The organism is Nocardioides aquiterrae, from assembly GCF_039526625.1.
Taxonomy (GTDB): Bacteria; Actinomycetota; Actinomycetes; order Propionibacteriales; family Nocardioidaceae; genus Nocardioides; species Nocardioides aquiterrae.
In genome coordinates, this window is sequence record NZ_BAAAJE010000023.1 from 53,009 (window position 1) to 108,986 (window position 55,978).

Annotated in this window: 55 protein-coding genes and 1 tRNA gene (1 of these 56 only partly in view); 34 read left to right on the forward strand and 22 right to left on the reverse strand. The window is 72.9% G+C overall.

Going from position 1 to position 55,978, the window contains the following annotated elements; all coding sequences use genetic code 11:
- A partial coding sequence (rfaE2, locus tag ABD086_RS19420) for a D-glycero-beta-D-manno-heptose 1-phosphate adenylyltransferase (protein ID WP_343909269.1) occupies window positions 1-765 on the forward strand: 765 nt, incomplete at its 5' end.
- On the forward strand, window positions 762-1,715 hold the full coding sequence (locus ABD086_RS19425) for a glycosyltransferase family 9 protein (protein ID WP_343909271.1): 954 nt from the start codon (window positions 762-764) through the stop codon (window positions 1,713-1,715). The genes rfaE2 and ABD086_RS19425, both read left to right, overlap by 4 nt.
- On the opposite strand, the gene ABD086_RS19430 is transcribed toward ABD086_RS19425, so the two are convergent.
- Window positions 1,657-2,628 (reverse strand): UDP-glucuronic acid decarboxylase family protein, encoded by a 972-nt coding sequence (locus tag ABD086_RS19430; protein WP_343909273.1) that lies wholly within the window; start codon window positions 2,626-2,628, stop codon window positions 1,657-1,659. The two genes, ABD086_RS19425 and ABD086_RS19430, sit on opposite strands and share 59 nt — an antisense overlap.
- A 1-nt stretch (window position 2,629) precedes the next feature.
- Complete coding sequence (locus ABD086_RS19435; protein WP_343909275.1) at window positions 2,630-3,097, reverse strand: DUF4383 domain-containing protein; 468 nt, start codon at window positions 3,095-3,097, stop codon at window positions 2,630-2,632.
- A gap of 82 nt (window positions 3,098-3,179) precedes the next feature.
- On the opposite strand from ABD086_RS19435, the gene ABD086_RS19440 reads away from it, so the two are divergent.
- The 3 genes from ABD086_RS19440 (at window position 3,180) to ABD086_RS19450 (ending at window position 8,369) form a co-directional block, all read left to right on the forward strand.
- Window positions 3,180-5,444: a catalase gene (locus ABD086_RS19440; protein WP_343909277.1), complete on the forward strand. Its 2,265-nt coding sequence runs from the start codon at window positions 3,180-3,182 to the stop codon at window positions 5,442-5,444.
- 82 nt (window positions 5,445-5,526) lie between these two features.
- Window positions 5,527-7,257: a dihydroxyacetone kinase subunit DhaK gene (locus tag ABD086_RS19445; RefSeq protein WP_343909279.1), complete on the forward strand. Its 1,731-nt coding sequence runs from the start codon at window positions 5,527-5,529 to the stop codon at window positions 7,255-7,257.
- 35 nt (window positions 7,258-7,292) lie between these two features.
- Entirely contained in the window at window positions 7,293-8,369 is a 1,077-nt protein-coding gene (locus tag ABD086_RS19450) for a saccharopine dehydrogenase (RefSeq protein ID WP_343909280.1), read from the forward strand.
- Here the strand turns inward: ABD086_RS19450 and ABD086_RS19455 are convergent.
- From ABD086_RS19455 to ABD086_RS19470, 4 genes are all read right to left on the reverse strand, one after another.
- Entirely contained in the window at window positions 8,366-9,631 is a 1,266-nt protein-coding gene (locus ABD086_RS19455; protein WP_343909281.1) for an HNH endonuclease, read from the reverse strand. The two genes, ABD086_RS19450 and ABD086_RS19455, sit on opposite strands and share 4 nt — an antisense overlap.
- 509 nt (window positions 9,632-10,140) lie before the next feature.
- Window positions 10,141-11,814: a SelB domain-containing protein gene (locus tag ABD086_RS19460; RefSeq protein ID WP_343909283.1), complete on the reverse strand. Its 1,674-nt coding sequence runs from the start codon at window positions 11,812-11,814 to the stop codon at window positions 10,141-10,143.
- A complete protein-coding gene (gene selA / locus ABD086_RS19465) occupies window positions 11,814-13,094 on the reverse strand; it encodes an L-seryl-tRNA(Sec) selenium transferase (RefSeq protein ID WP_343909285.1) in 1,281 nt (426 codons plus the stop codon). Before selA ends, ABD086_RS19460 begins: the two co-directional genes overlap by 1 nt.
- Window positions 13,095-13,113: 19 nt before the next feature.
- Window positions 13,114-13,209: transfer RNA gene (locus ABD086_RS19470), tRNA-Sec, on the reverse strand.
- Window positions 13,210-13,245: 36 nt separating this feature from the next.
- On the opposite strand from ABD086_RS19470, the gene ABD086_RS25370 reads away from it, so the two are divergent.
- Genes ABD086_RS25370 through selD form a run of 5 tightly spaced genes read left to right on the forward strand, consistent with a single transcriptional unit; the run spans window position 13,246 to window position 19,290 of the window.
- Window positions 13,246-13,803, forward strand: a complete 558-nt coding sequence (locus ABD086_RS25370; RefSeq protein ID WP_486348034.1) for a hypothetical protein — start codon at window positions 13,246-13,248, stop codon at window positions 13,801-13,803.
- Between the two features lie 12 nt (window positions 13,804-13,815).
- A complete protein-coding gene (fdh, locus tag ABD086_RS19475; protein ID WP_486348035.1) occupies window positions 13,816-16,467 on the forward strand; it encodes a formate dehydrogenase in 2,652 nt (883 codons plus the stop codon).
- Window positions 16,467-17,393 (forward strand): 4Fe-4S dicluster domain-containing protein, encoded by a 927-nt coding sequence (locus ABD086_RS19480; protein WP_343909286.1) that lies wholly within the window; start codon window positions 16,467-16,469, stop codon window positions 17,391-17,393. Before fdh ends, ABD086_RS19480 begins: the two co-directional genes overlap by 1 nt.
- Entirely contained in the window at window positions 17,390-18,304 is a 915-nt protein-coding gene (gene nrfD / locus ABD086_RS19485; RefSeq protein ID WP_343909287.1) for an NrfD/PsrC family molybdoenzyme membrane anchor subunit, read from the forward strand. The genes ABD086_RS19480 and nrfD overlap by 4 nt, the downstream gene beginning before the upstream one ends.
- Window positions 18,301-19,290 (forward strand): selenide, water dikinase SelD, encoded by a 990-nt coding sequence (gene selD / locus ABD086_RS19490; protein ID WP_343909289.1) that lies wholly within the window; start codon window positions 18,301-18,303, stop codon window positions 19,288-19,290. The genes nrfD and selD overlap by 4 nt, the downstream gene beginning before the upstream one ends.
- Here selD and ABD086_RS19495 read toward each other — a convergent pair.
- A complete protein-coding gene (locus tag ABD086_RS19495) occupies window positions 19,269-19,559 on the reverse strand; it encodes a hypothetical protein (protein ID WP_343909291.1) in 291 nt (96 codons plus the stop codon). The two genes, selD and ABD086_RS19495, sit on opposite strands and share 22 nt — an antisense overlap.
- Before the next feature lie 18 nt (window positions 19,560-19,577).
- Between ABD086_RS19495 and ABD086_RS19500 the strand changes: the two genes are divergently transcribed.
- Window positions 19,578-20,375, forward strand: coding sequence for an aldo/keto reductase (locus ABD086_RS19500; protein ID WP_343909293.1), 798 nt, complete (start codon window positions 19,578-19,580; stop codon window positions 20,373-20,375).
- A 4-nt stretch (window positions 20,376-20,379) separates the two neighbouring features.
- Here the strand turns inward: ABD086_RS19500 and ABD086_RS19505 are convergent, their stop codons facing one another.
- Window positions 20,380-20,556 carry a hypothetical protein gene (locus ABD086_RS19505; protein ID WP_343909295.1) on the reverse strand — a complete coding sequence of 59 codons (177 nt, stop codon included), beginning with the start codon at window positions 20,554-20,556 and terminating at the stop codon, window positions 20,380-20,382.
- Between the two features lie 167 nt (window positions 20,557-20,723).
- Between ABD086_RS19505 and ABD086_RS19510 the strand changes: the two genes are divergently transcribed.
- From ABD086_RS19510 to ABD086_RS19530, 5 genes are all read left to right on the forward strand, one after another.
- Window positions 20,724-21,509: a helix-turn-helix transcriptional regulator gene (locus tag ABD086_RS19510; protein WP_343909297.1), complete on the forward strand. Its 786-nt coding sequence runs from the start codon at window positions 20,724-20,726 to the stop codon at window positions 21,507-21,509.
- The gene (locus ABD086_RS19515; protein WP_343909299.1) at window positions 21,506-22,285 is read left to right on the forward strand and encodes a helix-turn-helix transcriptional regulator; all 780 of its coding nucleotides are present in this window, start codon (window positions 21,506-21,508) and stop codon (window positions 22,283-22,285) included. Before ABD086_RS19510 ends, ABD086_RS19515 begins: the two co-directional genes overlap by 4 nt.
- Window positions 22,286-22,610: 325 nt before the next feature.
- Window positions 22,611-22,784, forward strand: coding sequence for a hypothetical protein (locus tag ABD086_RS19520; protein WP_343909301.1), 174 nt, complete (start codon window positions 22,611-22,613; stop codon window positions 22,782-22,784).
- Window positions 22,781-23,431: a cytochrome b N-terminal domain-containing protein gene (locus ABD086_RS19525; RefSeq protein WP_343909303.1), complete on the forward strand. Its 651-nt coding sequence runs from the start codon at window positions 22,781-22,783 to the stop codon at window positions 23,429-23,431. Before ABD086_RS19520 ends, ABD086_RS19525 begins: the two co-directional genes overlap by 4 nt.
- Before the next feature lies 1 nt (window position 23,432).
- On the forward strand, window positions 23,433-24,383 hold the full coding sequence (locus tag ABD086_RS19530; RefSeq protein WP_343909305.1) for a hypothetical protein: 951 nt from the start codon (window positions 23,433-23,435) through the stop codon (window positions 24,381-24,383).
- Window positions 24,384-24,871: 488 nt separating this feature from the next.
- Here ABD086_RS19530 and ychF read toward each other — a convergent pair whose 3' ends face one another.
- Complete coding sequence (gene ychF, locus ABD086_RS19535) at window positions 24,872-25,948, reverse strand: redox-regulated ATPase YchF (protein WP_343909307.1); 1,077 nt, start codon at window positions 25,946-25,948, stop codon at window positions 24,872-24,874.
- A gap of 136 nt (window positions 25,949-26,084) precedes the next feature.
- Between ychF and ABD086_RS19540 the strand changes: the two genes are divergently transcribed.
- The 4 genes from ABD086_RS19540 to ABD086_RS19555 all read left to right on the forward strand — a co-directional run bounded on the left by ABD086_RS19540 (window position 26,085) and on the right by ABD086_RS19555 (window position 30,382).
- Complete coding sequence (locus ABD086_RS19540) at window positions 26,085-27,995, forward strand: multicopper oxidase domain-containing protein (protein ID WP_343909309.1); 1,911 nt, start codon at window positions 26,085-26,087, stop codon at window positions 27,993-27,995.
- Between the two features lie 18 nt (window positions 27,996-28,013).
- Window positions 28,014-28,802, forward strand: a complete 789-nt coding sequence (locus ABD086_RS19545) for an exodeoxyribonuclease III (protein WP_343909311.1) — start codon at window positions 28,014-28,016, stop codon at window positions 28,800-28,802.
- An 81-nt stretch (window positions 28,803-28,883) separates the two neighbouring features.
- Window positions 28,884-29,924, forward strand: coding sequence for a DNA recombination protein RmuC (locus ABD086_RS19550; protein ID WP_343909313.1), 1,041 nt, complete (start codon window positions 28,884-28,886; stop codon window positions 29,922-29,924).
- Window positions 29,921-30,382 carry a DUF6542 domain-containing protein gene (locus ABD086_RS19555; RefSeq protein ID WP_343909315.1) on the forward strand — a complete coding sequence of 154 codons (462 nt, stop codon included), beginning with the start codon at window positions 29,921-29,923 and terminating at the stop codon, window positions 30,380-30,382. The genes ABD086_RS19550 and ABD086_RS19555 overlap by 4 nt, the downstream gene beginning before the upstream one ends.
- On the opposite strand, the gene ABD086_RS19560 is transcribed toward ABD086_RS19555, so the two are convergent.
- A complete protein-coding gene (locus tag ABD086_RS19560; RefSeq protein WP_343909317.1) occupies window positions 30,325-30,951 on the reverse strand; it encodes an L-threonylcarbamoyladenylate synthase in 627 nt (208 codons plus the stop codon). The genes ABD086_RS19555 and ABD086_RS19560 overlap by 58 nt on opposite strands.
- Before the next feature lie 10 nt (window positions 30,952-30,961).
- Window positions 30,962-31,963 (reverse strand): 4-hydroxy-3-methylbut-2-enyl diphosphate reductase, encoded by a 1,002-nt coding sequence (locus ABD086_RS19565; protein WP_343909318.1) that lies wholly within the window; start codon window positions 31,961-31,963, stop codon window positions 30,962-30,964.
- 45 nt (window positions 31,964-32,008) lie between these two features.
- Between ABD086_RS19565 and xseA the strand changes: the two genes are divergently transcribed.
- The 3 genes from xseA (at window position 32,009) to ABD086_RS19580 (ending at window position 35,902) form a co-directional block, all read left to right on the forward strand.
- On the forward strand, window positions 32,009-33,244 hold the full coding sequence (gene xseA, locus ABD086_RS19570; RefSeq protein WP_343909319.1) for an exodeoxyribonuclease VII large subunit: 1,236 nt from the start codon (window positions 32,009-32,011) through the stop codon (window positions 33,242-33,244).
- On the forward strand, window positions 33,237-33,458 hold the full coding sequence (locus ABD086_RS19575; protein WP_343909320.1) for an exodeoxyribonuclease VII small subunit: 222 nt from the start codon (window positions 33,237-33,239) through the stop codon (window positions 33,456-33,458). The genes xseA and ABD086_RS19575 overlap by 8 nt, the downstream gene beginning before the upstream one ends.
- A 275-nt stretch (window positions 33,459-33,733) precedes the next feature.
- Window positions 33,734-35,902 carry a hypothetical protein gene (locus tag ABD086_RS19580; RefSeq protein WP_343909322.1) on the forward strand — a complete coding sequence of 723 codons (2,169 nt, stop codon included), beginning with the start codon at window positions 33,734-33,736 and terminating at the stop codon, window positions 35,900-35,902.
- Window positions 35,903-36,025: 123 nt separating this feature from the next.
- Here ABD086_RS19580 and ABD086_RS19585 read toward each other — a convergent pair whose 3' ends face one another.
- Window positions 36,026-36,592, reverse strand: coding sequence for a DUF4245 family protein (locus ABD086_RS19585; protein WP_343909324.1), 567 nt, complete (start codon window positions 36,590-36,592; stop codon window positions 36,026-36,028).
- Window positions 36,593-36,626: 34 nt separating this feature from the next.
- Here ABD086_RS19585 and ABD086_RS19590 point away from each other — a divergent pair, with 34 nt between their 5' ends.
- The 6 genes from ABD086_RS19590 to glpX are packed head-to-tail and all read left to right on the forward strand — an operon-like array spanning window position 36,627 to window position 41,851.
- Window positions 36,627-37,862, forward strand: coding sequence for an SLC13 family permease (locus ABD086_RS19590; RefSeq protein WP_343909326.1), 1,236 nt, complete (start codon window positions 36,627-36,629; stop codon window positions 37,860-37,862).
- 24 nt (window positions 37,863-37,886) lie between these two features.
- On the forward strand, window positions 37,887-38,282 hold the full coding sequence (locus tag ABD086_RS19595; protein WP_343909328.1) for a TOBE domain-containing protein: 396 nt from the start codon (window positions 37,887-37,889) through the stop codon (window positions 38,280-38,282).
- Window positions 38,279-39,031, forward strand: coding sequence for a molybdate ABC transporter substrate-binding protein (gene modA, locus ABD086_RS19600; protein ID WP_343909329.1), 753 nt, complete (start codon window positions 38,279-38,281; stop codon window positions 39,029-39,031). Before ABD086_RS19595 ends, modA begins: the two co-directional genes overlap by 4 nt.
- Window positions 39,028-39,792 (forward strand): ABC transporter permease, encoded by a 765-nt coding sequence (locus tag ABD086_RS19605; protein ID WP_343909331.1) that lies wholly within the window; start codon window positions 39,028-39,030, stop codon window positions 39,790-39,792. Before modA ends, ABD086_RS19605 begins: the two co-directional genes overlap by 4 nt.
- Window positions 39,789-40,814: a sulfate/molybdate ABC transporter ATP-binding protein gene (locus tag ABD086_RS19610; protein ID WP_343909333.1), complete on the forward strand. Its 1,026-nt coding sequence runs from the start codon at window positions 39,789-39,791 to the stop codon at window positions 40,812-40,814. The genes ABD086_RS19605 and ABD086_RS19610 overlap by 4 nt, the downstream gene beginning before the upstream one ends.
- A 14-nt stretch (window positions 40,815-40,828) precedes the next feature.
- The gene (gene glpX, locus ABD086_RS19615; RefSeq protein WP_343909335.1) at window positions 40,829-41,851 is read left to right on the forward strand and encodes a class II fructose-bisphosphatase; all 1,023 of its coding nucleotides are present in this window, start codon (window positions 40,829-40,831) and stop codon (window positions 41,849-41,851) included.
- Here glpX and ABD086_RS19620 read toward each other — a convergent pair.
- Entirely contained in the window at window positions 41,816-42,649 is an 834-nt protein-coding gene (locus ABD086_RS19620) for an esterase/lipase family protein (protein WP_343909337.1), read from the reverse strand. The two genes, glpX and ABD086_RS19620, sit on opposite strands and share 36 nt — an antisense overlap.
- An 88-nt stretch (window positions 42,650-42,737) precedes the next feature.
- On the opposite strand from ABD086_RS19620, the gene ABD086_RS19625 reads away from it, so the two are divergent.
- Window positions 42,738-43,646, forward strand: coding sequence for an alpha/beta fold hydrolase (locus ABD086_RS19625; protein WP_343909339.1), 909 nt, complete (start codon window positions 42,738-42,740; stop codon window positions 43,644-43,646).
- Between the two features lie 188 nt (window positions 43,647-43,834).
- Here the strand turns inward: ABD086_RS19625 and ABD086_RS19630 are convergent, their stop codons facing one another.
- From ABD086_RS19630 to ABD086_RS19655, 6 genes are all read right to left on the reverse strand, one after another.
- Entirely contained in the window at window positions 43,835-44,917 is a 1,083-nt protein-coding gene (locus ABD086_RS19630) for an ABC transporter ATP-binding protein (RefSeq protein ID WP_343909341.1), read from the reverse strand.
- Between the two features lie 84 nt (window positions 44,918-45,001).
- Window positions 45,002-45,592 (reverse strand): DUF1707 SHOCT-like domain-containing protein, encoded by a 591-nt coding sequence (locus ABD086_RS19635; RefSeq protein WP_343909343.1) that lies wholly within the window; start codon window positions 45,590-45,592, stop codon window positions 45,002-45,004.
- Between the two features lie 14 nt (window positions 45,593-45,606).
- Complete coding sequence (locus ABD086_RS19640) at window positions 45,607-46,653, reverse strand: ABC transporter ATP-binding protein (protein ID WP_343909345.1); 1,047 nt, start codon at window positions 46,651-46,653, stop codon at window positions 45,607-45,609.
- A complete protein-coding gene (locus ABD086_RS19645) occupies window positions 46,654-47,457 on the reverse strand; it encodes an ABC transporter permease (RefSeq protein WP_343909347.1) in 804 nt (267 codons plus the stop codon).
- A complete protein-coding gene (locus tag ABD086_RS19650) occupies window positions 47,421-48,281 on the reverse strand; it encodes an ABC transporter permease (protein ID WP_343909349.1) in 861 nt (286 codons plus the stop codon). The genes ABD086_RS19645 and ABD086_RS19650 overlap by 37 nt, the downstream gene beginning before the upstream one ends.
- 17 nt (window positions 48,282-48,298) lie before the next feature.
- Window positions 48,299-49,426, reverse strand: a complete 1,128-nt coding sequence (locus ABD086_RS19655) for an ABC transporter substrate-binding protein (RefSeq protein WP_343909351.1) — start codon at window positions 49,424-49,426, stop codon at window positions 48,299-48,301.
- A 126-nt stretch (window positions 49,427-49,552) separates the two neighbouring features.
- Between ABD086_RS19655 and ABD086_RS19660 the strand changes: the two genes are divergently transcribed.
- Window positions 49,553-51,238: a fumarate hydratase gene (locus tag ABD086_RS19660; RefSeq protein WP_343909353.1), complete on the forward strand. Its 1,686-nt coding sequence runs from the start codon at window positions 49,553-49,555 to the stop codon at window positions 51,236-51,238.
- Between the two features lie 27 nt (window positions 51,239-51,265).
- Here ABD086_RS19660 and ABD086_RS19665 read toward each other — a convergent pair whose 3' ends face one another.
- Window positions 51,266-51,481 (reverse strand): hypothetical protein, encoded by a 216-nt coding sequence (locus tag ABD086_RS19665; protein ID WP_343909354.1) that lies wholly within the window; start codon window positions 51,479-51,481, stop codon window positions 51,266-51,268.
- Window positions 51,482-51,552: 71 nt separating this feature from the next.
- On the opposite strand from ABD086_RS19665, the gene ABD086_RS19670 reads away from it, so the two are divergent.
- The 3 genes from ABD086_RS19670 to ABD086_RS19680 are packed head-to-tail and all read left to right on the forward strand — an operon-like array spanning window position 51,553 to window position 53,891.
- Window positions 51,553-51,789, forward strand: a complete 237-nt coding sequence (locus ABD086_RS19670; RefSeq protein WP_343909355.1) for a TFIIB-type zinc ribbon-containing protein — start codon at window positions 51,553-51,555, stop codon at window positions 51,787-51,789.
- 30 nt (window positions 51,790-51,819) lie between these two features.
- Window positions 51,820-52,503, forward strand: coding sequence for a spermine/spermidine synthase domain-containing protein (locus ABD086_RS19675; RefSeq protein WP_343909357.1), 684 nt, complete (start codon window positions 51,820-51,822; stop codon window positions 52,501-52,503).
- The gene (locus ABD086_RS19680; protein WP_343909359.1) at window positions 52,500-53,891 is read left to right on the forward strand and encodes a class II fumarate hydratase; all 1,392 of its coding nucleotides are present in this window, start codon (window positions 52,500-52,502) and stop codon (window positions 53,889-53,891) included. The genes ABD086_RS19675 and ABD086_RS19680 overlap by 4 nt, the downstream gene beginning before the upstream one ends.
- Window positions 53,892-54,004: 113 nt before the next feature.
- Here ABD086_RS19680 and ABD086_RS19685 read toward each other — a convergent pair whose 3' ends face one another.
- Both ABD086_RS19685 and phoH2 read right to left on the reverse strand, forming a co-directional pair.
- Window positions 54,005-54,661 (reverse strand): aggregation-promoting factor C-terminal-like domain-containing protein, encoded by a 657-nt coding sequence (locus ABD086_RS19685; RefSeq protein ID WP_343909361.1) that lies wholly within the window; start codon window positions 54,659-54,661, stop codon window positions 54,005-54,007.
- A gap of 210 nt (window positions 54,662-54,871) precedes the next feature.
- A protein-coding gene (gene phoH2, locus ABD086_RS19690; RefSeq protein ID WP_425571663.1) for an RNA 5'-3' helicase PhoH2 crosses the window boundary here: on the reverse strand, window positions 54,872-55,978 show its 3' portion. 255 nt of this gene lie beyond the right edge of the window; 1,107 of the gene's 1,362 nt are visible here — the last part of the coding sequence; its start codon lies beyond the right edge, outside the window — the gene reads right to left on this strand; it ends in the stop codon at window positions 54,872-54,874.

The window sequence follows — 55,978 nt, forward strand, 5'->3', positions numbered from 1 at the left end:
CTCGGCGCGGTCGACGACGACGCCCGCACGCTCGTCGCGGCCTGGCAGGCGCACGCCGTCGCGGTCACGCTCGGGTCCGGCGGGGCACTGCTGTCCCACGGCGGCTCCGCCCCGGCGGTCGTGCCCGCGCCGCCGGTGACCGTGACCGACCCGTGCGGCGCCGGCGACCGGCTCGCCTCCGCCGCCGCCCTCGCGACCGCCGGCGGCGCCCTGCCGTCGGAGGCGGTGCAGGCGGGCGTGGTGGCGGCCTCGGAGTTCCTCGCGCGCGGCGGCGCGGCCGGCTACGCCGCACCGGACCGCGACACCGGTCGCGGGCTGGACCGGGTCGATCGGGTCCGGTCGGCCGGCGGCACCGTGGTCGCGACCGGCGGCTGCTTCGACCTCCTGCACGCGGGTCACGTCGCGACCCTGCGGGCCGCGCGGGCGCTCGGCGACTGCCTGGTGGTGTGCCTGAACTCCGACGCCTCGGTGCGCCGGCTCAAGGGCGACACCCGGCCGCTGGTGCCCCAGGCCGACCGGGCCCGGGTGCTCGAGGCGCTCGAGCCGGTCGACGCCGTCGTCGTCTTCGACGAGGACACGCCGCTCGCCGCGATCCGCGGCCTGCGACCCGACGTGTGGGCCAAGGGCGGCGACTACGCCGGGTCGGACCTGCCCGAGGCCGCGCTGCTCGACGAGTGGGGCGGCCAGGCGGTGGTCCTGCCCTACCTGGACGGCCGTTCGACGACCGCCCTGCTCACGACGGCCGCGGAGCGGAGCCGCCGTTGACCGGGCGGGCGCTGTTCCTGCGGGCGCTCGGACTGGGCGACTTCCTCACCGGGGTGCCCGCGCTGCGCGCGGCGCGACGTGCCCTGCCCGGGCACGAGATCGTGCTGGCCGCGCCGGCAGCGCTCCGGCCCCTGGTCGAGCGCTGCGGCGCCGTCGACGCGCTGCTCCCGACCGGGGAGCTGGAACCGGTGCCCTGGGCGGGACCCCCGCCCGAGCTCGCCGTCGACCTGCACGGGAACGGCCCCGCGAGCCGGCGCCTGCTGGACGCGCTGGGCGCCGGCCGGGTGGTGGCGTACGACGGCGACGGGCCGCCGTGGGACCCCGACGAGCACGAGCGCGCGCGGTGGTGCCGGCTGGTCTCCTGGGCCCTGGCCGTCGACGCCGACCCCGACGCCCTCCGGCTGCCGGCTCCGCCACCGACCGCCGACGCGGGCGCGGTGGTGGTGCACCCCGGCGCGGCGTCGGGGAGCCGTCGCTGGCCGGCCGCGCGGTACGCCGCGGTCGCCCGCTGGGCGAGCGGCCTCGGCGAGCGCGTGGTGGTGACCGGCGGTGCGAGCGAGGCCGCCCTCGCCGAGCAGGTCCGCGGGCTCGCCGGCCTACCCCCGACCGCGACCCTCGCCGGGCGGACCGACCTCGAGCAGCTGGCCGCGGTCGTGGCGCACGCCCGGCTCGTCGTCTGCGGCGACACCGGGGTCGCGCACCTCGCGTCGGCGTACGGCACGCCGTCGGTGGTCCTGTTCGGGCCGACCCCGCCGCACCGGTGGGGGCCTCCGCCCACGGGTCCGCACACCGCGCTGTGGCACGGCACGCGGATCGGCGACCCGCACGCCGACCGGCCGGATCCCGCGCTGCTGCGGATCGGCGTCGGCGAGGTCGTCGACGTCGCGTCGGTCAGGCTGGAAGGTGCTCCGGCCGCCGCTGGGCGGCCACCCACTCGATGGTCCGGATGAGGCCCTCGCGCAGCGGCGTGCGCGGCCGCCAGCCGAGCAGCCCCTCGGCCTCGGCGAGGTCGGGCCGCCGGACCCGCGGGTCGTCCTGCGGCAGCGGCACGTGCTCGATCGTCGACGACGAGCCCGTGAGGTCGATGATCGTGCGGGCCAGCTCGAGCACGGTGACCTCGGCGTCCCCGCCGATGTTGACCGGGCCGGGGAAGCCGGACTCCCCCAGCCGCACCAGTCCGTCGACGGTGTCCGCGACCCAGCACAGCGAGCGGGTCTGGCTGCCGTCGCCGGCCACCGTGAGCGGCTCGCCCGCGAGGGCCTGCTGCACGAACGCCGGCACGACGCGGCCGTCCGCCAGGGCCATCCGCGGCCCGTAGGTGTTGAAGATCCGGGCGATGGTCGCGTCCGTGCCGAGCGAGCGGCGGTACGCCGCGGTGGTGGCCTCGGCGAACCGCTTGGCCTCGTCGTAGACGCTGCGCGGCCCGATCGGGTTCACGTTGCCCCAGTAGCTCTCGTGCTGAGGGTGCTCGAGCGGGTCGCCGTACACCTCGGACGTCGACGCGAGGAGGAACCGCGCGCCGGTGCGCTCGGCGAGGTCGAGGGCGTGCGTGGTGCCGAGGCTGCCGCTGCGCAGCGTCTCGAGCGGGAGGCGCAGGTAGTGCACCGGCGAGGCGACCGAGGCGAGGTGGAACACCCGGTCCACCGCGCCGTCCACGGGCACGCCCTCGCAGACGTCGGCGGCCACGAACGTGAACCGGGGGTGGTCGACCAGCGGTGCCACATTGGTCCGGGCGCCGGTCACCAGCGAGTCGACGCAGACGACGGCGGCGCCGTCCCCGAGCAGCCGTTCGCACAGCCAGGACCCCAGGAAGCCGGCGCCGCCGGTGACGACGACCCGAGCGCCGTCCATCGCCGTGGCCACGTCAGACGCTGGTGGCCGTGCCGACGCTGTCCCGGACCTGCTTGAGGCCGACCGCGCCGAGCGCGATCATCGCGACCGCGAGCACGAAGTGCAGCCAGTTGTCCGCGGAGTTCAGCGGCACGAAGTTCGCACCGCTCTCCTCGCCGACGGCGAGCCCGTAGACCCAGAGCACGGCGTAGACGAGGCCGCCGACCAGCAGGTACCAGCCCGCGGTCGCGGCCGCACGGGCGGCAGCCAGGCCGACCACCCCGAAGGCCAGGTGCACGATGTTGTGCAGGATCGACACCTCGAAGATGCCGAGCAGCTCGGCGTCGCTCCGGTGACCGGCGAACGTCAGGTCGCCGTAGTTCGTGGTGACGCCCGGGATGAAGCCCAGGACGCCCACGAGCAGGAACGTCGCGCCGACGACCGTGGCGGCCGTGGGCAGCCAGGTCGGCGGCGTGCTGGCGGTGTGGTGGGGGGTGCTCATGCCGGCCGGTAACCCCGACGGGCGGTCCCATGCACCCCCTCCGGGGTGGTGTGCGCCCCCCGCGTGCGGGTACCGCGCGGCAATGGACCCCAAGCAGCTTGCCAAGGACACGTTCGAGAAGGTGGTCGGCCGGATCGCCGAGAAGGCCGCGGAGCTCGCCGAGCCACCGGTGCCCGGGGCGCCGGCACCGGAGCCGCCGTCGCTGGAGGAACCCACCGAGCCCCGCGCCCCGCTGCCGCCGCGGCCCGACCAGGTCGCCCCCGCCGTACGCACCGCGACCGGCAACGACGTCGACGCCGAACCGACCGTCCGCGCCCAGCGCGAGACCTACCTGACCACCTCGACCGGCGTCCGGCTCCGCGACACCGACCACTCGCTCAAGGCCGGCGAGCGCGGCCCGACCCTGCTCCAGGACCACCACCTCCGCGAGAAGATCACCCACTTCGACCACGAGCGGATCCCCGAGCGGGTCGTGCACGCGCGCGGCGCCGGGGCGCACGGCGTCTTCGTCGGGTACGGCACGGCGGACACGGTGTGCAAGGCCGCGTTCCTGCAGGAGGGCGTGGAGACGCCGACGTTCGTGCGGTTCTCCACCGTGCTCGGGTCGCGCGGCTCGGCCGACACCGTCCGCGACACCCGCGGGTTCGCGACGAAGTTCTACACCGACGAGGGCAACTTCGACCTGGTCGGCAACAACATCCCGGTGTTCTTCATCCAGGACGGCATCAAGTTCCCCGACGTGGTGCACGCCGGCAAGCCGCACCCGGACCGCGAGATCCCGCAGGCGCAGAGCGCGCACGACACGTTCTGGGACTTCGTGTCCCTGCACACCGAGGCCCAGCACCACACGATGTGGAACATGTCCGACCGGGGCATCCCGCGGTCCTACCGGACCATGGAGGGCTTCGGCGTGCACACGTTCCGGGTGCAGAACGCCGAGGGTGAGACCGCGCTGGTGAAGTTCCACTGGAAGCCGCGGCTCGGCGTGCACTCCCTGACCTGGGAGGAGGCCCAGCTGCTCGGCGGGCTCGACCCGGACTTCCACCGGCGCGACCTCTACGACGCGATCGAGGCGGGGGCGTACCCGGCGTACGAGCTCGGGCTGCAGGTGTTCCCGGACAACGCCGAGCAGGTCTTCGAGGGCATCGACCTCTTGGACCCGACCAAGATGGTGCCCGAGGAGATGGCGCCGGTGCAGCCGGTCGGGCTGATGGTGCTGACCGCCAACCCGACGAACTTCTTCGCCGAGACCGAGCAGGTCGCCTTCCACGTCGGCCACCTCGTGCCCGGCATCGACGCCACCGACGACCCGCTGGTGCAGGCGCGGCTGTTCTCGTACGTCGACACCCAGCTGTCCCGGCTCGGCGGCCCGAACTTCAACCAGATCCCGGTGAACCGGCCGCACACCGAGACCAACGACATGCTCCGCGACGGCTTCCACCAGCACGCGGTGCACACCGGCGTCGCGCCGTACAAGCCGAACTCGCTGGACGGCGGCTGCCCGTTCCACGCCGGCGCCGACGGCGACCTGGCGGGGGTCTTCGAGCACCTGCCGGCGAAGGTCGCGGAGGGCACCAAGGTGCGGGCCCAGCCCGCGTCGTTCGACGACCACTACAGCCAGGTGCGGCAGTTCTGGCTGAGCATGTCGCCGGTGGAGCAGGAGCACATCATCCGGGCGTACACGTTCGAGCTCGGCAAGTGCTACGAGCAGACGATCAAGGAGCGGCAGCTCCAGTGCCTGGCCAACATCGACGCGCGGCTCTGCTCCGAAGTGGCGACCGGCCTGGGGCTGCCGGCGCCGGAGCCGACGATCGCGCTGCAGGAGCCGGAGCCCAGCCCCGCGCTCTCGCAGGTCGGCGAGGCGTGGCCGCCGGACGGCCGGATGGTCGGCATCGTCGTCGACCCCGACGGCGACCTGACGGGCGTCGAGGAGGTCCGGCTGGCCGTCTTCGGCGCCGGGATGGTGCCGCTGCTGATCGGTCCGCACGGCGGGACGATCGGCGGGATGGCCGTGCAGCGCACGTTCGCGACCGCCCGGTCGGTCGAGTTCGACGCCGTGCTCCTGGCGGGAGCGCCCGTGCCGGCGCCCGACGCGCTGCCGGCCCGCGACGCCAAGGCGGGCGCCGCGGACACCGCGGCCGTCGACCCGCGGGTGGTGCTGCTCGTCGAGGAGGCGTACCGGCACTGCAAGGTGATCGGCGCCTGGGGCGCGGGTGAGACGGTGCTCGAGGCCGCCGGAGTGACCGGCACGCCCGGCATCGTCCGCGGCGACGGCGCGGCCGAGGTGCTCGAGCAGGTGCAGGAGCAGATGGCCTACCACCGCGTCTGGGAGCGGTTCGCCTCGTAGTCTCCGAGAAGGTCGGGGACCGCCGTCCGTCGGACGGCGGTCCCGACCGGACCGACTCGCGTCCGCCGCCCGAGGAGCAACGATGGCTCGCAGCTTCCTGACCGACGGCGTCTCGCCGTCCTTCCACGCCCTCGAGGGGGTCGCGCTCGCCTCCGGTCGCAGCGTCGCCACGAACGCGTCGCCGGCGTACGTCTGGGCGCTCCGGCCGTCCCCGGGACGGCAGGTGGCGCTGGTGAGCGGCGGCGGTGCCGGCCACGAGCCGATGCACGCCGGGTTCGTGGGGGCGGGCGGCCTGGACGCCGCGGCTCCGGGCGAGGTCTTCACCTCCCCCCACAACCGCCAGGTCTACGCCGCCAGCGCCCGCGTCGCCCGGCCCGGCGGCATCATCCACGTGGTCAAGAACTACACCGGGGACCGCATCAACTTCGCCATCGCCGCCGAGCGGCTCCGCGCCGAGGGGCACCGGGTCGCCGAGGTGCTGGTCGACGACGACCTCGGGTCCGAGGGCCACGAGGTCGGGCGCCGGGGCACCGGCGCCACCGTCGTGGTGGAGAAGGTCCTCGGGGGCGCCGCCGACACCGGCGTCTCGTTCGACGACCTGGTCGCGCTGGGCCGCCGGGTCGCCGAGCGGTCGCGGACCATCGCCGTCGCCAGCGCCGCCCAGACCTCCCCCGAGACCGGCGAGCCGGCGTTCGACGTCGCTTCCGGCGCGCTGGAGTACGGCGTCGGCATCCACGGCGAGACCGCCGCCGAGAGCATCGACCATCCCGAGCTCGCCGACCTGGTCGACCGCATGGTCGGCGACCTCCTCGGCGCGCTGCCCGACCCGGACGAGGGCGTGCTCGTCCTGGTCAACGGGCTCGGCGGCACCGGCAACCTGGAGCTGGCCCACGCGGCCGCCGAGGCGGTGCGCGCCGTCGAGGCAGCCGGTCACCACGTCCGCAGCGTCGTCATCGGGACCTATGTCTCCGCCCTCGACATGCGCGGCTTCTCGCTCACCCTCACCGCCGCCGACGAGTCCTGGCTCGAGCACTGGTGGGCACCCCACGACACGGTCGGCCTGCCCACCCCTCGAGCTCTCGAGTGGCCGCCGCCGGAGGCCGCCGCCACAGGAGAGACGGCCACCGCGGGGAGCGACGCCGCCGACGCCACCGACGCCACCGCGCAGCCCTCCGGCTGGCTGGCCGGCCTGGCCGAGACGTTCGAGGCGCGCCGCCGCGACCTCAACGCGCTCGACCAGCGCGCCGGCGACGGCGACATCGGCACCAACCTCTCCAGCGGGCTCCAGGCGGCGCTGCTGCGTTCCGCCGGCCCGGACGCGGACCTCGCGGCCGACCTGTCCGCCGTGGCCGGCGCCTTCCTCGACGACGTCGGCGGGTCCAGCGGCCCGCTGTTCGGGCTGGTGTTCTCCGCGGTCGCCGACGCGGTCGCCGGCCCCGATGCCGACGACGCCGGCCAGGCCGATGACGCCGCCGCCGTCGTCGTCGGCCTGCGGGACGGCCTGGAGGCCGTCGCCCGCGTCGGCGGCGCCGCGCCCGGGGACCGCACCCTCCTCGACGCGCTCGCGCCGGCCACCGAGGGCTCGCGCCTGGACCGCCACGCCGTGGCGGCCGCCATCGCCGGGGCACGCGCCACCTCGGACCTGGTCGCCAGGCGCGGGCGCGCCAGCTACCTCGGGGACCGTGCCCTCGGGTTCCCCGACCCGGGTGCCGTCGCCGTCGCCGTCGTGCTCGCGGCTCTCCTGGAGCGCCTCGAGGGCGGTCCGGACGCCGACCTGCAGGCGGACCTCGACGAGCTGCTGACGGCCCAATGACCGGCGCCACCGACCGACGCTGGCATCCTGTGCGGATGCAGCCCGTCCACGTCTGGATCCGGTCCGAGGCCCGCGACACCGAGCGGCGGGCGCCCGTCGTACCCGCCGACGTCCCCGTCCTGCTGGACGCGGGGTTCGAGGTGACGGTCGAGGAGTCGCCCCAGCGGATCTTCACCGACGAGGAGTACGCCGCGGCCGGGGCGGCGATCGTGCCCGGGGGCACCTGGACCGACGCGCCCCACGACGCCTACATCCTCGGGATCAAGGAGCTCCCGGACGAGCCGGCGACGCTGCGCCACCAGCACATCTACTTTGCGCACGCCTTCAAGGGGCAGGAGGACGCCCGGCGCACCCTGGAGCGGTTCCGGCGCGGCGGCGGCCGGCTGCTCGATATCGAGTACCTCACCGACGCCGACGACAAGCGGGTCGTCGCGTTCGGCTACTGGGCGGGGTACGTCGGCGCCGCGCTCGGCGTCCTGCACCTGGCCGGCACGCTGACCGCGCCGCTCGCCCCGATGGCCAAGCACGAGCTGGACGCGGAGCTGGAGCAGGCGGGCAAGTCGGGCGCCGACCAGCTGCTGGCGCTGGTCACCGGAGCGCGCGGGCGGTCCGGCCGTGGCGCCCAGCGGGCGCTGATGACCGCCGGCCTGCCGATCACCCGGTGGGACCGCCAGGAGACCCGGGACCTGCACAAGCTGGCGCTCCTCGGCCACGACATGCTCGTCAACTGCGTGGTCACGCACACCCCGACCACCCCGTTCGTGGAGCACGCCGACCTGCAGCACGAGCGCCGGCTCCGGGTGCTCGCCGACGTGACGTGCGACGTCACCGGGCCCACGAACATGCTCCCGGTGAACACCGAGATCACCACCTGGCAGGAGCCGACCCGGCGACTCCACGACGGCACGCCCGACAGCCCGCCGCTGGACGTCATCGCCATCGACAACCTGCCCTCGCTGCTCCCGCGCGAGGCCAGCGAGGGGTTCAGCGCCGACCTGACCCCACACCTGCTCGGCCTGGCCGACGAGGGCGGCCCGACCGGGCCGTGGCGCGCGGCCGCCCGCGCCTTCGACCAGGCGATGGAGGAGCCCGAGGGGACGCAGGGCACCTAGCGGGATCGGCCTACGTCCTTCGGTGGAAGGTGACGTCGCCGTTGGGGTGGTAGGTGGGTGGTGTACGTGGGGTCGTGGGCGCGGTTGTGGTGCCAGTGGCACAGGGACACGCCGTCGGCGAGGTCGGTGTGGCCGCCGTCGACCCAGCGTTGCTTGTGGTGGGCGTGCAGGCCGCTGGTGCGGTCGCATCCTTCGGCGCGGCAGCCCCGGTCCCGCACGAGGATCGCGGTCCGCTGGGCCTCGGTGAAGTACCGCCGCTTCCGGCCGACGTCGAGGGGTTGGGAGTCCCCGCCCAGGACGACGGGGATGATCCCGGCCTCGCACGCCAGCCGGCGGGCCTGGCCGGGTGAGATCTTCTCCCCGGTGTCGAGCACGCAGGCCTTCTCGAGCCGGCCGAGGAGGACGTCGAGGTCGATCATCACCACCACGGTCGCCGACACGCCGCCGGTGTGTGGGACCCGGTCGGCGGGGTAGCGCTCGATGAGTTCGCAGAACGCCTGCCCCATCGCCTCGGGCGTGGGTCGCCGCTCGGCCGCGGCGCCGGCGCCCTTGGTGGCGGTCTGGTGCTTGGCCGCCATGATCGCCGCGAGGATCTTGCGCAGGGCCGCACCGTGGAAGGTGGGGATGGTGAACTCGCCGTGGGTCTTGCCCCGGCCGTCGTCGCGCATCTTGAGCGAGCACGCCTTCGCGGCAGCTTCTTCCTCTCTGGCGAGGAGGGCGGCTTCGCGGGCGTCGGCCTCCTCGGGGGCGATCACCTCGAACAACCGGTGCCCGAGCCGGTTCAGAGCCTTCGCGTCGTGATGCCGGGCCTGCTCGAGCAGGAACGCCTCCGCCTGGGTGACCTTCTCCGCCGGGACCGTGTCGGGCAGGTCGTCGACCCACCGGACGATCACCCGCGCCTGATCGGTGTGGATCCTGCCGGCGGCGAGTGCATCCCTGGTCGCGGGATGGGCATCCAGGTCCCGGCCCAACCTGACCGCCCCGTGGGCGGCGCCGCGGGTGGTCTTGGTCTCGTGGGCGAGCCACGCCGCCGCCGACGACGCCCCCTTCTCCTGACCGACATGCAGCTCGTCGGCGTGCGCGGCGACCCGGGCCTTGAGCTCGGCCACCCGGGCTTCGGCGCGCTGCAGCGCGATCAGGGTCGAGGCCGTCTCGGCGGGATCCATCGACCACACCGATGCGTCCGCAACCGCGTCGAGCTCGGCGTGCAGGTGCGCGGTCGCGACACTGACCCGGTGCCGGGGTGTCGCGATCGCTGTCATGGGTCTACTCAAGCACCCGCCACCGACAGTGGACCGGGGAGAATCCCCTTATTCCACAGGGGTTCTGGTCACGATCAGGTCACGATCCCAGTGCCGTTTCCACAGGTGGTTCGAGGGCCGCTCCGCTCGCACCTCGACCACCGTGACCCAGGGCTGAAGTGTGGTGGATCCGATTCACTGGATGCGTCGGATCAACCACACTTCCGCGTCGGACCGTGAGCCGGGCGCCGGCCGCAACCACCCACCCACCGCCCCGTTCGCTGCCTATCGGTCGCAACCCCAAGCCCACCGGGAGGAGCCGACAGTCGACGGCGCCGCGTCCGTCGTACGGGGTCTCGACAAGCTCGACCCACGGCGGCAAGCCGGGAGCCGGCCGCAACCACCCGCCCGCCGTCCCCGCTCGCTGGCTTTCGGTCGCAACGCCCAAGGACCGCGAGGAGCTCACAGTGGACCGCTCCGCGTTCGCCGTACGGGGTCTCGACCGCGACCGCCCGGCCGAGGTCAGCGCCTCAGCGCAACCTGCGCCGGTCGTCCGCGAGCCGCACCGTGCGGCCCGTCGCGTCCAGGTGCGCGAGCAGCGGCAGCGCGACCCGGCGCGAGGTGCCGAGCGCCTGCCGCGCGGCACTGGTCGTGAACGGCTGCTCCAGCCCGGCGAGCACGTCCACGGCCCGCTCGTCCGCGCCGGGCAGGAGCACGACCCGCTCGTCGACGCGCAGCAGCAGCCCCGCCCGGTGGAGCGTGGCCAGCGCGGCGGCGTCCAGCCCGAGCTCGTCGAGCCGCCCGGCCTCCGGCGCCGCGAAGCCGGACAGCTCGCGCCGCAGCACGTCGGCCGCCTCGACGAGGACGGCCGGCAGCTCGCCCGGGCCGACGACCCGGCCGGCGTCGACTCGCAGCGGCGGCGCGACCAGCGCGGTGACGATCGCTGGGTCGGGAAGACCCAGCGCGTGGGCGGCCTCCGCCGGCGCGACCGGCCGGTCGGCGAGCTCCGCGAGCCGCAGCCGCAGGCCCGCGACCAGGTGCGGCGCGACCAGCCAGTCGCCGGCGACCAGCGTCCCCTCCGGCAGCGGGTCGGCCGGGGCGCCGATCCGCCGCAGCAGCGACCGGCGTACGACGCCGCGCATCCGCAGCTCCGCCGCCGGGCTGCCGTCGTGCCCGGCGAGGTCGCGCGGGCGCCGCGCGGGCACGGGGTCGAGGACCTGCACGCCCCACACCCGGCGGTTGCCCGGGTCGCGGAGGATCGCGCGGTCGCCGTACCGCAGCGGGAGCGGCCGGTCGAGCACGAGGCGGGCCAGCCCGGGCCCGAGCACCCGCGTGCGGGTGCCGACGTGGGCGGAGCCGACGTGCAGCACCGGCCGCTCCGGCGGCTCGCCCTCGCCGCGGATCGCGACGTCGACGCGGGCCGTGGCCTCGAACGCGTCCACGGCCACCAGCGCGTCGCCGCGGTCGATCGGCGGCGCGTGCCCGCCGAGGTCGAGCGCCACCCGCGCCACGCCGGACACCGACGGGCGGGCGACGCCGAGCGCCTCGACCCCCCGCACCCGCACCTCCGCGCCGCCGACGGACAGCACCGTGCCGGGCGCGACCGTGCCCGCGGGCAGCGTGCCGGTGACGACCGTGCCGGCGCCGCGCACGTGGAACCGGCGGTCCACCCACAGCCGCACCGGCGCCGCCGGGTCGGGCGCCGGCACCGACGACAGGACGTCGGCCAGCGTCGACCGCAGGTCGTCCAGGCCCTCCCCCGTCCGGCCGCTCACGACGGTCGCGGGGATGCCGCGCAGCGATGTCGCGTCCACCTCGGACCGGGCTCGCGCCAGGGCCGGCGCGGGGTCGGCGAGGTCGGCGCGGGTCACGACGAGGAGCCCCCGGGAGACGCCGAGCGCGTCGAGGGCCGCGAGGTGCTCGGCCGCCTGCGGCATCCACGGGTCGTCGGCTGCGACCACCAGCATCGCCACCGGCACCGGCCCGACGCCGGAGAGCATGGTGGTCACGAACCGCTCGTGGCCCGGCACGTCGACGAACGCCACCTCGCCGACCGGCGCGAGGTCGGTCCAGCAGTAGCCGAGCTCGATGGTCAGCCCGCGCCGCTTCTCCTCCGCGAGCCGGTCCGGGTCCTGCCCGGTGAGCGCCCGCACCAGCGTGGACTTGCCGTGGTCGACGTGCCCGGCCGTGGCGACGACGTGCATCAGGTGGCCGCCCGGCGTACCGCCTCGACGAGCACGTCGTCGAGCTCGGCCGGCACGGTCAGCAGGTCCAGCAGCAGGCGGCCGTCGTGGACGTGGCCGACGACCGAGGGGTCGCCGAGCCGCAGCGCCTTCGCCAGGTCGGGCGACAGCGCGACCGCCGCGGACGCCAGGGGTACGCCGGGCGCGCCGCCCCCGCCGACCCGGCCCTCGGACGCGACGGCGACGCCGCCGAGCTCCTCGGCGATCCGGCGGGCGCGGCCCATCAGGTCCTCGGGCCGCGTCGCGAGCGCGGCGGCCACCGGCGACGGCGGCCCGGTGAGCGTGGCCTCGAGCGCGGCGAGCGTGAGCTTGTCGACGCGCAGGGCTCGGGCGAAGGGGTGCCGGCGCAGCGACTCCACCAGCGCGGCCTCGCCCAGCAGCAGCCCGCACTGCGGGCCGCCGAGCAGCTTGTCCCCGGACGCGGTCACCAGCGACGCCCCCTCGCGCAGCACGGACGCGGCGTCCGGCTCGTCGGGCAGCCGCGGGTGCGGCGCGAGCAGGCCCGACCCGATGTCGACGACCACGGGCAGCCCGAGACCGGTGAGCTCTGAGACCGGGACCGACGACGTGAAGCCCTCGACGCGGAAGTTGGAGGGATGCACCTTGAGCACGAACGCCGTCGCCGGCCCGACCGCGGCCTCGTAGTCGGCGAGCCGGACCCGGTTCGTCGTCCCGACCTCGCGGAGCCGGACGCCCATCGACTCCAGCAGCTCCGGGATGCGGAACCCGTCGCCGATCTCGACCAGCTCGCCGCGCGCGATCACCACCTCACGGCCCTGGGCCAGCGCGCAGGCGACGAGCGACAGCGCGGCCGCGCCGTTGTTGACGACGTGCACGCCGCCGGCGTCCGGCACGGCGGCCGCCAGAGCCCCGAGCGCGCCCGTCCCCCGGGGCCCGCGCCGGCCGGTGCCGAGGTCCATCTCCACGTCGGTCGGGCCGGCGGCCAGCCGCACGGCCGCCACGGCGGCCGCCGAGAGCGGAGCGCGACCGAGGTTGGTGTGCACGACGACGCCGGTGGCGTTGACCACCGGCCGCAGGGACGTCGCGGCGGCGGGCAGGCGGGACAGCACCTCCGCGGCCGCGTCGGACGGGTCGACGCTCCCGGAGCGCACGTCGTCGAGCACCGCGACGACCACCGACTTCACCCGGGCCCGCCCGAGCCGCTCGGCGGCGCCGGCCACGGCGGGGTCGGCCAGCACGGCGTCGGTGCGGGGCGTACGACGGCGCGGGTCGTCGGGCACGGAGGGCTCCTCAAGGGTCTGGCGGAGGCGGACGGGAATCGAACCCGCCTGACCGGGAGTGCCCGGCCACTACGGTTTTGAGGACCGCGCCCGTCACCAGACGAGGAACGCCTCCGTGTAGGAATCTAGCGGGGTGGTTACTGTGGCCTTCGTGGAGGCGTTCTTGGGCTGGCCGCTGGTGCGGCAGGTGACCGGCCGTGACCGGCTCGGCCGAGGCCAGGCCGCCCAGTCGAAGCGCAGCGCGACCCTCGAGCCCCGCACCGTGCAGGCCGACAAGGTCGTCGAGTCGGTCTGCCCCTACTGCGCCGTCGGCTGCGCCCAGAAGGTCTTCGTCAAGGACGGCCAGGTCACCCAGATCGAGGGCAACCCGGCCAGCCCGATCTCACGCGGCCGGCTGTGCCCCAAGGGCAGCGCCAGCAAGCAGCTGGTGACCAGCCCGACCCGCGTCACGAAGGTCCGCTACCGCCGCCCGTTCGGCACCGAGTGGGAGGACCTCGACCTCGACACCGCGGTCGACATGATCGCGGACCGCGTGATCAAGACCCGCAAGGAGTTCTGGGAGTGGGAGTCGGAGGGTCGCCGTACCCGCCGCACCCTCGGCATCGCCAGCCTCGGAGGAGCGACCCTCGACAACGAGGAGAACTACCTCATGAAGAAGCTCTACACGGCGATGGGCGCGATCCAGATCGAGAACCAGGCCCGGATATGACACTCCTCCACGGTGCCCGGTCTGGGTACCTCGTTCGGCCGTGGTGGGGCTACCACCTTCCTGCAGGACCTCAGCAACGCTGACTGCATCCTCATCGAGGGATCGAACATGGCCGAGGCCCACCCCGTGGGCTTCCAGTGGGTCATGGAGGCGAAGAAGCGCGGCGCGACGATCATCCACGTCGACCCGCGGTTCACGCGGACGTCGGCGGTCGCCGACCTGCACGTCCCGATCCGCGCGGGCTCCGACATCGCGTTCCTCGGCGGCCTGGTCAACCACGTGCTGAGCAACGACCTGGACTTCCGCGAGTACGTCGTCGCGTACACGAACGCCGCGGCGATCGTCGACGAGGACTTCCACGACACCGAGGACCTCGACGGCCTGTTCTCCGGCTACGACCCGGACCGGGCCCAGTACGACCCGGCCACCTGGCAGTACGACGGCGCACCGGCCGCCGCGGCGGCCGGCCAGCGCGACCCCGAGCAGGCCACCGGCGCGTCGCACGCCGAGGAGCACGAGGCGGCGCACTCGGAGTCACACGGGTCCGGCGGCCCCGCGGTCCAGGCGAAGCCGCGCCGCGACGAGACCCTCCAGGACCCGCGCTGTGTGTTCCAGATCCTCAAGCGGCACTTCTCCCGCTACACGCCGGAGATGGTGCAGGAGGTCTGCGGGATCGGGCCGGACCAGTTCCGGAAGGTCGCCGACGCACTCACCTCCAACAGCGGCCGGGAGCGGACCTCGGCGTTCTGCTACGCGGTCGGCTGGACCCAGCACAGCGTGGGCGCCCAGATGATCCGCACCGCGTCGATCCTCCAGACGTTGCTGGGCAACATCGGCCGGCCCGGCGGCGGTATCCTGGCGTTGCGCGGGCACGCGAGCATCCAGGGCTCGACCGACATCCCGACTCTCTTCAACATCCTCCCCGGCTACCTGCCGATGCCGCACGCGAGCCAGCACCGGGACCTGGACGAGTACGTCGCCGCGGACGCCGGCAAGACCGGCTTCTGGGGCAACATGCGGTCGTACATCGTCAGCCTGCTCAAGGCGTACTGGGGCGACGCGGCGACCGCCGACAACGACTTCTGCTTCGACTACCTGCCACGGCTGACCGGCGACGCGTCGACCTACACCACGGTGAAGTCGATGATCGACGGCGGCTGCAAGGGCTACTTCATCGTCGGCGAGAACCCCGCCGTCGGCTCCAGCAACGGCAAGATGCAGCGCCTCGGCATGGCCAACCTCGACTGGCTGGTCGTGCGGGACCTGCAGATGATCGAGTCGGCGACGTTCTGGAAGGACGGCCCCGAGATCGAGACCGGCGAGCTGGTCACCGAGGAGATCGGCACCGAGGTGTTCTTCCTGCCGGCAGCCAGCCACGTCGAGAAGGCGGGCTCCTTCACCCAGACCCAGCGGATGCTCCAGTGGCGCGACAAGGCGGTCGACCCGCCGGGCGACTGCCGCAGCGAGCTCGACTTCTACTTCCGGCTCGGGGTGCGCCTTCGGGAGAAGCTGGCGGGATCCACCGACGAGATGGACCGCCCGCTGCTCGACCTCGCCTGGGACTACCCCGTCGACGAGCAGGGCGAGCCGGACGGACAGGCCGTGCTGCGCGAGATCAACGGCACCGGCCCGGACGGCAGGGCGCTGTCGGCGTACACGGAGCTCAAGGACGACGGCTCCACGGCGTGTGGCTGCTGGATCTACTGCGGCGTGTACGCCGACGAGGTCAACCAGGCGCGGCGCCGCAAGCCACACTGGGAGCAGGACCAGGTGGCCCTCGAGTGGGGCTGGGTCTGGCCGGCCAACCGGCGCATCATCTACAACCGCGCCTCCGCCGCGCCCGACGGCACGCCCTGGAGCGAGCGCAAGCGCTACATCTGGTGGGACGCCGAGCAGGGGAGGTGGACCGGACCCGACGTGCCGGACTTCATCCCCGACCGCGCCCCCGACTACGAGCCACCGGAGGGCGCCACCGGCCCGGACGCGATCGGCGGGCAGGACCCGTTCATCATGCAGACCGACGGGAAGGCCTGGCTGTTCGCGCCGCTCGGGCTCGCCGACGGGCCGATGCCGAGCCACTACGAGCCCGCCGAGTCGCCGGTGCGCAACCCGCTCTACGGGCAGCAGAACAACCCGACCCGCAAGACGGTGCAGGCGGCGGCGAACCCGCTCAACCCCAGCGAGAGCGACGTGTTCCCCTACGTCTTCACGACGTACCGGCTCACCGAGCACCACACCGCCGGCGGCATGAGCCGCACGCTGCCCTACCTGAGCGAGCTGCAGCCGGAGCCGTTCTGCGAGGTCTCGCCGCGGCTCGCCGAGGAGCGGGGGCTCGAGCACGGCGGCTGGGCGACGATCGTCACCGGCCGCACGGCGATCGAGGCGCGGGTGCTGGTGACCGAGCGGCTCCGGTCGCTGCGGCTCGGCGACCGGTTCGTCGAGCAGGTGGGGCTGCCGTACCACTGGGGCGGCAACGGCATCACCACCGGCGACTCCCCCAACGACCTGGTCAACCTGACCCTCGACCCGAACGTCTACATCCAGGACAAGGTCGGCACCTGCGACATCCGCCCGGGCCGGCGCCCGCGCGGGCCGGCGCTGATCGAGTACGTCGCCGAGTACCGCCGCCGCGCCGGGATGGATGAGCAGAGGGAGAACTCCTGATGGGCAGCCTGTGGGGCCGGCTCGACGACGTCCAGCACGACGCGGGGTACGACGCGCACCCGCCCCGGATGGGGTTCTTCACCGATACCTCGGTGTGCATCGGCTGCAAGGCCTGCGAGGTGGCCTGCAAGGAGTGGAACGAGGTCCCCGAGGACGGCTACCTCCTCACCGGCATGTCCTACGACAACACGGCTCAGCTCGACGCCAACACGTGGCGGCACGTGGCGTTCGTGGAGAAGCCGATCGAGACCGTCGACCTCGGCATGCCCGGCCTGGGTGCTCCCCCGGGCACCCATCAGGCGACCGAGTCCGGCGCCGACGGCGTGAAGTGGCTGATGTCGTCGGACGTCTGCAAGCACTGCACGCACGCCGCGTGCCTCGACGTGTGCCCGACCGGGGCGCTGTTCCGCACCGAGTTCGGCACGGTCGTCGTGCAGCCCGACGTGTGCAACGGCTGCGGCTACTGCGTGCCGGCCTGCCCGTACGGCGTCATCGACGTGCGCAAGGGCGACGGCCGGGCGTTCAAGTGCACGCTCTGCTACGACCGCCTCAAGGAGGGCCAGACCCCGGCCTGCGCGCAGGCGTGCCCGACCGAGTCGATCCAGTTCGGCGAGCTGAGCGAGCTGCGGGAGCGCGCCGACCTGCGGCTCGCCGAGCTGCACGAGAAGGGCGTCGACGTCGCCCGGCTCTACGGCCGTGACCCGGACGACGGGGTCGGCGGCGACGGGGCGTTCTTCCTGCTGCTCGACGAGCCGGAGGTCTACGGGCTGCCGCCGGACCCGGTCGTCACCACCCGCGACCTCGGCTCGATCTGGAAGCACGTCGGCGCGGCCGCGGCCACGCTGGTCGGCGTCGGCGTCGCCTCCTTCACTTCGAGACGCCTCGTTCCTCGGCTCCTCAGTACAAGCGTGGGGAGGCGGCGTTGAGGGAGCAGTCGATGGTCCCCGAGCCGGAGTTCGAGTCCTACTACGGCCGCCCCATCCTCAAGCAGCCGACCTGGAAGACCCCGGACGTCCCGCTGTACCTCTTCCTGGGCGGGCTGGCCGGCTGCTCGGCCCTGCTCGCCGAGGGCGCCGCCGCGACCGGCCGCCCCGAGCTGGAGCGGGTCGCCCGGATCGCCGCGGCGAGCGGCGCCGCCGCAGGCACCGTCGCCCTGGTCCACGACCTCGGCCGGCCGGAGCGCTTCCTCATGATGCTGCGGGTCCTCAAGCCCACCTCGCCGCTCTCGGTCGGGTCGTTCATCCTGGCGCCGTTCAGCGCATTCTCCGGCGCGGCCGCCGCGTCGCAGCTGACCGGGTGGTTCCCCCGTCTGGGCCGGCTGGCCGGCGCCGGGGCCGCGGTGTTCGGGCCGCCGCTCGCGACCTACACCGCCGCCCTGGTCGCCAACACCGCGGTGCCCGCGTGGCACGAGGCGCACCGGGAGCTGCCGTTCGTCTTCGGCGGCTCCGGCGCCCAGGCGGCGGGCGGGCTGGCGATGATGCTCGTCCCCGTCGACCAGGCCGCCCCGGCCCGGCGGATGGCGCTCGCCGGCGCCGCCGTCGAGATCCTCGCGGCCGAGCGGATCCTGCAGAAGGGGCTGGTGGCCGAGCCGTACCGCATCGGCCTCCCGGGTCGGCTGATGACGACCGCCCGCAACGCGACGGCGGTGGGCTCGGCGATCACGCTGCTGGCCGGCAAGCGGTCGCGGCTGCTTGCGGTGCTCGCCGGGGCGACGTACGTCGGCGCCTCGCTGGCCACCCGGTTCGGGATCTTCGAGGCCGGCATGGAGTCCGCCCGCGACCCGAAGTACACCGTGGTGCCGCAGCGTGACCGGAAGCAGGACAAACTGTCGGGGTGACCGACACCCAGACCCTGCGCCTCACCCAGTTCGCATCCGGAGGGGGCTGTGCGTGCAAGGTCCCGCCCGGTGAGCTGGAGAGGGTGCTGTCGGGTGTCGTGCCCGCGGCCGGCGACGACCTGCTGGTGGGCGTCGAGAACGGTGACGACGCGGCCGTGGTGCGGCTCGACGGCGACCGGGCGGTGGTGCTCACGACCGACTTCTTCACGCCGGTGGTCGACGACCCCTACGACTGGGGCCGGATCGCGGCGGCCAACGCGCTCTCCGACGTGTGGGCGATGGGCGGGACGCCGCTGGTCGCGGTGAACCTGCTGGCCTGGCCACGGGACCGGATCCCGTTCGAGCTCGCGGCCGAGGTGCTGCGGGGCGGTGCCGACATCGCGCGCGAGGCCGGCTGCCATCTCGCCGGCGGGCACAGCATCGACGACCCGGAGCCGAAGTACGGCCTGGCCGTCACCGGCACCGCCGACCCCGACCGCCTGCTGCGCAACGACGCCGGCGTCCCCGGGGTACCCCTGACGCTCACCAAGCCGATCGGCCTCGGCGTCCTCAACAACCGGCACAAGGCGACCGGGGAGGTCTTTCCCGAGGCCGTCGAGGTGATGACCAGGCTCAACCGCGACGCGTCGCGGGCCGCCCTGGAGGCGGGCGCCGCCTGCGCCACCGACGTGACCGGATTCGGGCTGCTCGGCCACCTCTACAAGATGTGCCGGGCATCGGGCGTCACCGCGGTCCTCGACGCGGCAGCGGTGCCCTACCTCGAGGGCGCGCGCGCGTCGTACGCCGAGGGCTACGTGCCCGGCGGCAGCCGGCGCAACTTGGAGTGGGTGCGCCCGCACGTCGACGCCGCGGTCTCCGACGACGAGCTGGTGCTCCTCGCCGACGCCCAGACGTCCGGCGGGCTGCTGGTGGCCGGGGAGGTCCCCGGCTTCCCCGTGATCGGCGAGCTGGTGCCCGCGGGCGATCACGCGGTCGTCGTGCGCTGAAGCCAGGTGTGGGTGCCGGCGGCGAGGCCCTTGGCCTTGGGGCGGCCGGCCACCGGGGCGACCGCGAGCGCGGCGCCGTCCGGCAGCGACCACTTCACCTCGTGGTAGACCCGGGAGAGCGTGTCGTCGCTGTCGACGAAGGCGAGGCCCGGCGCCGCGACGACCACCTCGCGCCACGGGCCGATCAGCTCGGCGGCGCCGAGGTCGGCGTCGGTCCACACCATGAAGACGGCCACGACGTCCGGGTCCCCGGCGGTGGGGTCGGGCAAACCGGGTACCAGGAGGCCATGTCCGACACCGCTCCCCACATCCCCGACGACGCCGCGATCCTCCCGGGCGGCAGCACCATGCCGCTGCTGGGCTTCGGGACCTGGCAGATCACCGGCGACGACGCGGTGCGCGCGACGGCCACGGCGCTCGCGGCCGGCTACCGGCACCTGGACACCGCCACGGTGTACGGCAACGAGAGCGAGGTCGGACGCGCCCTGGCCGAGAGCGGCGTGCCGCGCGACGACGTCTTCATCACGACCAAGTGCCCGCCCCATCGCGCGGGGAGCGAGCGCGAGACGCTGGAGCAGAGCCTCGAGGCCCTGCGCACCGACCGCGTCGACCTCTGGCTGATCCACTGGCCGGCCGACGGTCCGGTCAACACCGACCTCTGGCGTGCGCTCGTCGAGGCGCGGGACGCGGGCCTGACCCGCGAGATCGGCGTCAGCAACTTCGACCTCGCGCTCGTCGACGAGGTCACCGCCGCCACCGACGTCGCACCGGCGGTCAACCAGATCGAGTGGAGCCCGTTCCTCTTCGACGCCGGCACGCTGGCCGCCCACCGCGAGCGCGGGATCGTGCTCGAGGGCTACAGCGCGCTGCGGCACGGCACCCTCGACGACCCGACGATCGTCTCGATCGCCGAACGGCTCGAGCGCTCGCCGGCGCAGGTGATCGTCCGCTGGCACATCCAGCACGGGGTGGTGGTGATCCCGAAGTCGGTCGACGCCGACCGGATCCGCACCAACGCCGACGTCGCGGACTTCAGCCTGACCGACGAGGACATGGCGGCGATCGACGCCCTCGGCCGGAGCTGACCGGTCAGCTGCTCGACGGGCGGTCGCGCAGGTAGGCCGCGGCCTCCTCGTCGTCCACGGCCAGCCGGTCGACGACCTCTCCCCCGTCGCACCGGCACAGCGCGACCTCGGTCGCGCCGACGGCGTACCACGTCCCGCCGGACTCCTCCCAGCGAATCAGCTGGTCGACCACGCTGGGCATGGATCGACTCTAGACTTCTCCTGTCCTGGAGAACGAAGCACACGGGGGTGCCTCACGATGGACCGCAGGGTGCCTGAAGCCGACCGGCAGGCGATCCTCGACGCCGCCGCGGTGCTGCAGGCGGCCGGCGCGCGGCTCCGGCACTGGCCCGCCGGCGAGGCGGCGCCATGAGCGACGGGGCCCCCGACGTCGGGCTCGCCGGCCGGAAGCTGCTGGACGAGAGCGACAAACAGGTGGTCCTCGACGCCGCCGCGGCGCTCCAGGTGCGCCGCAGCGAGATCGCAGGCGCACTGGCGGCGGGGCCGGTGCCCCACGCGCACATCGTGACCAGCAGCAGCGACAACGCGACGCTCAACCGGCCGCTGATGGAGCAGTCCGCCAGCTGGCGCGAGCTGCACTCGGTCCTCGCGACGACGAGCGTCCCGCAGCTGCGGCTCAGCCTGCCGAACAACCGCCGGATCCTCGAGGGCGGGCTGCGCATGGAGAGCATCTTCGACGCCACGGGGCTCGCGGTCGGGCCGCTGCTGCTCCTGGCCAACGAACCGGTGGGCGACTACCTCGTCAGCTTCGCGCCGCTGAACATGAAGATCATCGATCGCCGCTCCGTCCTCCTCCAGGGTCCGCACGTCCCGGGCAGCGGGCCGTCCGTCATGGAGGTGCGGTCCGCGGCGTGCCTCGAGGCCGCGTGGCGCTACTGGGTGGCGGTGCGCAGGTTCGCCGTCCCGGTGAAGAAGTGGGCCGGCGGCGTCGCCGACCTCACGCCCCGGCAGCGGCAGGTCGTCGCGCTCATGGCGTCCGGCCTCGGCGACGACGCCATCGCGGACACGCTCGGCGTCAGCGTGCGCACCGTGCGCGCGGACATCGCGGCGCTGCTCGACGTCCTGGGCGTCCGCACCCGGTTCGCGGCCGGCGTACGCCTGCAGCTGTGGCCGGACCCGGGTGATGACGGATGACGGACGAGCGTCCCGACGTCCGGCGCGCACCCCGCCAGCTCCTGACTCCCGGCGCGAAGCAGCGGGTCCTCGACGCGTCGGCGAGGCTGCAGGTACGCCGCAGCGAGGTCGCCGCGACCCTCGTCCGGGGACCGGTGGCCGACGCCGAGATCGTGGCCGCCGGCAGCACCAACCCCGAGCTCTACCAGAGCCTGTGGGGCCACTCGGACAGCTGGCGGGAGATGCACTCGATCCGTAGCTCGGCGACCGTCGAACAGCTGCGCGTCAGTCTGCCCAACAACCGTCGCCTCCTCGAGCGGGGCATGCGGATGGAGAGCGTCTTCGACGCCGGCGGGCTCGGTGTCGGCGCGCTGCTGCTCCTGGCCAACGAGTCGGCCGCCGACTACCTCGTCAGCTTCGCGCCGCTCGAGATGAAGATCATCGACCGGCGGTACGTGATGCTCCAGGGCCCCACGCTCCCCGACGGTGTGGAGACGGTGATGGCGGTGCGTTCGCCGGCCTGTCTCGAGGCGGCGTGGCGCTACTGGGAGGTCGTGCGGGAGCACGCGGTCCCGGCGGCCGAGTGGGCCGGCACGTCGGTCGACCTGACCCGCCGCCAGCGCCAGGTCGTCGCCCTGATGTCGACCGGGCTCGGCGACGACGCCATCGCGGACACGCTCGGCGTCAGCGTGCGCACGGTGCGCGCCGACATCGCCGCGCTGCTCGACCTGCTCGGGGTGCGGACCCGGTTCGCGGCCGGCGTACGGCTGCAGCTGTGGCCGGACGCCGACCGGTGACTTGCAGGTTCCTGCAACTCGGCTGACGGCACCGGCTCGCGTGGTGTTCCCTGTCCCCGCGGCGGCGTCGGCAGGCGGCTCGGGGGAGTCGGCCGGCCCGCCGCGCCCTCGGGCGGGCGTGGTGCGCAGTGGTCCACGGAAACCACTGCGCACCACGTCCGCGGCTCACACCGTGGAGCGGAACGGTCACCCGGGTCTCGGCCGCCGACCGGGGCTCGCGCGCGTGCACACGCATGGGACCTTTCCTCTACCTCGCCGTCCACCCCTGGTCCCACCATCCAGCCAACGGGTACCAGCCCGGTGTCCGAGGAAGAGGGCTGTCGCGATGGCTGTTCACGCATACTCGGTTTCCAGCGGTCACTACCTCGACTGGGGGGTGATCAGCGTCAGCGTCACGAACGCCCTGATCATCGCGACGATGATCGTCGTCTTCGTCCTGGCGCTCCTCCTCCCGTTCCCGCACGACCCTGACGACAGCTCCCGGGAGCCCCGGCCATGAGCGCCGACGAGCCCACGGCCCCGACGGCCGTCGCGGGCAGCTGGACGGCGTGGCTTCGAAGGCGGATCGCCGGACTGGTTCCCTCCGGGCAGGTACTGCCCGACCGTCAGCCCGTGTACGTCGCCTCCTGGATCTACGTGTTCGGCGTGCTCAGCCTCGCCTCGTTCGTCGTGGTGCTGGCCACCGGGATCGCCCTGACGGTGCGCGGGTCGCTCTGGTGGCACACATCCTGGGTGGGGCACTTCGTGAACTCGATGCACCTGTGGAGCGTCGAGCTGTTCTTCGCGACCATGGTGATCCACCTGTGGGGCAAGTTCTGGATGGCCGCGTGGCGCGGGGGGCGCGGCCTCACCTGGATCACCGGCGTCCTGCTGTTCGTGGCCTCGATCGGCACCGCGTTCACCGGCTACCTCTCGCAGTCGAACTTCACCTCCCAGTGGATCGCGGCCGAGGGCAAGGACGGCATCAACTCGATCGGGGTCGGTGCCTGGTTCAACATCCTCCATCCGGCGCAGATGCTGCTCTGGCACGTCGCGTTGCTTCCCCTCGTGGTCGGCGTCATCGTCGTGTGGCACGTGCTCCTGGTACGACGTCACGGCGTGGTCCCGCCACTGGACGCGCGGTCGCGGCAGGGCCAGGGAGGCTGACATGTCACCCACACGGCGGGCGGCCGCTCGCGACAACACCCCCGACTCCCACATGTTCGCGACGCGTCGTTACGACCTGGTCAAGGAGTTCGTGATCGCCCTGGTCGCGATGACGCTCCTGACCGTTGCGCTCGCTGCGATCTTCTCCTCGCCCGACGACAAGGCGATCACGATGGCCCGGTGGGCCCAGGCGGACCCGAACGACGTGATCGCGACCGCGACCGGCGAGCTGGCGGGCACGACGACGAGCGCGACGTACGGCGCGCCGTACAACCACGCCGCCGAGGGGCAGAAGGTGCTCGGCGTCCCGCTGCAGAAGCTCGGCGGGGTGCGGATCCCCGTGAACTCGCAGGACCTGGTGCTGCAACCCCTCGAAGGAGTGGTCGGGGTTCCCGCGCTGAGCCAGGCGCTGGCCACCTGGAAGGGTGCCTCCACCGACCACCAGCACGCCTGGGCCACGGCGTACGCCGATGCCCTGGCAGCGGCCGGCGGCGACCCCACCGCGGTCACGGGCGGTGACTTCGGCCCGGTCCCGGTGCTCACGACCGGCTTCCTGGACCTGGCTCGGTCGGGCGGTCTCGAGGGAGCGCTCACGTCGTCGAGCACCTTCTACGGCGGCGACCAGACCCGTTCGATCCTGCTGCTCGCCGACGGCACCTACCTCGAGGACACCGCGGTCGCACAGCACCTCGGCGGGGACCAGTGGGGCATGATGAACGAGGTCGGCGACTACCCGGGGCAGCCGTGGATGTGGCTCTACACGTTCTGGTACCAGGTGAAGCCGTTCTCGACCTCGGACAACGCCGACGCCGAGGTCTGGGCCCTCATGATGGCGCTGACCCTGCTCCTGATGTTCCTGCCGTTCATCCCCGGCCTGCGCTCGATCCCGCGCTGGATACCGATCCACCGGCTGGTCTGGCGTCAGTACTACGACACGCACCGGAGGACGTGAGCCGGTCCTGGCCGCACGCGCCGGTTCACACGGTGAAGCGAAACGCTGTGGGAGTGACCAACCGGCCCCACGGTTCACCAGCGAAACCGACTTCCAGTTCGGACCGACCGACGGGCTGCTCCTCGACGCAGGGAACAGCCAGCAGTGGACGTTCACCCTGAGAAGGGGTTAGGTGAGCGCTGGTTGCGGGGCCTGACCTGCTTCGTGGCCCGATCTTGCCTGAGGAGCACGCGTGGCACGGAAACTCTTGATCGTCTTGGCGGCCGGGTGCGCGTTGCTAGCCGGGATGAGTTTCGTGTCCGCAGACGCTGGTCGAGGACTCTGGGCCCTCACCGTCCTGGTCATCCTGGGATGGGTCCTCGTGCGTTGGCGCCACCCACGGGCAGACGGAGACCGCGAACGACCCGGCGACGGCACCCCGTAGCTGCCTCGCGGAGACGGATCGGCGACGGGGCCATACGCCCTCTGACCTGCACAACCGCGCCGATTCAGACGTTGAAGCGGAACTCCACGACGTCGCCGTCCTGCATGACGTAGTCCTTGCCCTCCATGCGGACCTTGCCGGCCTCGCGCGCCTTGAGCAGGGAGCCGGCCCCGACCAGGTCGTCGAAGGAGACGATCTCGGCCTTGATGAACCCGCGCTGGAAGTCGGTGTGGATGACGCCGGCGGCCTCGGGGGCGGTCGCACCCTGCGGGATCGTCCAGGCGCGGGTCTCCTTGGGGCCGGCGGTGAGGTAGGTCTGCAGACCGAGGGTGTCGAAGCCGACGCGGGCGAGGACCTCGAGGCCCGGCTCGTCGACGCCCATCTCGCGCAGCATCTCGCGCGCCTCCTCGTCGTCGTCGAGCTCGACCAGCTCGGCCTCGAACTTGGCGTCCAGGAAGATCGCCTCGGACGGCGCGACGATCTCGCGCATCCGGTTCTTGAGGTCCTCGTCGGCCAGCTCGTCGGCGTCGCAGTTGAAGACGTAGATGAACGGCTTGGCGGTCAGCAGCGACAGCTCGCGGATCAGCGCCCGGTCGATGTCGGTCGCGATGATCGGCGTACCGGCCTCGAGCGCGGCGAGCGCCTCCTTGGCCGCGGCGACGACCGGAGCGAGCTCCTTCTTGCCCTTCGCCTCCTTCTCCAGCCGCGGGATCGCCTTCTCCACGGTCTGCAGGTCGGCGAGGATCAGCTCGGTCTGGATCGTCGAGATGTCGTTGGCCGGGTTGACCTCGCCGTCGACGTGGGTGACGTCCTCGTCGCGGAAGACGCGGGTGACCTGGCAGATCGCGGCCGACTCGCGGATGTGCGCGAGGAACTTGTTGCCCAGGCCCTCACCCTCCGACGCGCCGCGCACGATGCCGGCGATGTCCACGAACTCGACCGTCGCCGGCAGGATCCGGGCCGACCCGAACAGCTCGGCGAGCCTCGGCAGCCGGTCGTCCGGGACGCCCACGACCCCGACGTTCGGCTCGATCGTCGCGAACGGGTAGTTCGCCGCGAGGACGTCGTTCTTGGTCAGGGCGTTGAAGAGGGTCGACTTGCCCGCGTTCGGGAGACCGACGATGCCGATGGTGAGAGCCACGGGCCGCGAGTCTACGGCGGCGCCGGGGGCCGACCCGAATCAGCGGTGCCTGGGCAGCCGGGCGCAACGCGGCAGGGGCGCGCACCATCTCGCCGTTTCGGCACCGGCGGCAGGGTCAGCGGGCCAAGATGCCGGTGTGACCCGCCGGCAGCCGCGCACCCTCGCGTTCGCCCTGCTCGCCGTCGCCGTGCTCGTCGCCGCCCACGTCCACCACGTCGCCGGCTCGTCCGGTCGCGCGCCCGGAACCGCGGCGCTCGGCATCGGGGCGGGCACCTCGGGCGGCACCGAGACCGTCTCGGCGACGATCCTCATCGACCAGGCCGGCCTGACCGGCGGCTACGCGACCCCGCGGGTGACGATCTCCCAGGACGGCCGGCTGTCGGTGCTGAACCAGGACACGTACACGCACACGGTCACCTCTGAGGCCACCGACGCCGGCGGCAAGCCGCTCTTCGACGCCGTCGTGCCCCCGGGCGGCACCCGCTCCATCCCCGGCGCCACGGGCCTCGCCGCCGGCGACTACGGGTTCTACTGCCGCTTCCACCCCAACATGCGCGGCACGCTGACCGTCACCGGCGGGTCCGGCGGGACCCACGGTGGCAAGCTGAAGTTCCGGCTGCCGCTCGCCGTCCCGCAGACGCTGAGCGGCGACCACGTCCGGCTCGACATGCGCAGGACCGCCGTCCGGATGCTGCCGGACGGACGCAAGACGCAGGCGTGGACGTACGGCGGCAGCTGGCCCGGCCCCACGATCCGCCGCCCGTCGGGACACCGCACCCTGGTCACCGTCGCGAACCACCTGCCGCGCGAAGCCGGGTCGATGTCGATGCACCTGCACGGTGACCACCACGCGTCGGAGCACGACGGCCAGCCAACCACCTTCCTGATCCCGCGGGGCGGCGCGCGCACCTACCGCTACGACCTGACCGACGACGGCAAGCCGGAGCCGGGCTCGTTCTTCTGGTACCACGACCACCGGATGGACCACACCGCCCGCAACAACTGGATGGGTCTGCAGGGCATGTTCATCGTCGACGACCCGGCCGAGGCGAAGCTCCGCCTGCCGACCGGCGGCCGCGACGTGCCGCTGATGATCTCCGACCGCAGCTTCACCCGGCGCAACCAGCTCGTCCCGCCGCACGAGCCGGACATGAGGATGGACCACCGCGACATGGGTCACCGCGACATGGGTCACCACGACATGGACATGGGCACCGGCTACACCGGCCCGCACGCGCCGCCGAACGACGCCACGGTCGGCACCCAGATCCTGGTCAACGGCCGGTTCGCCCCGCACCTGCGCACCTCGGCGGTGCACTACCGGCTGCGGCTGCTCAACAGCTCGTCGTTCTCGTCGTACGACCTGACGCTGTCCGACGGCCGGCCGTTCGTGCAGATCGGCACCGGTGACGGGCTGCTGCCGAAGCCGGTGGTGCGGCAGAGCATCCTGCTCGGGCCGTCGCAGCGCGCCGACGTGGTCGTCGACTTCCACGGCGAGTCGGGCCAGAACGTCGTGCTGCAGACGGTGCCGCGCACCGACAGCGACACGGGCACCGGCTCCCGGGTCGGGCAGCTGATGCAGTTCCGGGTGCGGGGCGACGCGAAGGACCGCACCCGCGTGCCCGCCACGCTGCCGACACCGGAGCTGGTGGACGCACCCGGCGAGATCTCGATGACGTGGGACTTCTCGCTGGAGGGCGACGCGGAGACCGGCACGTACTGGGCGATCAACGGCCAGGCGTACGACCCGGACCGGGTCGACCACACGGTGCAGCTCGGCAGCACCGAGACGTGGCTGCTCCGCAACACCAGCGAGGTCACGCACTACGTCCACATCCACGAGGAGCAGTGGCGCACGGTCAGCCGCAACGGCGCGAAGCCGCCACCGTGGGAGCAGGGCCTGGAGGACACGTGGAAGCTGGACCCGGGCGAGGAGGTCGTGGTCGCCGCCCGGTTCACCGACTGGACCGGGCCGTTCATGATCCACTGCCACATGCTCGACCACGAGGACCACGGCATGATGGCGACCTTCGAGGTGGTCCCGTAGCGCCCTAGTCTGGCGACCGTGCGCATCGCCACCTGGAACGTCAACTCCCTCCGCTCCCGCATCGACCGCGTCGAGGCGTTCCTCGACCGGCACGAGATCGACGTGCTGGCCCTCCAGGAGACCAAGGCGCGCGAGGACCAGCTGCCGCTGATGGGCATCGAGGCGCGCGGGTACGACGTCGCCGTCTCCGGCACCAACCAGTGGAACGGCGTCGCGATCCTCAGCCGGGTCGGGCTCGAGGACGTCGAGAGCGGGTTCCCCGGGCAGCCCGGCTGGGCCAAGGACGTGCAGGGTCCGGCCGAGCCGGAGTCGCGGGCGATCGGCGCGACGTGCGGCGGGGTGCGGGTGTGGTCGCTCTACGTGCCCAACGGCCGCAAGCCCGACGACCCCCACTACGTCTACAAGCTGGACTGGCTGACCCGCCTGCGCGAGGCGGCGCAGGCGTGGCGCGACGGCCCCACCGCGCTGGTCGGCGACTGGAACATCGCGCCCACCGACGAGGACGTCTTCGACATGGCGCAGTTCGCGAAGTCGACCCACGTGACCCCGCCCGAGCGCGCGGCGTTCCAGGCGTTCCTCGACGACGGGTACGTCGACGTCGTCCGGCCGCACGCACCGGGGCCCGAGGTCTACACGTACTGGGACTACTACCGGCAGCGCTTCGAGCGGAACCGTGGCCTGCGCATCGACTTCGTGCTCGGCTCGCCGGCGTTCGCCGCCCGGGTCACCGGCGCGTTCATCGACCGTGAGGAGCGGGCCGGCACCGGCGCCTCCGACCATGCGCCGGTGGTCGTCGACCTCGACTGACGGGTCGTGTGCCTGGCCCGACCCAGGGGAAGGTCTCGGGCGCACGACCCGGCTGTCGGTGGGCGCCGCCATGCTGGCCCCATGACCGCAGTGACGCTCTTCCTCACCCTGCTCGTCGGACTGGCCCTCGGCGGCCTGCTCGGCGTGCTGTGGTCGCGTTCACGCACCCCGTACGTCGCCGGCCTGGTCGACCAGGCCGAGGTGATGCAGGGGCTGGACCGGCTCAGCGACCAGATGCACCACCTCGACCGCGCCCGGGCGAGCTGGCAGGGCCAGTTCGACGCCCAGGTCGAGCTGCTGCAGCGCGAGACCCGGTCGCTGTCGACCGCGCTCCGCAAGCCGCAGGTGCGCGGCCGGTGGGGCGAGCTGCACCTGCGCCGCGCCGTCGAGCTGGCCGGCCTGGTCGACCGGTGCGACTTCGCCGAGCAGGTCCGCCTCGACGACGGGGCCCGGCGCCCCGATCTCCTCGTCCACCTGGTCGGGGGCCGCACCGTGGTCGTCGACGCCAAGGTGCCGCTGGACGCCTACCTCGACGCCACGTCGACCGAGGACGACGACGAGCGCGAGCACCACCTGCGCCGGCACGCGGGCCAGCTCCGCACGCACGTCGACACCCTCGGCTCCAAGGCCTACTGGCGCTCGCTCACCGAGAGCCCCGACTTCGTCGTCCTGTTCGTCCCGGCCGAGTCGTTCCTGGCAGCCGCGCTCGAGACCGACGGGAGCCTGATCGAGTACGCCGCCGCGCGGCAGGTCGTGCTCGCGACGCCGACGACGCTGATCGCGCTGCTGCGCACGGTCGCGCACGGCTGGAGCCACGAGGCGCTGGCCGACCAGGCGCGGGAGATCCACCGGCTCGGCCGCGAGCTGCACGGCCGGCTGGCCGGCCTGAACACCCACCTGGACCAGCTCGGGCGGTCCCTGAACGCCGCGGTGGGTCACTACAACACGACGGTTGGCAGCCTCGAGTCGCGGGTGCTCGTCACCGCGCGGCGGTTCGGGGACCTGCCCGCACCCCGCCAGGTGGAGTCGCAACCCCGGTCCATATCACCGGTCGACCTGCGGGTCGTGGAACGGCGCGCCGCCGACGAGGAGGGGGGCGCGGACCCTAGCGTGGCCTTGTGAGCCAGCGCCGGACTCTCTGGGAGGAGGGGCGCGAGCCGGGCCGTCAGGTCGTCGCGCTCGGGCTGGCGCTCGCCCTCACGGCGGTCGTGCTGGACCAGGCGATCTTCGGCCAGGTCGGCGTCTTCTTCGACGTCTGCTACGTGCTGGTCTGCGTGGCGATGGCGCTCGCCGTGCGCCCCGCGGACTTCTTCACGATCGGCGTGCTGCCACCGCTCCTCATGGTCGGGGTCTTCACGCTCCTCGGCGCCACCCGTCCCGACGTGATCGCCGACCCCAGTGACGGCGTCATCCAGGCGGTCGTCGCGGGCCTCGGCCACCACGCGGCCGCCCTGGTCCTCGGCTACGGCTTGTGCCTGGCGGTCCTCGCCGTCCGGCACCGGGTGCTGGGCCGGCAGGGGGGTCAGGCGGCCTCGAAGCGCTCCGGGTCCCCGGCGCCCACGCGCACCACCTCGGGGTAGCCCTCCGACCAGTCGATGACCGTGGTCGGCTGGGCGAGCGTCTCGCCCGCCTCGACGACCACGTCGACCTGGTGGTCGAGCTCCTCCTTGATCTCCCAGCCCAGGCTGCGCGGCTCGGTCTCCCCCGGCAGGATCAGCGTGCTGGTCAGCAGCGGCTCCCCGAGCGTGTCCAGCAGCGCCTGCACGAACACGTGGTCGGGGATGCGGACGCCGACCGTGCGCTTCTTCGGGTGCATCAGCCGCCGCGGCACCTCCTGGGTGGCCGGGAGGATGAACGTGTAGGGCCCGGGCGTCGCCGCCTTGATCGCACGGAACGCCGAGTTGTCGAGCTTCACGAACTGCCCGAGCTGGGCGAAGTCTTTGCACATCAGCGTGAAGTGGTGCTTCTCGTCGAGGCCCCGGATCCGCAGGATCCGGTCGCGCCCGTCGCGGTTGCCGAGCCGGCAGCCGAGGGCGTAGCCGGAGTCGGTCGGGTAGGCGATCAGCTGGTCGTCGCGCAGCGCGTCGGCGATCTGGCCGAGCAGCCGCGGCTGCGGGTTGTCCGGGTGGACGTCGAGGTAGCGGGCCATGGCCGACCGCTCAGACCCGCCCGGCGGCCTTGAGGTCGCGGCGCAGCTCCTTGGGGAGCGCGAAGATCAGCGACTCCTCGGCGCTGTGCACCGCCTTCGCGTCCGGGTAGCCGCGCTCGGCGAGGAACGCGAGCACGCCCTGCACCAGCGCCTCCGGCACGCTGGCGCCCGAGGTCACGCTGACCGTGCGGACGCCGTCCAGCCAGGCCTCGTCGATCTCGCCGGCGTCGTCGACGCGGTACGCCGCGCGGGCGCCGGCCTCGAGCGCGACCTCGACCAGCCGGACCGAGTTCGAGGAGTTGCCGGAGCCGACCACGATCACCAGGTCCGAGCCCTGCGCGATCTCCTTCACCGCGAGCTGGCGGTTCTGGGTCGCGTAGCAGATGTCGTCGCTGGGCGGGTCGAGCAGCTCGGGGAACCGCTCCCGGATCGCGGCCACCGTCTCCAGCGTCTCGTCGACCGACAGCGTGGTCTGCGAGAGCCAGGCGACGCGGGACGGGTCGCGCACCACGATGTTCGCGACGTCGTCCGGGCCCTGGACCAGCTGAATGTGCTCCGGCGCCTCACCCGCGGTGCCCTCGACCTCCTCGTGGCCGGCGTGTCCGATGAGGAGGATGTCGTAGTCCTCGCCTGCGAACCGCTTCGCCTCGTGGTGCACCTTGGTCACCAGCGGGCAGGTCGCGTCGATGGTCTTCAGCGACCGCGCCTCGGCCTGCCGGTGCACCTCGGGCGACACACCATGGGCGGAGAAGACCACGGTCTTGCCGGGCGGCACCTCGTCGAGCTCCTCGACGAAGATCGCGCCGCGCTCCTCGAGGTCCGCGACCACGTGCTTGTTGTGGACGATCTGCTTGCGCACGTAGACGGGGGCGCCGTACAGGTCGAGCGCCTTCTCCACGGTGATCACGGCGCGGTCGACACCGGCGCAGTAGCCCCGCGGCGCCGCCAGCAGGACGGCCCGGTCGGCCTCCTCCGGCGACAGGATCGGCGGCATGCCCATGTCGGTCGTCATGCGGTCCAGTCTAGGGACGTCGGGGTGATCCCCTAATCTCGCCGCATGGCCCTGGAGACCTCGCTCGAGTCACCGGCCCCGGTCCGGCAGATCGCGAACGCGATCGCCGGCTGGGTCGACCGGCTCGGCGCCGTGTGGGTCGAGGGCCAGGTCGCGCAGGTCAGCCGCCGCCCGGGCATGAACACGGTCTTCCTGACGCTGCGCGATGCCGTGGCCGACATCTCGATCCCGGTCACCTGCTCGCGCACGCTCTTCGACGGCCTGAACCCGCCGCTGGTCGAGGGCGCGAGCATCGTCGTGCACGCGAAGCCGTCGTACTACGCCAACCGCGGCACGCTCTCGCTCTACGCGCGCGACATCCGGATGGTCGGCCTCGGCGAGCTGCTCGCCCGGCTCGAGCGGCGCCGCCAGCTGCTCGCCGCGGAGGGGCTGTTCGCGAGCGAGCTGAAGCGGGCGCTGCCGTTCCTGCCCGGCACGGTCGGGTTGGTCACCGCGCCGAACAGCGCCGCCGAGCGCGACGTCCTCGAGAACGCCCGCCGCCGCTGGCCGGCCGTCCGCTTCGAGGTCGCGTACGCCGCGATGCAGGGGCCCCGCTCCGCGACCGAGGTGATCGAGGCGCTCGAGCGCCTGGACCGCAACGCCGAGGTCGAGGTGATCGTGGTGGCCCGCGGTGGCGGCTCGGTCGAGGACCTGCTGCCGTTCTCCGACGAGGCGCTGATCCGCGCGGTCGCGCGGGTCCGGACGCCGGTGGTGTCCGCGATCGGTCACGAGCCCGACACGCCGCTGCTGGACCTGGTCGCCGACGTCCGCGCCTCCACGCCGACCGACGCCGCGAAGCTGGTCGTCCCCGACGTCGTCGAGGAGGCCCGCAACGTCGCCCGCGCCCGCGAGCGGCTCCGCGGCGCCTTCGGCGGCTGGCTCGCCCGCGAGCAGGCCGGCCTCGACGCGCTGCGCTCGCGGCCCGCCCTCGCGGACCCGCGCAGCCTGCTCGACGCCCGGCTCGACGAGGTCCGGCAGCTCCGCGACCGGGCCCGCCGGACCCTGGGCCACGCGCTGGACCGCGCGACCGACGACATCGGGCACCAGCGGGCCCGGGCCCGAGCCCTGTCCCCGTTGGCGACCCTGCGACGTGGGTACTCGGTCCTGCAGGACGCCGACGGCCACGTGCTCACCTCCGTCGCGGACGTCTCCGCGCGGCAGCCGATCAGCGTGCGGGTCGCCGACGGGCGGATCCACGCCACCGCCACGAAGACCGAGCAGCTCGAGGAGACCGATGGCTGAGAAGACCGACGAGGCCCCGTCGTACGAGCAGGCTCGCGAGGAGCTCGTCGAGGTGGTGCGCGCGCTCGAGGCCGGCGGCACCACCCTCGAGGAGTCGCTCGCCCTCTGGGAGCGCGGCGAGAAGCTGGCGACGATCTGCCAGGCCTGGCTCGACGGCGCCCGCCAGCGCCTCGACGCCGCTCTGGAGGCCGACGACGACGACGGCGGGACGTGAACGAGCAGCCGCTCGCGGGTCGACCGGTCTGAACCGGTCTGGTCCTGTGGACCAGACGTTACCGTCCTGTGGACCGCGATTTACCTTCGAATCCGGGGTTGTTACCACCCCGTGGGGTGAGTGTTGCGATTTTCGGACCCGTTACGACTGACGGTCTGTTGCCGTTCTTTTACTCTTCCACGCGTCGGTAAAGAGCGGGAGCGCTGCGTGATCGGGCAGGCACGTGACCCTGGGGGAAGGGAACGAGCATGCGAAGGATGCGCGTACGCGCACGAATGGGGGGACTCGTAGCGGCGGCCGGTGTGGCCGCACTCGTCGTCCCCTTGCTGGCCCAGACGCCGGCCCAGGCGGCACCCGCCGCCGACCTGCGGATCGCGAAGACGGTCGCGCGGCTCACACCGCCGCTGACCTTCGAACCGTCCCTGAGCGACACGCGCACCAAGGGGCACTACGAGTGGCGGGCGGACGGCCTGCACATCTGGACCGAGGGCGCGACCAGCCAGGACAAGGTCGCCGAGTACGTCGCCACGTCCTCGCCGCTGGCCGAGGTCGGCGAGCCGTCGCTGGGCTACACCAAGATCGCGCCGAACCCGTCCGACCCGCTGAACAACGTCCCGGGCTTCCAGCTGGTGACGGACTTCGACAGCGACGGCTACCCCGACGGCATCCTCGTCGGCGAGCGGATCTACGGCACCGACTGGTGGCTGTCCAACGGCTCCTCGCAGTGGGTGAAGGACCTGGCCCCGTCGCACACCGGCGGCTCCGGTTCGGCCAACCACGGCACGCTCGACCAGTGGCGCGCCGCGTTCCCGAACGCGACCGTGGTCGCCTTCGGCTTCTCGCTCGGGTCGGGCGTCCAGGGCGAGGGCGTGATCACCGCGCTCAACTTCGCCGACACCGGGTACGACGTCGGCCGCCCCCACCTCGGTCTCAACTACCAGTCGTCGGTCAAGGCCGCCCCCGGCGAGACGGTCGAATACCGGATCAAGGTGAGCAACCGCGGCGACGCGGGCGCCACGGACACGACCGTCACCGACACGCTGCCGGACGACCTGACCTACGTGCCGGGTTCGCTGCGCTACAGCGGATCGTCGTGGTGCTCGGTCACCGGTCAGGCCCTCTCCTGCCAGGGAGGCAGCCTCGCGGCTGGCTCGAGCACCTCGGTCTACTTCCAGGCCACGATCAGCGACACCGTGAACACCGACGGCCTCGGGTCGAGCGTCGGCCACCACGTCGACGTGCAGAAGCAGGAGGTCTTCGCCGACCTCCCGGCCGGCAAGACGCGGACCTACACCGCCCTGTGCCCGGCCGGCTACGTCGCCACCGACGGCGGCCTGTTGCTCGACGCGATCGACCAGGGCGGCTACTACGACGAGATCGTGATCTCGCGGAGCACGCCCACCACCGTCGGAGGCGTCGACGGCTGGACCGTGACCGCGTCCAACATGGGCGAGTCCCGCGGCCAGGGCAAGGTGAAGGTGACCTGCCTCGACGGCACCGTCGGGACGGTCAACGGACACACCCACGACCTGGTGACGATCCACTCGGTGGGCAACGGCACGATCGCGGCCACCTCCACCAACGCCACCGGCGAGAGGGTCACGCGGAGCTGCCTGCCCGGTTACACGCCGATCGCCCCGCGGTTCGAGGTGACGAGCGGCATCGCGGTCGTGCGGACCTCGAAGGCCGTCGGCAGCGCCTGGACCTGGGTCGTCGACCACGAGCCCGGCACCGCTGCGAACTTCGACGTCGACTGTCTCGCCCCGGAGACGACCTCGGCGAGCAACCACACGACGACGCTGCCGCTGGCGACGTCGACGCACACGATCTCGGTCGGCTCCGAGAGCCGCGGCGAGGGCGTCGAGCACTGCACCGGCAACGCCCGGGCGATCGTCGGCGGCTACGCCGGCGAGGACGCGAGCGTGCTGTCTCTCGGCAAGGAGCCGCGCGGCGACAACTACATGTTCCGGTTCTACAACTCCGACTGGGACAGCTGGCACGCCGACATCCAGGTCACCTGCGTGGCCGTCCGGACGCCGGACGAGGCGCAGTACTACCACATCACCAACACCGCGACGGTCCACTCGCCCGACGACCCGTCCGACAGCTCCTCCTCGGCCGACGTCTCGGTCAGGGGCGCCGCGGTCCAGCCCGGCGGCGGCGTGGCGGTCAACCCGACCGCGTCCCGGACGGGCGGCGCGGGGTCCATCAAGAAGGTCACGCTCGGCATCACCTGCACCTCCGCGTGCGCCTTCACGGTGAAGGTGTTCAAGGGCAGCACCCTGGTGGCCAAGGCGACCAAGGCCCTGGGCGCCTCGCCCGACCCGAGGTTCGTCGCCGTGCCGACCGTCAGCGCCGGCAGGACGCTGGCCCAGAACGACGTGGTGACGGTCAAGGTGACGACCTCGACCGGGACGACGTCGACCACGGTCACGCTGCTCTGAGCCGACGCCACAGGCCCCGTCCCTCTTCTGGGGCGGGGCCTGTGGTGTCGTAGTCGTGCAATTGCTGAGTTGACCTGGGTTACTCGGCGGTAGAGCAAGGCTGGGCGTTCAATTGCGCTGGCCTCACGGCTTCAGCGGCGCCGTCGTCAGCGACTCGACGAGGGTCTCGAGCTCGTCCTGCGGGGCCGACCCGTAGACCAGGACGGTCTGGCCGCTGACCTCCGCGGCGTAGCCGTGGTCGCCCCCGGGATCGGAGAACGTCCGCCATCGGGACGCGACCGCGCTGTCGAGCGCGACGGGCTCGCCCTCGGTGGCGTCGGTGCCGACGTAGGTGTCGACGAGCTCCGCGAGGTCCTCGTCCTCCTCGTGCAGCCCGGCGAAGTGGTCGTCGGCCGTGGTCATCGCGAGGTCGAGCGCCGGCCGCTCGCCGGTGTCGAACGAGGCGTCCTTGACGTACCACCCGTCGGGAAGCGCGGCCGGGTACGCCGGCGTCAGGCCGGCCTGCTGGATGCTCACCACCAGCGACCGGTAGTCGACGTGGTCGGGCTCGTACTCGGGGGTGTTCCGGAAGGTCCCCCGGAAGACCACGATGCCGAGGACCACGAGCACGAGGACGATCATCGAGCCGACCAGGCCCCCGAAGCTCCGCTGGTACCTGCTCGGCTGCCCCGTTCCTGACGCCTCGCTCACGGTGCCATTGTCCCCATGCGACTACAGTCGCCGCGTGCCGCCCCTCGACGCGATCCCGGTGGCGGCCCTCCTCGCCCTGCTGGTCACCGCGTACGTGCACCCGCGGGCGCGCACCGAGCTCGGCGTCGGCCTGCTCGCCGCGGCCGCCGCCCTGGCGACCGGGATCCTGGACGTGGGCGACGTCGAGGACGTGCTGCGTCACCTGGGCCCGGTCGTGCTGTTCCTGGTGACGATCCTCGTCGTGGCCGACGTGTGCGCCCGCGCCGGTCTCTTCGCGGCGGCCGCCGCGCGCATCCGCGAGGCCAGCTCGGGCAGCCCGGTGCGGCTGTTCTCGGGTGTCTTCCTCCTCGCCGCGGTGGTGACCGCCGTGCTCAGCCTGGACGCCACCGTCGTGCTGCTCACCCCGGTCGTGGTCGCGGCCGCCGCGGCGGCCGGCACCTCGGCCCGGCCGGGCTCGCACGCGTGCCTGCGGATGGCCAACTCCGCCTCGCTGCTGCTCCCGGTGTCCAACCTGACGAACCTCCTGGCGATGCCGCACCTGGACCTCACCTTCGGCGGCTTCGCCGTGGCGATGGCGCCGGTGCTGCTCGCGGTGCTCGCGGTGGAGTACGTCGTCCTCCGCCTGCTGTTCCGGCGAGAGCTGGCCGCGCCCGTGCGGCCGGCGGGGCACGACCCGGACCCGGCCCTCGAGCCGGTCCCGCTGGTCGTCGTCGGCCTGATGCTGGCGGGCTTCGCGATCGGCTCGCCGCTCGGCGTGGAGCCGTGCTGGATCTCGCTGGTCGCTGCGGTCGCGCTGGTCGGCTGGGCCCGGCACCGCGGCCTGGTGTCGCTGCGCGAGGCCGGGCACGCCGCACACCCGGCGTTCGCAGTCTTCGTGCTGTGCCTCGGCGTCGTGGTCGCGGCGCTCTCCGCCGGGTTCCTGGGCGACGTGGTCGCCCACGTGCTGCCGACCGGCACCGGCTTCGTCGACCTGCTGGCGATCGCGGTGCTCGCCACCGTGCTGGCCAACCTGCTCACCAACCTGTCGGCGACCCTGCTGCTGGTGCCGATGCTGGCCCCGCTCGGCGACACCGCGATCCTCGCGGCGCTCCTCGGGCTGAACATCGGCTCGGGCCTGACCTACACCGGCTCGCTGGCGAACCTGCTGTGGCGCCGGACGCTCGTGCGGGTCGGCACCCGGCCGTCGCTCGCCGGCCTGCACCGGGTCTCGCTGGTCGCGACCCCGCTCAGCCTCGTGTCCGCAGTTGCGGTTCTCTCGCTGGTCAGATGACCGCAGGTGCGGCATGATTCCTGCGTGCCGACGTACCGGATCGCGGAAGCCGCCGAGCTGCTCGGCGTCAGCGACGACACCATGCGGCGCTGGGTCGAGGCGGGTCGCGTGCCCAGCAGCCGGGAGGACGGCCGCACCGTGGTCGCCGGGGCCGACCTCGCCGCGCTGGCGGAGTCGCTGGCCGACCACCCCGACCGCGAGGCCACCCGCGCCGCCTCGGTCAGCGCGCGGAACCGGCTCGCCGGCATCGTCACGAAGGTCACCCGGGACACCGTCATGGCCCAGGTCGAGATGATCTGCGGCCCCTACCGGATGGTCTCCCTGATGAGCTCGGAGGCGGCCGACGAGCTCGGCCTGGAGCGCGGGGTGCGCGCGATCGCGTCGGTCAAGTCCACCAACGTCGTGGTGGAGCGGCCGTGAGGAAGCTGCTCCTGCCGGCCGTCCTCGCCCTGGTCCTGCCCGCCGCCGCGTGCGGCGACCACGGCGGGTCGGGCGACACCACGCTCACGGTCTATGCCGCGGCGTCCCTCACCGCCACGTTCGAGCAGATCGCGCAGGAGTTCGAGGCCGAGCACGACGGCGTCGACGTGCGGCTGAGCTTCGGCGGCTCCTCCGACCTGGTCGCCCAGATCGAGAACGGCGCGCCGGCCGACGTCTTCGCCTCCGCGGACACCGCCACCATGGACAGGCTGGTCGCCGCCGGCCTCGACGGCGCCGACCCGCAGGACTTCGCGACCAACGTGCTCGAGATCGCGACCCCACCGGACAACCCGGCGCACGTGCAGAGCTTCCAGGACCTCGCGAAGCCGGGCCTGAAGGTGGTCGTGTGCGCCCCCGAGGTGCCCTGCGGCGCGGCGGCCCAGCAGGTGGCCGCGAGGGCCGGGGTCACGCTGCACCCGGTCAGCGAGGAGCAGTCGGTCACCGACGTCCTCGGCAAGGTCGCCAGCGGCGAGGCGGACGCCGGCCTCGTGTACGTCACCGACGTCAGGGCGGCCGCCGACCGGGTGCACGGGATCGAGTTCCCGGAGTCCGGCGACGTCGTGAACACCTATCCCATCGCGCCCGTCGCGGGCACCGACGAGCCCGCCCTGGCCCGCGAGTTCATCGAGATGGTGCTCGGCGACACGGGCCGGCAGATCCTGCGCGACGCCGGCTTCGGATCGCCGTGATCCCCCGCTGGATCTACGCCCCCGCGGCGCTCGGCGCGGCGTTCGTGCTGCTCCCCCTCGTGGCGATCGTGGCCAGGGTCGACTGGACCGGCTTCCTCGGCCTGATCACCTCGCAGGCCTCCCAGGACGCACTGTGGCTCAGCCTCCGCACCTCGGCGGTCTCGACGGTGCTCTGCGTGCTCTTCGGCACGCCGATGGCGGTGGTGCTGGCGCGGACGTCGTTCCCCGGGCAGGGCGTGCTCCGCTCGCTGGTGCTGCTGCCCCTGGTGCTGCCGCCGGTGGTCGGCGGCATCGCGCTGCTGTACACGTTCGGCCGCCGCGGCCTGCTCGGCCACGAGCTCGACGTCCTCGGGATCCAGGTCGCGTTCTCGACGACCGCCGTGGTCATGGCGCAGACGTTCGTGGCCCTGCCGTTCCTCGTGGTCAGCCTGGAGGGCGCCCTGCGCACGGGCGGCCGGCGCTACGAGGTCGTGGCGGCGTCGCTCGGCGCCGGGCCGACGACGGTGTTCCGCCGGGTGACGCTGCCGCTGGTGCTGCCCGGCCTGCTCTCCGGCGCGGTCCTGGCGTTCGCCCGGTCGCTGGGCGAGTTCGGCGCGACCATCACGTTCGCCGGCAGCCTGCAGGGCGTGACCCGGACCCTGCCGCTGGAGATCTACCAGATCCGCGAGACCGACGTGGACGCCGCGGTGGCGCTGTCGCTGGTGCTGGTGGTCGTGGCGGTGCTGGTCATCGGCCTGGCCCGGCAGGGGCGTGCCGGATGAGCCTGGAGCTGGCGGCCACCGTCGCCGCGCGCGGCCTGGACGCGGCCCTCGAGGTCGCCGACGGCGAGACCCTGGCCGTGCTGGGCCCGAACGGCGCCGGCAAGTCGACGCTGCTGGCGGTCGCGGCCGGGCTGCTGCGCCCCGACGCGGGCCGGGTGACGCTGGACGGCCGGGACCTCACCGCGCCGGGCACGTTCGTGCCGACCCACGACCGGCGCATCGCCCTGCTCGCCCAGGACCCGCTGCTGTTCCCACACCTGAGCGTGCTCGAGAACGTCGCCTTCGCGCCGCGCAGCCGCGGCGCCGGCCGCCGCGAGGCGCGGGCCACCGCCCGGCGCTGGCTCGGCGAGGTCGGTGCCGCCGACCTCGCGGACCGCCGCCCCGCGCGGGTCTCCGGCGGACAGGGCCAGCGGGTCGCGCTGGCCCGGGCCCTGGCCGCCGATCCACGGCTGCTGCTGCTCGACGAGCCGATGGCGGCCCTGGACGTCTCCGTGCTGCCGGCCCTCCGGCAGACCCTCCGGCGGGTGCTGGCCGATCGCACGGTGGTGCTGGTGACCCACGACGTCCTCGACGCGCTGCTGCTCGCCGACCGCGTGGTCGTGATGGAGAACGGCCGGGTCGTGGAGGCCGGCCCGACCACGGACGTGCTGGAGCGACCCCGCAGCGGGTTCACGGCCCGCATCGCCGGGCTCAACCTGGTCTCCGGCCCGTGGCGGGACGGGGCGGTCGCCGGCGTCCGCGGCATCGCCGCCGACGACGCACCGGTGGAGGGGGAACCGGCGGTCGCGGTGTTCCGGCCGAGCGCGGTCTCGGTGTTCCGCGAGGCGCCGGGCGGCAGCCCGCGCAACAGCTTCCCGGTCACGGTCACCGAGCTGGAGCCCCACGGTGACCAGGTGCGGGTGCGCGCCGGCCACCTCGCGGCCGATGTGACCGTGCAGTCGGCCGCCGAGCTCGACCTGGCGCCCGGCGCCCGCGCGGTGTTCGCCGTCAAGGCGAGCGAGGTGGCGGTCTACCGGACTTGAGTAGAGTCAGCGACATGCGCGAGCCCGACCCCTTGTCCGTCGCCCCCGAGTCGCCCGACCGCAACCTGGCGCTGGAGCTCGTCAGAGTCACCGAGGCGGCGGCGATGGCCGCCGGCCGCTGGGTGGGGCGCGGCGACAAGAACGGCGCGGACGGCGTCGCGGTCAACGCGATGCGCGTGATGATCTCCACCATCGGGATGGACGGCATCGTCGTCATCGGCGAGGGCGAGAAGGACAACGCCCCGATGCTCTACAACGGCGAGCGCGTCGGCGACGGCACCGGGCCGGAGTGCGACGTCGCCGTCGACCCGATCGACGGCACCACGCTGACCGCGAAGGGCATGACGAACGCGGTGTCGGTGATGGCGGTCGCGCCGCGCGGCTCGATGTACGACCCGTCCGCGGTGTTCTACATGGAGAAGCTGGTCACCGGTCCCGAGGCGGCGGGCGTCGTCGACATCCGCTACCCGGTGGCCGAGAACATCCACCAGGTCGCCAAGGCCAAGGGCAAGCGGCCGACCGACGTCACCGTCGTACTCCTGGACCGGCCGCGGCACGCCGCCCTGGTCGAGGAGATCCGCGCGACCGGCGCGATGATCAAGTTCATCACCGACGGCGACGTCGCCGGCGCGATCATGGCCGCCCGCGCGGAGACCGGCATCGACCTGCTGCTCGGCGTCGGGGGTACGCCGGAGGGCATCATCACCGCCTGCGCGATGAAGTCGCTCGGCGGCGTCATCCAGGGCCGGCTCTGGCCGCAGGACGACGCCGAGCGGCAGAAGGCGCTGGACGCGGGGCACGACCTGGACCCCGACCACGTGCTCTCCACCGACGACCTGGTCACCGGCGACGACTGCTTCTTCGTCGCGACCGGGATCACCGACGGCGAGCTGCTGCGCGGCGTGCGCTACCGGGCCGGCGGGGTGACCACCCACTCGCTGGTGATGCGGTCGCGCAGCGGCACGATCCGCTCGATCACCTCGGAGCACCAGCTCCAGAAGCTACGCGCTTTTGCCGCGATCGACTTCGACAGCTGAGACGTCCGAGCGCAGCAGGGCGCCGGACACGGCGTCGATGACCCGCGGGTCGAACGCCATGCCGAGGTGCGAGGCGGTCACCTCGACCGCGCGGGCGACCGGGTCGACGCAGGCTCGCCAGTCGACGATGCCGTCGCGGCGGGAGTAGATCGCGGTGAAGTCGATGCCGGCGGGCAGCGGGTGGCGGCTCTCGCCGAAGCTCTGCCGCGCGCAGTCGCCGCGCACGCAGTCGGCCGACATCAGACCGGGCACCCCGGCGCGGCTCAGCCGCACCAGCAGGTCGACCGCCGCCGCGAGCGAGACGTGGTGGGCACCCGGGGCCAGCATCGGGCTGCCCATGGTCACGATGTTGGAGACCAGGTCCGGACGGCGGACGGCGACGCCGCGCGCCAGCATCCCGCCGAGCGAGTGGCCGACGATCTGGACCCGGGTACCGCGCCGCATCGCGATGGACTCCAGGCGCGCCTCGAGCTGCGCGGCGGCGTTGAGCGTGCAGCCGATGTTCGAGTGGATGTGGGAGCGGTAGGTGCGGAAGCCCTGAGCCCGCAGCGACCGCGACATCAGGCCGAGCGTGCCGTCGCCGGCGAGGAAGCCGGGCACCAGCAGCACCGGGTCACCGAGCCGCGCCCCGGGGCGGGAGGCGTACGGCGTCGCCCGGCGGGCCCGGCGGTCGGCGGCGGCGCGGAGCGCGTAGCGGCCGATCTCGGTGGCCGCACTGCCCTCGCGGAGGACCGCGGCCGGGTGCGGGACCGCGAAGCCGTGCGGAAGCAGGAAGTCCGCGAGCGACGAGGGCGACATGTGACTCACGTTACGTCCTGTACCCGTCTGGCCACGGCCGAATCGGGGGTGTCGTGTCCATTTCGCCTTCAACTGGTTCACTGGACGCATGCCCAGGCCCGCCACGATCCCGGTCTCCGAGGAGCTGTTCGCCCCGGTCGGTCACGGGATCGAGCTCTGCTACCAGACCTACGGCGAGCCGGACGGCGACCCGCTCCTGCTCGTGATGGGCCTCGGCGGGCCGATGACCTGGTGGGACCCCGAGCTGTGCGCGTCGCTGGCCCGCGCCGGGTTCTACGTGATCCGGTACGACAACCGCGACGTCGGCCGGTCCACGGTCCTGCCGGGGCGGGTCGGCCGCTCCGCGCTCGTCCGGGCCTTCGCGGGCGGCCGGGTCCGGCCGCCGTACACGATGGCGGACCTGGCCGACGACGCGTTCGGCCTGCTGGACCACCTGGGCCTGGAGTCCGCGCACGTCGCGGGGGTCTCGATGGGCGGCATGATCGCGCAGACGATGGCGATCGCGCGACCGGACCGGCTCCGCTCGCTGACCAGCATCATGTCCACGACCGGGAAGCGCACCGTCGGCTGGCAGCACCCGTCGCTGCTGCCGGGCCTGATCGGCAACCGCCGGCCGGGGCGGGAGGCCTACGTCCGCACCAGCACGGCGTTCTGGAAGCTGATCGGGTCGCCCGCGTACCCCCAGCCGCAGGAGCAGGTGGAGAAGCGCGCCGGGGACACCTTCGACCGCGGGGTGAGCGCGAGCGGCGTGATGCGGCAGATGCTGGCCGTGCTGACCCAGCCCAACCGGAGTACCCGGCTCCGGGCCGTCCGCGTCCCGGCCCTGGTGGTGCACGGCCTCGCGGACAAGATGGTGCACGTCTCCGGCGGCCGGGCCACCGCCGCCGCCATCCCCCACGCCGAGCTGCTGCTGATCGCCGGCATGGGCCACGACCTGCCCCCGGCGCTGTTCGAGACCATCACCGCCGCGATCCGCCGGACCGCCGACCGCGACTGAGACGCCGAGTCGGCGCTACTGCAGGTCCCAACACCGCCGAGTCGGCGCTACTGCAGACAGGGGGCCTGCACTGGCGCCGAGTCGGCGCCTCTCCGGCCTGCACTGGCGCCGAGTCGGCGCCTCTCCGGCCTGCACTGGCGCCGAGTCGGCGCCTCTCCGGCCTGCACTGGCGCCGACTCGGCGTTGGATCAGTCGGAGAGACGCTCGCCGGTCTCGCTGTCGAACACGTGCACGTTCTGCGGGTCGGTGGTGACGAACATCGTGTCGCCCTTCTGCGGGTGGTCACGACCGCTGACCCGGATGATGATGCTGCTCGGCGTGCCCTCGACACCGCACGTGCCGTGGATGAACGCGTCGGCGCCGTGGTCCTCCACGACGGTGACCTTGACCGGCAGGCCGTCCTCGGCGTTGCCGACCACGCGCCAGGCCTCGGGCCGGACGCCGACCGTGACGTTGCCCTGCATCTTCGCCGCCGCGGCCGCGTCGACCGGGACCCGGTAGTCGCCGATCTTGGCCTGGCCGTTGTCGGCCTTGGCCTCCATCAGGTTCATCTGCGGGGAGCCGATGAAGCCCGCGACGAACAGGTTGACCGGCCGGTCGTAGAGCGCCAGCGGGGTGTCGACCTGCTGCAGGATGCCGTCCTTCATGACCGCCACCCGGTCGCCCATCGTCATCGCCTCGACCTGGTCGTGGGTGACGTAGACGGTCGTGACGCCGAGGTCGGCCTGCAGCTTGGCGATGTCGGTGCGGGTCTGGACGCGCATCTTCGCGTCCAGGTTCGACAGCGGCTCGTCCATGCAGAACACCTGCGGCTGCCGGACGATCGCGCGGCCCATCGCGACGCGCTGCCGCTGGCCGCCGGAGAGCGCCTTGGGCTTGCGGTCGAGGTACTCGGTCAGGCCGAGGATCTTGGCCGCGTCCTGGACCCGCTTGTTGCGCTCGTCGTGCGGCACCTTCGCCATCTTCAGCGCGAACGCCATGTTGTCCGCGACCGACATGTGCGGGTAGAGCGCGTAGTTCTGGAACACCATCGCGATGTCCCGGTCCTTCGGCGGCATGTGAGTGATGTCGCGAGGACCGATGAAGATCTTCCCCTTGTTGACCTCCTCCAGCCCCGCGAGCATCCGCAGGGTGGTGGACTTCCCGCAACCGGAGGGACCGACGAGGACCATGAACTCCCCGTCACCGATCTCGAGGCTGATCCCTGGTACGGCGGGCTTGTCGGCGCCGGGGTACCAGCGCTGCGCCTCCTCGAACCTGACTGTGGCCATGCTGCAACAACTCCTTCACCGGCAGGTACGTGCCGGACGATCCGTAGTAAAGGTGAGCGCGGTCACAGTACCTCGTGGCGGCGCCTAGCGCTTCCGCTCGACCGAGACCCCGCCCCAGATCGCCACGCCCCGGATCCGGACGGTCGGGGAGCCGTCGTCGAGCTCCTCGGGGACCCGCCGGCCCGGCCCCGAGTAGCCGCCCATGATGCCGGTGCCCTCCATCACCACGTGCACGTGCGGCGGCACCGTGATCTGGGCGCCGCCCATGAAGCAGTTGACGGTGATCGTCACCTCGCGGGCGGCGAAGCCGGCCTCCCGCAGGTCGAGGTCCGCGCCGCCCATCATCGCGACGACCGTCAGCTGCTGCGGCACCACCCACGCGCCCTTGCGCTCGAAGCCGCCGAGGATCGCGAGGTGCCGCTCCGACCGGGGCCCCTGCACCACCGACGACGGCCGCCGGGCCGGCCGCGGCGCGGGGGCCTGGACCGGCAGGTCGTGGGTGATCGGGACCAGGTCGGCATAGGTGCGGGCGGCGTACGTCGCCTCGAGCCGCTCGTCGAGCTCGGTGAGGTCCAGCCGCCCCTCGCCCGCGGCCTCCCGCAGGATCTCAGCCACCCGGTGCCGGTCGGCGTCCGAGATCCGCAGCCGGGACCGATCGGGCTCGAGCTCTCCCATGGCGGCAGCGTAGGTCAGTCGGCGACGACGAGCACCGCGGTCGGCTCGACCTCGACGCGCACCCGGTCGCCCACCGAGAGCCGGTCGGCGGCGATGCTCGGCAGCTGGGCGACCACGACGATCCCGTCGGCCAGGGTCAGGCTCACCCGGGAGACCGGGCCCAGGTAGGACACCGCGGCCACGGTCGCCGGGCCGGCGGGATCGGCGGCGACGGTGATCGACTCCGGCCGGACCAGCGCCACGCCGGCACCCCCGGCGGAGCCGGGCAGCACCGGCACGGACGTGCCGAGCACGTCGGCGCGGCCGTCCACGACCCGGGTCGGGATCCGGTTGCTGAGCCCCACGAACTCCCCCACGAACGGCGTCGCCGGCGACTCGTACAGCTCCGCCGGCGGCGCGATCTGCTCGAGGCGCCCGGCGTTCATCACGCCGACCCGGTCGGCGACGGCGAGCGCCTCCTCCTGGTCGTGGGTCACGAAGAGGGTCGTGGTGCCGACCTCGATCTGGATCCGGCGGATCTCGTCACGCAGCTGCACCCGCACCTTGGCGTCGAGCGCCGAGAGCGGCTCGTCGAGGAGCAGCACCGCCGGCTCGATCGCGAGTGCCCGGGCCAGCGCCACCCGCTGCTGCTGGCCGCCGGAGAGCTGGGTCGCGTACCGGTCGCGCTGCGTGGACAGGCCGACGAGCTCGAGCATCTCCTCGGCCCGCTGCCGGCGCTGGGCCCGCGGCCGGCCACGGAGCTTGAGGCCGAAGCCGACGTTCTCCAGCACGGTGAGGTGCGGGAAGAGGGAGTAGGCCTGGAAGACCATGCCCATGTCGCGCTTGTTGGCGGGTACGCCGGTGATGTCGGTGCCGCCGACCAGCACCCGGCCGTCGTCGGGCACCTCGAGGCCGGCGAGCAGGCGCAGCGCGGTGGTCTTGCCGCAGCCGGACGGGCCCAGCAGCGCGACCAGCTCGCCCGGCGCCAGCCGCAGGTCCAGTCCGTCGAGGGCGCGGACGCTGCCGTAGGTGCGGGACAGGCCGACCAGGTCCACGGCGACGCCGGCGGTCGATCGCTCCATCTACTTGCTCCTCGGGACGTGACGGCGGCGGTCCAGCAGCGACAGGACCAGCAGCAGGACGAAGGCGAGCACGATCGACCCGAGGGCCGCGGCCATCGAGGTCGGCGCATCGCTCTTGCCGAGCAGCACGATCGCCACCGGCAGGGTCTGGTAGTTCAGCAGCGAGGCGAAGGTGTACTCCCCCAGCACCAGCGCGATCGCGACGAACGCCGCGCTCAGGATGCCGGGCCAGATGTTCGGCACGATCACCCGCGTGATCACCGTGAGCCACCCGGCGCCCAGCGACCGGGCGGCCTCCGCCAGCGTGCGTGCGTCGATGCCGGACAGCGAGGCGTCGATCGACCGGTAGGCGTAGGGCAGCACGAGCACGACGTACGCGAACGCCAGCGTCAGCGGGGTGTCGCCGAAGAAGTAGTCGACCCACGCGTAGACGTTCTTGACGCCGACGACGATCACCAGCGCCGGGATCGTGAGCGGGAGCAGGCAGAGGAACTCGACCAGCCGGGTGGCGCGCGGGACCCGCAGCCGCACCCAGACCATCGTCGGCACCAGGAGCACCACCATCCCGACGACGGTGAGCACGGCGAGCGTGAGCGAGGTCCGGATCGCGTCGCTCATCGTCGGGTCCTCGACCAGCGCGCGCCACGCGGCGCCGGTGCGCTCACCGGTGAACACGTCCTTGGTGCTGAAGTTCAGCAGCGACGCCAGCGGCACGAGGAAGAACGCCGCGAACACGAGCAGCAGCCCGGTACGGACCAGCCGGCCGGTCACGGCAGCCACCTCGAGGTACGCCGCAGCAGCCATGCGTAGAGGCCCATCACGACCGCGACCACGGCGACCATCTCGAGCGCGAGCGCGTAGGCGAGGTGCTGCTGGCCGAGCACGACCTCGCTGGTGAGCGCGGAGCGGATCAGCAGCGGGAGGATCAGCGCGCCCTGGCTGATCAGGGCGGCGGCGGTCGCGTACGCCGCGAACGCGTTCGCGAACAGCAGCAGCAGCGAGGCGAGGAACGCCGGGCGGAGGATCGGGAAGCCGACGCGCAGCCAGTACTGCGTCCTCGTCGCGCCCAGGTTGACCGCCGCCTCGCGCCACTGCGGGCGCAGCCCCTCCAGCGCCGGGAGGAACACGATCACCATCAGCGGGATCTGGAAGTACGTGTAGACCAGGATCAGGCCGGGGATGTCGTAGAGCCAGGTCGACCCGTTCTCGGAGAAGCCGGGCAGGCCGGCGAAGGCGTTGGTCAGCAGCCCACCGAACCCGATCGAGGCCATCCACGCGAACGCGAGCGTGACGCCGCCGAACTGGGCGAGCACGCCGCAGATCGCCGAGACGGTCCGCCGGAGGAAGTTCGTCGGCGGCAGGTCCACGATCAGGTAGGCGAGCACCGCACCGAGCACCGCACCGACGACCGCCGAGACGACGGAGACCTCCAGGCTGCGCCACAGGGCCCGGACGACCGTGTCGTCACCGAGCGTGCGGACCACGTCGAGGGTGAACCGGCCGTCCTCGTCCTGCAACGCCCCGACGGCGACGGTCACCGTCGGGACGACCAGGAAGATCGTGACGTAGACGAGGAACGGCAGCAGCCCGACGGCCGGCCCGACGCCCGAGCGCCGGACCGTCCGCACGAGGCGGGAGGACGTGCTCAGCCGACGGCCTTCGCCCAGTTGTCCGCCAGGTAGGCGGCCATCTTCTCGGTCTGGTCGTTGGTCGGGATGACCGGCGTGCCGTTGACCGGCGGGAGCGCGTCGTACTTGGCCTTGTCGATCGTGCCGGCCTTGACCATCGCGTCGGCGCGGACCGGGCGGGCGCCGCCGGCGAGCCAGAGGTTCTGGCCCTCGTCGCTGTAGAGGAACTCCTCCCAGAGGCGGGCGGCGGCGGGGTGCGGCGCGTCCTTGTTGATCGCCTGGAAGTAGTAGCCCGCGACCACGGCGTTGTCGGGCACGACGACCTTCCAGCTCGGCAGCTTGGCCGACTCGGCGGCGTTCAGGTAGTCCCAGTCGATGACGACCGGGGTCTGGCCGGACTCGATGGTCGCCGAGGTCGGGTCGACCGGCAGGAAGTTGCCGGCGTCCTTGAGCCGCTTGAAGAAGTCCACGCCGGGCGCGATGTCGTCGGCGGAGCCGCCGTTCGCGATCGAGGCCATCACCACGCCGCTGAACGCGGCGCCGGCCTGGGTCGGGTCGCCGTTGAGCGCGACCTTGCCCTTGAAGTCGGCGCCGAGCAGGTCGTCGAGCGAGGTGACGTCGGGGACCTTGGACGAGTCGTAGCCGATCGACATGTAGCCGCCGTAGTCGTTGACCCAGGTGCCGCTCGGGTCCTTGAACTCCGCCGGGATCTCGTCGAAGGTCTGCACCTGGTACGGCGCGAACATGTCGGTGTTGGCGAGCGCGACCGACTGCCCGAGGTCGAAGACGTCCGGGGCCCGGTCCTTGCCCTGGAGCTGCTTGGCCTGGTTGATCTCGTCCTGGCTGGCGCCGTCGGGCAGCGCGGAGTTGATCGTGATGCCGTACTTCTCCTCGAACGCCTTGATGATGTTGCCGTAGTTGGCCCAGTCGGGCGGGAGGGCGATGACGTTCAGCTCGCCCTCGTCCTGGGCGGCCTTGACCAGGGCGTCCATGCCGCCCAGGTCGTCGGCCGACGTCGCGCTGCTGGCGTCGGCCCCGCCACCGCCGCCGTCGCTGCCACCGCCGTCGGACGGCGGGGCACACGCGGCCAGCGCGCTGGTGGTCGCCAGGGCGACCAGAGTCACGAACCAAGTCCTGAGCTTCACGAGACCTCCTGTGTCAGTGCCCGTAGCCGGGCCTCGCGCACCCTGGCGGGTGTGGCTGAACGGGACGTTACTCCCGGATGGACCTCCCGGAGTGCAGGAACGAAGACACGGCTACTCTGACCCTCCGTGGCGAGCGATCCCGAGTTCCTGTACTCCGACCTCCTGCCGACCGGCCGGGACGACACTCCGTACCGGCTGATCACCACCGAGGGCGTCTCGACGTTCGAGGCGGACGGGCAGACCTTCCTCCGCGTGTCGCCCGAGGCGATCCAGCGGCTCACGGCCGAGGCGATGCACGACATCGCGCACTACCTGCGGCCCGCCCACCTCGCCCAGCTGCGGCGGATCATCGATGACCCGGAGGCCTCCGGGAACGACCGGTTCGTCGCGCTCGACCTGCTCAAGAACGTCAACATCTCCGCCGGCGGCGTGCTGCCGATGTGCCAGGACACCGGCACCGCGATCGTGATGGGAAAGAAGACCGAGGGCGTGCTCACCCGCGCCGACGACGGCGAGGCGATCTCGCGCGGCGTGTACGACGCCTACACGAACCTCAACCTGCGCTACTCCCAGCTGGCGCCGCTGACGACGTACGAGGAGAAGAACACCGGCACCAACCTGCCGGCGCAGATCGAGATCTACTCCACGCCGTCGCACGGCACCCCCGAGTACAAGTTCCTCTTCATGGCCAAGGGCGGCGGCTCGGCGAACAAGTCGTTCCTGTTCCAGGAGACGAAGGCGATCCTGAACCCGCAGCGGCTCCTGCAGTTCCTCGACGAGAAGATCCGCTCGCTCGGCACGGCCGCGTGCCCGCCGTACCACCTGGCGGTCGTCATCGGCGGCACGTCGGCGGAGTTCGCGCTGAAGACCGCCAAGTACGCCTCCGCGCACTACCTCGACAACCTGCCGACGTCGGGGTCGATGTCGGCGCACGGCTTCCGCGACGTGGAGCTGGAGCAGCAGGTCTTCGAGCTGACGCAGTCGTTCGGGATCGGCGCGCAGTTCGGCGGCAAGTACTTCTGCCACGACGTGCGGGTCGTGCGGCTGCCCCGGCACGGGGCGTCCTGCCCGGTCGCGATCGCGGTGTCCTGCTCGGCGGACCGGCAGGCGCTCGGCAAGATCACCCCCGAGGGCGTCTTCCTCGAGCAGCTCGAGACGGACCCGGCGCAGTACATGCCCGACGCCGGCGTCGCGGAGGACATCGCGGGCGGCGAGGTCGTCGCGGTCGACCTGAACCGGCCGATGTCGGAGATCCTCGCGCAGCTCTCGCAGTACCCCGTGAAGACCCGGCTCTCGCTCACCGGCCCGCTGGTCGTCGCGCGCGACATCGCGCACGCCAAGATCAAGGAGCGGCTGGACGCCGGCGAGGAGATGCCGGCGTACCTGCGCGACCACCCGGTCTACTACGCCGGCCCGGCGAAGACGCCGGAGGGCATGGCCTCGGGCTCCTTCGGGCCGACCACCGCGGGCCGGATGGACTCGTACGTCGAGCAGTTCCAGGCGGCCGGCGGCTCGATGGTGATGCTCGCCAAGGGCAACCGCTCGAAGCAGGTCACCGAGGCGTGCGCCGCCCACGGCGGCTTCTACCTGGGATCCATCGGCGGCCCCGCCGCCCGGCTCGCCCAGGACTGCATCCGGAGCCAGGAGGTCATCGAGTACCCCGAGCTCGGCATGGAGGCGGTCTGGAAGATCGAGGTCGAGGACTTCCCGGCGTTCATCGTCGTCGACGACAAGGGCAACGACTTCTTCACCGACCCGTCCGGGACGGTCACCGTCCCCGTGACGGGCATCCGGGTGCGGTCCGCGGAGTAGCCGGGCCGGCCCGCCGCGGGCGCGGGCTCAGCCGGTCGTCTCGACGTCGTCCTTGTCGGGGTAGCGGTCCTGCCGCGGCGCGTTGGTCGGGGCGTCCGGGCCGGTGGGACCGTCGTCGACCTTCCCGCTCTCGCCCTCCGGCTGCCCGGAGACCGCGTCGCCGTCGGAGACCTGGTCGCCGGGGTCCGCCTTCAGCCCACTGACCTCGGAGACCTGGCCCTCGTCCTGCTTCTCGTCTGCCATGGCGACCCCGTACCCGGAACCCGGCGGTCGACTCGCACGTTCGACGAGATGAGCGACGAGAGGACACCGACATGCAGTGCCCCACCGACGGGACGACCCTCGTGATGAGCGAGCGGAGCGGCATCGAGATCGACTACTGCCCGACCTGCCGCGGCGTGTGGCTGGACCGCGGCGAGCTGGACAAGATCATCGAGCGCTCGCTCGGGCAGCCCGCACCGCCGGCTCCCCAGCCCACCGCGTACCAGCCCCAGCAGGGCTACTACCGCAAGAAGCGCAAGGAGAGCTGGCTCAGCGAGCTGTTCGACTGAGCCGACCAGGCGTCGGGTAACACTGGCCCCGTGGACTACGTCGAGATCGCCCGCGCCGAGACCGCACGCGGCGAGCTGGTGCTGAGGGAACGCCGCGACGAGGGCGCGCCGACGGTGCTGGAGCTGCGGGCGAACGGCGTCTTCGTGATGGACAACCTCGAGACCAGCACCGAGCAGGCGCTGGCCGAGTCGGCACTGGCCCAGGTGGCCGACCCGAAGGCGGTCGTGGTCGGCGGCCTGGGGCTCGGGTTCACCATGCACGCCGTGCTGGCCGACCACCGGGTCGAGAAGTGCGCGGTCGTCGAGATCGAGCAGGCGCTGGTCGACTGGATGCGCGACGGCACCGTCCCCCACGGCCCGGCGCTGCTGGCCGACGAGCGGGTGCGCGTCGTCGTCGCGGACGTCGCGGTCGCGCTCGCGGAGGCGCCGCGCTCGTCGTACGACCTGATCCTGCTCGACGTCGACAACGGTCCGGGCTACCTGGTGCACGAGGTCAACGCGGCGCTGTACGAGGAGCCGTTCCTGCGCAGCGCGCGCGACGTGCTGCGGCCCGGCGGGGCCCTGGCGATCTGGTCGGCCGCCGAGGCGCCGGGCCTGGTCGACCTGCTGGACCGGGTGTTCGACAGCGCCGAGGGCTACGCGCACGACGTGCTCCTGCAGGACCGCGCCGAGAAGTACTGGCTCTACGTCGCGCGGGTAACGTCCGAGGCATGACCTCCGGAGACGACTACCGCATCGAGCGCGACAGCATGGGCGAGGTCCGGGTGCCCGCCGACGCCGTGTGGCGGGCGCAGACCCAGCGGGCGGTGGAGAACTTCCCGATCAGCGGCACCCCGATCGAGCCGGCGCTGATCCACGCGATCGGCCGGGTGAAGGCCGCGGCGGCGACCGTGAACGGCGAGCTCGGGATCCTCGACGCCGCGCAGGCCGGCGCGATCGTGGCGGCCGCGACCGAGGTGGTGGAGGGCCGGCACGACGCCGAGTTCCCGATCGACGTCTTCCAGACCGGCTCGGGCACCAGCTCCAACATGAACGCCAACGAGGTGATCGCCACCCTCGCCCAGCGGGCCGGCCACGAGGTGCACCCCAACGACCACGTGAACGCGAGCCAGTCCAGCAACGACACCTTCCCGACCGCGATCCACGTCGCCTCGACGCTCGCGGTCGTCGGCGACCTGCTGCCCGCGCTGGACGTGCTCGCGACCTCCCTGGAGGCCAAGGCCGAGGAGTTCGCCGGGCTGGTGAAGTCCGGCCGCACGCACCTGATGGACGCGACGCCGGTGATGCTCGGCCAGGAGTTCAGCGGCTACGCCGCGACCGTCCGGTACGCCGCCGAGCGGCTCGAGTCGGTGCTCCCCCGGGTGCGCGAGCTGCCCCTGGGCGGCACGGCGGTGGGCACCGGGATCAACACCCCGGAGGGGTTCGCGGAGCGGGTGATCGCCGTACTCTCCGAGTCGACGGGGCAGCCGTTCACCGAGGCGCGCAACCACTTCGAGGCGCAGGGCACCCGCGACTCGCTGGTGGAGCTGAGCGGGGTGCTGCGCACCTACGCGGTCGGGCTCGCCAAGATCTGCAACGACCTGCGCTGGATGTCGTCGGGCCCGACCACCGGGCTCGCGGAGATCCACCTGCCCGACCTCCAGCCGGGGTCGAGCATCATGCCGGGCAAGGTCAACCCGGTGCTCCCGGAGGCCACGCTGATGGTCTGCTTCCAGGTGATCGGCAACGACGCCGCGGTGACCGCCGCCGGCGCCAGCGGGGCGTTCGAGCTCAACGTCGCGATGCCGGTGATGGCGCGCAACGTCCTGGAGTCCGTGCGGCTGCTGGCGGCCTCCTCGCGGGTGCTGGCGGCCCGGTGCGTGGACGGGATCACCGCGGACGCCGACCGGATGCGCCAGTACGCCGAGTCCTCGCCGTCGGTCGTCACGCCGCTGAACAAGTACATCGGCTACGAGGCCGCGGCCAAGGTCGCCAAGCAGGCGCTGGCCGACGGCGCCACCATCCGCGAGACCGTGATCCGGCTGGGCTACGTCGAGCGCGGCGAGCTCACCGCGGCGCAGCTGGACGAGGCGCTCGACGTGGAGTCGATGACGCACCCGTAGGGGCCGGTGGCGGTGACGGTTTCCCCGGTCAACCGGGGAAACCTGTACTTGTCGGCCGAAACTTCGGCCGACAAGTACAGGCATTCGCCGACAGGTTCGCCGACAGGTTCGCCTCAGTACCAGCCGTACGACTCGGAGTGGCCCCACGCGCCGCAGGGGCTGCCGTAGCGGTCGCGGATGTAGCCGAGGCCCCACTCGATCTGGGTGGCCGGGTTGGTGGCCCAGTCGGCGCCGGCGGAGGCCATCTTGGAGCCGGGCAGCGACTGCGGGATGCCGTACGCACCCGAGGAGGCGTTCTCGGCCGACGGGTTCCAGTTGCTCTCGCGGGTCCACAGCGAGTCGAGGCAGCCGAACTGGTCGGAGGAGAAGCCGAACTGCGGCATCAGCACGCGGGCGATGTCGCGCGGGTCGCCGTCGGACAGCTCGACGCGCTCGGTGACGGCCGGGCCGCCCTGCACCGACAGCGCGGCCTCCTTGGCCGGGTCGGCGGCGTCGCGGCGGTCACCGGACCGGGACACGACCGGTGCGCGGTCGACCTCGTGCGCCGAGCCGCCCAGGACGGGCGACGACACCTGGGTGCCCAGGTCGTCGGCAGCGCTGGAGACGACGGCGGGGGCGCTCAGCACTCCGCCGGCCACGGACGCGCCGGTGGCCGCGACGGCGACGGAGGAGAGCACGACCGTGTTGCGGAGGGCCTTCTTCGGTGCCTGGGCGAGGGTCCGCTCGGGGGCGTGCCGGTGCTTCGGAACGTACTTGGTGCGTTTCGACAAGGGCTCGACGATCGGGTAGGCGACTCGGGCGTTCCGTGACTCATCGGTGCGGCGGTCCCGAGGCCTGAGCCCAGAAGGTCACGAAAAGATCACGGGCCACCCTGCCTGACGAGGGAGGTGGTTGCAAACCGAACGGCCGGATCCCGGCCTGTGGATTCGCGCACGGCCACCTCCCCCGCCACAACAGTCACAGGGGCCCCAGGGGTGTGCTCAGAGCGTGACGTTCTCCAGCATCTCCGTGACCAGCGCCGCAATCGGCGAGCGCTCGGACCGGGTGAGCGTGACGTGCGCGAACAGCGGGTGCCCCTTGAGCTTCTCGATCACGGCGACCACCCCGTCGTGCCGCCCGACGCGGAGGTTGTCGCGCTGGGCGACGTCGTGGGTGAGCACGACCTTGGAGTTCGCGCCGATCCGCGACAGCACGGTCAGCAGCACGTTGCGCTCCAGCGACTGGGCCTCGTCGACGATCACGAACGCGTCGTGCAGGGACCGGCCCCGGATGTGGGTCAGCGGCAGCACCTCGAGCATCCCGCGGTCGAGGATCTCGTCGATGACGTCCTTGGAGGTCATCGCTCCGAGGGTGTCGAACACCGCCTGCGCCCAGGGCGACATCTTCTCGGACTCCGAGCCCGGTAGGTAGCCGAGCTCCTGGCCGCCCACGGCGAACAGCGGGCGGAACACCACGACCTTCTGGTGCTGGCGGCGTTCGAGCACCGCCTCCAGCCCGGCGCAGAGCGCCATCGCGGACTTGCCGGTCCCGGCCCGGCCGCCGAGCGACACGATGCCGACATCGGGGTCCAGCAGCATCTCCAGCGCGATCCGCTGCTCGGCCGAGCGGCCGTGGATGCCGAACGCCTCGCGGTCACCGCGCACCAGGTGCACCTGCTTGTCGGGGCCGACCCGGCCCAGCGCCGTACCGCGGTCCGAGAGCAGCACCAGGCCGGTGTGGCAGGGCAGGTCGCGGGCCGCCTCGAGGTCGACCACGCCGTCGTCGTACAGCTCGTCGAGGTCGGCGGCGGCGACCTCGAGCTCGGCCATGCCGGAGTAGCCGGTGTCGGAGTCGCTGATCGCCTCGGCGCGGTACTCCTGCGCGTCCAAGCCGACCGCGGACGCCTTGATCCGCAGCGGCAGGTCCTTGGAGACCAGCGTGACGTCCGCGCCCTCGTTGGCGAGGTTGCAGGCGACGGCGAGGATGCGGGTGTCGTTGTCGCCGAGCCGGAACCCGGAGGGCAGCGCCGCGGGGTCGGTGTGGTTGAGCTCGACGCGCACCGTGCCGCCGAGGTCGCCGACCGGGACCGGCTCGTCGAGGCGGCCGTG

Bases quoted from the DNA above. Each gene is read 5' to 3' on its own strand.
- ABD086_RS19435 (WP_343909275.1), bottom strand. From the start codon at position 3,097: ATGAGCACCCCCCACCACACCGCCAGCACGCCGCCGACCTGGCTGCCC.
- ABD086_RS19440 (WP_343909277.1), top strand. From the start codon at position 3,180: ATGGACCCCAAGCAGCTTGCCAAGGACACGTTCGAGAAGGTGGTCGGC.
- ABD086_RS19445 (WP_343909279.1), top strand. From the start codon at position 5,527: ATGGCTCGCAGCTTCCTGACCGACGGCGTCTCGCCGTCCTTCCACGCC.
- ABD086_RS19450 (WP_343909280.1), top strand. From the start codon at position 7,293: ATGCAGCCCGTCCACGTCTGGATCCGGTCCGAGGCCCGCGACACCGAG.
- ABD086_RS19455 (WP_343909281.1), bottom strand. From the start codon at position 9,631: ATGACAGCGATCGCGACACCCCGGCACCGGGTCAGTGTCGCGACCGCG.
- ABD086_RS19460 (WP_343909283.1), bottom strand. From the start codon at position 11,814: ATGCACGTCGTCGCCACGGCCGGGCACGTCGACCACGGCAAGTCCACG.
- ABD086_RS19480 (WP_343909286.1), top strand. From the start codon at position 16,467: ATGGGCAGCCTGTGGGGCCGGCTCGACGACGTCCAGCACGACGCGGGG.
- ABD086_RS19500 (WP_343909293.1), top strand. From the start codon at position 19,578: ATGTCCGACACCGCTCCCCACATCCCCGACGACGCCGCGATCCTCCCG.
- ABD086_RS19505 (WP_343909295.1), bottom strand. From the start codon at position 20,556: ATGCCCAGCGTGGTCGACCAGCTGATTCGCTGGGAGGAGTCCGGCGGG.
- ABD086_RS19510 (WP_343909297.1), top strand. From the start codon at position 20,724: ATGAGCGACGGGGCCCCCGACGTCGGGCTCGCCGGCCGGAAGCTGCTG.
- ABD086_RS19515 (WP_343909299.1), top strand. From the start codon at position 21,506: ATGACGGACGAGCGTCCCGACGTCCGGCGCGCACCCCGCCAGCTCCTG.
- ABD086_RS19520 (WP_343909301.1), top strand. From the start codon at position 22,611: ATGGCTGTTCACGCATACTCGGTTTCCAGCGGTCACTACCTCGACTGG.
- ABD086_RS19525 (WP_343909303.1), top strand. From the start codon at position 22,781: ATGAGCGCCGACGAGCCCACGGCCCCGACGGCCGTCGCGGGCAGCTGG.
- ABD086_RS19530 (WP_343909305.1), top strand. From the start codon at position 23,433: ATGTCACCCACACGGCGGGCGGCCGCTCGCGACAACACCCCCGACTCC.
- ABD086_RS19550 (WP_343909313.1), top strand. From the start codon at position 28,884: ATGACCGCAGTGACGCTCTTCCTCACCCTGCTCGTCGGACTGGCCCTC.
- ABD086_RS19560 (WP_343909317.1), bottom strand. From the start codon at position 30,951: ATGGCCCGCTACCTCGACGTCCACCCGGACAACCCGCAGCCGCGGCTG.
- ABD086_RS19565 (WP_343909318.1), bottom strand. From the start codon at position 31,963: ATGACGACCGACATGGGCATGCCGCCGATCCTGTCGCCGGAGGAGGCC.
- xseA (WP_343909319.1), top strand. From the start codon at position 32,009: ATGGCCCTGGAGACCTCGCTCGAGTCACCGGCCCCGGTCCGGCAGATC.
- ABD086_RS19575 (WP_343909320.1), top strand. From the start codon at position 33,237: ATGGCTGAGAAGACCGACGAGGCCCCGTCGTACGAGCAGGCTCGCGAG.
- ABD086_RS19580 (WP_343909322.1), top strand. From the start codon at position 33,734: ATGGGGGGACTCGTAGCGGCGGCCGGTGTGGCCGCACTCGTCGTCCCC.
- ABD086_RS19610 (WP_343909333.1), top strand. From the start codon at position 39,789: ATGAGCCTGGAGCTGGCGGCCACCGTCGCCGCGCGCGGCCTGGACGCG.
- glpX (WP_343909335.1), top strand. From the start codon at position 40,829: ATGCGCGAGCCCGACCCCTTGTCCGTCGCCCCCGAGTCGCCCGACCGC.
- ABD086_RS19620 (WP_343909337.1), bottom strand. From the start codon at position 42,649: ATGTCGCCCTCGTCGCTCGCGGACTTCCTGCTTCCGCACGGCTTCGCG.
- ABD086_RS19625 (WP_343909339.1), top strand. From the start codon at position 42,738: ATGCCCAGGCCCGCCACGATCCCGGTCTCCGAGGAGCTGTTCGCCCCG.
- ABD086_RS19630 (WP_343909341.1), bottom strand. From the start codon at position 44,917: ATGGCCACAGTCAGGTTCGAGGAGGCGCAGCGCTGGTACCCCGGCGCC.
- ABD086_RS19635 (WP_343909343.1), bottom strand. From the start codon at position 45,592: ATGGGAGAGCTCGAGCCCGATCGGTCCCGGCTGCGGATCTCGGACGCC.
- ABD086_RS19640 (WP_343909345.1), bottom strand. From the start codon at position 46,653: ATGGAGCGATCGACCGCCGGCGTCGCCGTGGACCTGGTCGGCCTGTCC.
- ABD086_RS19645 (WP_343909347.1), bottom strand. From the start codon at position 47,457: ATGGCTGCTGCGGCGTACCTCGAGGTGGCTGCCGTGACCGGCCGGCTG.
- ABD086_RS19665 (WP_343909354.1), bottom strand. From the start codon at position 51,481: ATGGCAGACGAGAAGCAGGACGAGGGCCAGGTCTCCGAGGTCAGTGGG.
- ABD086_RS19670 (WP_343909355.1), top strand. From the start codon at position 51,553: ATGCAGTGCCCCACCGACGGGACGACCCTCGTGATGAGCGAGCGGAGC.
- ABD086_RS19680 (WP_343909359.1), top strand. From the start codon at position 52,500: ATGACCTCCGGAGACGACTACCGCATCGAGCGCGACAGCATGGGCGAG.